Origin of the sequence: Conexibacter stalactiti, assembly GCF_033542075.1 — a bacterium.
GTDB lineage: Bacteria > Actinomycetota > Thermoleophilia > Solirubrobacterales > Solirubrobacteraceae > Conexibacter > Conexibacter stalactiti.
In genome coordinates this window covers 112480-168407 of the sequence record NZ_JAWSTH010000001.1, presented here as the reverse complement: position 1 = coordinate 168407, position 55928 = coordinate 112480, and the positions used below count along the sequence as shown (strand labels likewise).

Genomic DNA, 55928 nt, shown 5'->3' with positions numbered 1-55928 from the left:
CGGCAGCCCGATAGCCGGCCCGGTGACCCCCGCCGACAGCGGCTTCGTGCTGTTCCAGATGGTCTTCTGCGCCGTCTCGCTCGCGATCGTCTGGGGCACGACGCTGGAGCGGATCCGCTTCATCGCCTACCCGATCTACGCCGTCGTCTTCGCCGCCGTGATCTACCCGCTCGTCGCGCACTGGATCTTCGGCGGCGGGCTGCTCGGCCAGATCGGCTCCGGCATGCAGGACTTCGCCGGCTCGACCGTCGTGCACCTGACCGGCGCGACCGGCGGCCTGGCGGCGCTGCTGCTGCTCGGCCCGCGTCGTGGCAAGTACGGCCCGGACGGCGAGCCGCGCGCGATCCCCGGCCACTCGATGCCGATGTTCGGCCTCGGCGTGCTGATCCTGTGGCTCGGCTGGTTCGGCTTCAACGCCGGCTCGACGCTCACGACCACGGGCGCCCGCTTCGCCGAGGTCGCGCTCGCGACCAACATCGCCGCGGCCGCCGGCGTCGTCGGCGCGGCGATCACCGTGACGCTGCTGACGCGCCGGCTCGACGTCGGCATGGTCGGCAACGGGGCGATCGGCGCGCTCGTCGCGATCACCGCGCCGTGCGGCTTCGTCGAGCTGTGGGCGGCGCCGCTGATCGGTCTCGTCGCCGGCGTGCTCGTCGTCGTCTCGGTGCTGGCGATCGACCGCGTGCTCGACGACCCCGTCGGCGCGCTCTCCGCGCACGGCGTCGCCGGCATCTGGGGGACGCTGTCGTGCGGGATCTTCGCCGCGCCGCGGCTCGCCGACGCGCCCGGTGCGCCAGGGCAGGCCGGCCTGATCTACAACGGCTCGTTCGAGCAGCTCGGCGTGCAGGCGCTCGGCGTCGTGCTCGCCTTCACGCTCGTCTTCACGATCTCCTACGTCACCTTCGCCGCGATCAAGGCGATCTTCGGCCTGCGCGTGACCGAGGCCGAGGAGGAGGAGGGGCTCGACCTCGTCGAGCACGGCATGTACGGCTACCCGGAGCAGTTCATCGTCGGCGGTGAGGCCGGCGTCGAACCGGTCGCCGACGAGCCGGCGGTGCGCTGAGCCGGGCGCGCCCTTGCGGGGCCGGCGCGGGCAGCTCGCTAGATTGGCCGGATGGCCTCACGTCCCCCCGCTTCGCGCCGCGTGCGCATCCTCGCCGCCGGCGGCACGATCGCGATGGGCGGTCCCTCGGGGGCCACACCCCAGCTCGACGCCTCCGCGATGGTCGCCGCGATCCCCGACCTCGCCGACGGCGACCACATCGACGCGGTCGACGTCGTCAACAAGCCGAGCGCCCACCTGACGCTCGCCGACCAGCTCGAGGTCTGCCGCCAGGCGCGCGACGCCGCCCGCCGCGGCATCGGCGTCGTCGTCACGCACGGCACCGACTCGCTGGAGGAGACGGCGATGCTGTGCGACGTGATCCACGACGCGGAGGCGCCGATCGTCTTCACCGGCGCGATCCGCCCCGCGACCGCGGCCGGCGCCGACGGCCCCGCCAACCTGCTCGACGCCGTCTCGGTCGCGAACTCGGACGAGGCGTCCGGGATGGGCGTGCTGGTCGTCTTCGGCGGCGAGATCCACCACGCCCGCTGCGCGCGCAAGACCGACACGACCTCGCTCGTCGCCTTCTCCTCGCCGCAGACCGGTCCGCTCGGCCGCGTCACCGAGGGCCACCCGACGATCTGGTCGCGGCTGCCCCGCAACCCGCCGCTGGACCCGCCGGCGCTCGACAAGCTCGTCCACGTCGTCCCGACCGGCGCCGGCGACGACGGCACGCTCGCGCGCGCGGCGCTCGACACCGAGCCCGACGGCGTCGTGATCGGCACGCTCGGCGCCGGCCACCTCGCGCCGCCGCTGCTGGAGCTGTGGGCCGAGGCGGCGGAGCGGATCCCGATCGTCGCCTACTGCCGCCCCGAGCGCGGCGTCGTCCTCCAGGGCACCTACGGCTACGCCGGCTCCGAGCAGGACCTGCGCGACACCGGGATCATCCCCGTCGGCTTCCTCTCCCCCCAGGCGGCGCGCATGAAGCTGCTCGCCTGCGTCGCCAGCGGCCTGTCGGTCGAAGAGGTGCGCTGGGCGTTTCGGCAGGACGACGGCTGAGCGAAGCGAAACCGGCGCCCGAGCCGGGGGCGAATCTCCGGGTGACCGCGGCTCTGTGCACGTCATGGATGCACAGAACCGCACTCATCAACAGGATCAGGCCGTTGCGCGGCTCGCCGATGTGCAGCACGGCGTGGTCGCGCGACGGCAGCTCGCTGCACTCGGCGTCGGTCGGAGCGCGATCGCCCACGGACTGCGGCGCAGACAGCTGCTGCCGCTCCATCGTGGCGTCTACGCGGTCGGCCACCGGCGGCTGACGCGCAACGGGCGCTGGCTGGCGGCGGTGCTGGCGGCCGGTGACTGCGCCGTGCTCAGCCACCGCGACGCGGGCGCGCTGCACGGCCTCGGCAACTGGAGCTACGGTCGCTTCGAGGTCTCGACGTCCGCTGACGTTCGCTCGACGGTGCGACTCCGCCTCTTCCCCCGCCGCATCCTGGCCGCCGCCGACGTCACGACCGTCGCCGCGATCCCGGTCACGACCGTCGCACGCACGCTCGTCGACCTCGCCGAGCTGCTCGACCGCGAGCGGCTGCTGCATGCGCTCACCGAGGCCGAGCGGGCGCGGCAGTTCGACCTCGGGGCGGTCGAGGCGGCGATGGCGCGCACGCGCGGCCGCCACGGACGCGGCCACGCGAACCTGCGCGCGGCGCTGGAGGAGACGCGCCGGCGCGGGCTGCAGCTGACGCGCTCGGGCCTCGAGATCGCGCTGCGGCGGCTGGTGCGTGAGCACGGAGGTCGACGCGTGGTGGCCGCAGGCGCGGCTCGCTGTCGAGGCCGACGGCTGGGAGACGCACCGCAGCCGCAGGGCCTTCGCGCGCGACCGCGAGAAAGCCAACACGCTCACCCTCCACGGCTGCACGGTCCTGCGCTTCACCCACGACGACGTCGTCCGCCGCTCTGCGCAGACCGCCGCGGTGATCCGCCGCGCGCTGGCAGCCGCCGCTACTCGCTGAGCGCGTAGCCCATGCCGCGGACCGTGCGGATGCGGTCCTTGCCGAGCTTCTTGCGCAGGTAGCCGACGTAGACGTCGACGACGTTGGAGCCGGGGTCGTAGAAGTAGCCCCAGACGTGCGACAGCAGCTGCTCACGGCTCATCACCTGGCCGGGATGGCGCAGGAAGACCTCCAGCATCGTGAACTCGCGCGCCGACAGCTCGATCGTCCTGCCGTCGACAGCCGCCATCCGCGTGCGCAGGTCGAGCGAGAGGTCGCCGGCCGCCAGCACGAGCGTGTCGGCGCTCGGCTGGTCGCGCAGCCGCACGCGGATCCGCGCCAGCAGCTCGTCGAAGCGGAACGGCTTCGTCATGTAGTCGTCGGCGCCCAGCTCCAGCCCCTCGACCGTCTCGTCGCGCGCCGACAGGATCACGACCGGAAGCCGGCTGCCGCGGGCGCGCAGCTCGCGCAGCACGTCCATGCCGTCCTTGCCCGGCAGACCGAGGTCGAGCACGAGCAGGTCGAACTCGTCCTCGTGCGCGACCGCCGCGGCCGTGTCGCCGTCGCCGACGACCGTCGTCGCGAACCCCTCGGCCTTCAGACCCTTCTCGAGGAAGGCGGCCAGCCGCTCCTCGTCCTCGGCGATCAGGATGCGGGTCATGGCTGGGGATCTTCCTCTCTGACCGGTACGACGACGGTGAAGGTGGCGCCCTCGCCGGGGCGGGAGCGCAGCTCGACACGGCCGCCGTGGGCCTCCGCGATCGCGCGCACGATCGCGAGGCCGAGCCCGGCGCCGTCGGAGCGGCGGCGGGAGCGGCCGGCGCGCGCGAAGCGCTCGAAGATCCGCTCCTGCTCGGCCTCGGCGACGCCCGGGCCGCCGTCGCGCACCCAGATCCGCGCCTCGCCGCGCTCGAAGGCGCTGCCAAGCGCGATCGCGTCGCCCGGGCCGGTGTGCTCGACGGCGTTGCGGGCGAGGTTGACGACCGCCTGCGTCAGCCGCTGGCGGTCGCCGCGCAGGCGTCCGACGGCGATCGCGTCGGCGCTCCAGACGCGGTCGGAGGCGAGCGCCTGCGCCTTCGCCAGCAGCTCCTCGGTCAGCACGTCGAGGTCGACGTCGCCGAGGTGCAGGAAGTCGTTGCGCTCGGCCTTCGCGAGCGTCAGCAGGTCGTCGACGAAGCGCGCCATGCGGTCCAGCTCGTCGGTCACGAGCGCGACCGTCTCGCGCCGCTCCCGCGGGTCGTCGCCGAGCAGCTCCAGGTGACCGCGGATGATCGTGATCGGCGTGCGCAGCTCGTGGCCGGCGTCGGAGACGAGCTGGCGCTGCACGTCGAATGTCCGCTCCAGCCGGTCGAGCATCGCGTTGAAGGTGCGGCCCAACTCGGCGATCTCGTCGCTGCCGCGCACCTCGATCCGCCGCGTCAGGTCCTCGTCGCCGATCTCGCGCGCGGTGTCGCGCAGCTCGCGCAGCGGCGCCAGCACGCGGCCGGCAACCAGCCACGCCAGCGCCGAGGCGAGCAGCAGCACCGCGAGCGAGACGCCGGCGGCGACCCTGACCGCCTCGTCGACCTCATCGCGCTGCGGCTGCAGCGCCTCGGTCACGACGAAGCCGCCACGCACCCTGCCCTCCACGCGCACCGGCGTCGCGAGATAGCGGACCGGGCCGTCGGCGGTCTCGATCGTGCCGCGCCGCGCGCTGCTCAGCATCGTCAGCGTGCGCAGCCGTCTGACGACGGCGGGGTCGGGTTCGCCGGTCGCGCTGGAGCGGTAGGGGCGGCCGTCGAGCAGCGTGTACAGGTCCTCGTCGGGGGCGGGCACGTTGCGCGCGAGGTAGACGTCGAAGATCGCTCTCACGTCGCCGTCGAAGGGGCGGCCGTCGCGCGGGTCGCGGCCGTCGGCGACGAGGCGGCGGAACTCCTCGACCTCCTGGCTGAGCGTGCGGTCGGTCCGCTCGTCGGCGCGCACCAGCAGGATCTGGCGCAGCGCGAGCGTCGAGAGGACGGTCGAGAAGCTCAGCAGCACGACGAAGGCGGTGAGGATGCGAGCGCGCGCGCCGAAGAGGACGCGCGCGCGGGCCGGTGGACGGGTCAATCGTCGTCCCCGCCAGAGCCGCTGCCGCTGCTGTCGTCGTCATCGCCGCCGCCGGGGCCGCTGCTGTCGTCGTCGTCGAGGTCGGGCGGCTCGGGCGTCGGCGGCGGAGCGAAGCCGTCGTCGTCGGAGCGGTCGTCGCTCGATCCGCCGCTTCCGCTCGCTCCACTCGATCCGGTCGACCCGCTCGTCGGCGGCGGCGTCACCGGCTGCTGCTGCGCCTCGCGCCGTTCGCGCGCGCGCTCGGCCGCCTCGCGCCGTGCCCGCTCGCGCGCGGCAGCCTGACGCCGCTCGCGCTGCTGCGCGCGCCGCGCCGCGCCGCGCCGCTGCTGCGCCGCCGCGCGCTCGCGCGCCAGGTCGGCGGCGGAGTGCCCGGCGAGCGGGTCGACCTCGATCACACGGACCGCCTCCGGCGCCGCCGGAGTCAACAGCGTCGCGGCCGCCGCGCCTGCCAGCACGGCGATCGCGAGCGCGGCGGCGACAACGGCGATCAGGCGCATGCGGGGCACGCCGCGCACGCTGGCCTGCGCGCGTGAGATGGCGATGGATTCGACATGAGAGCGACCTCATGATTCCCGCTGCGCACGTGAGAACGCTCTCGCGATCGGCTCACAGACCTCTCACGGCGCGTGGGGAGGCTGCCGTTCGTCACTGATCCCTCACCCCGGAGGTGCCACCGAAATGGCCTTCTTCACCGCCGTCACGCCGGCGCTCGCGTCGTCGAGCAGCCGCACCAACACGAGAACGAACACCGGCCGGCGCGGCAACGGCAACGGCCGTCGTCGGCGCCGCCGCCGTCGCAACACGAACACGGGTCGCAACACCAACACGTGATCCGACGGCCGGCCGGCGCCGTGAGCGCCGGCCGGCCGCCTTCTTCTTCCATGCGCCGTCTCCGTGAACGCCTCCACCGCCTGCTCGTGCCCGTCGCCGACGGGCAGGAGGCCGTCGCCGCCGCGCCGCCGGTGCCGATGCGCGAGATCTTCCGCCGCTTCTGGCCCGACGCGCGCCCCTACCGCCCCGCGATCGCCGCGGGCGTCCTCTTCCTCGTGCTCGTGCCGGCGATCGAGGCAGCCGAGATCTGGCTCTTCAAGCTGGTCGTCGATGACGTCCTGGTGCCGCGCGACGCCGCCGCGCTGCTGCCGCTCGCGGGGATCTACCTCGGTCTCACGCTCGTCAACGGGATCGTCCGCTTCGGCGACGACTACCTCGCGGCGTGGGTCGGCGAGCGCTTCCTGCTGAACCTGCGCGCGCGCCTCTTCTCGCACGTGCAGGGGCTCGGCCTCGACGTGCTCGACCGCCGCCGCCTCGGCGACCTGCTCTCGCGCCTGACCTCCGACGTGCAGGCGATCGAGCGGTTCGTGCTGACCGGCGTCGGCGACGCGATCTCGGCCGTCGCGCGGATCGTCTTCTTCAGTGGCGCGCTGCTGCTGCTGTCGTGGAGACTGGCGCTCGTCTCGCTCGTCGTCGTGCCGCTCTTCTGGCTGACCGCGCGCCGCTTCTCGGGGCTGATCAAGCACGCCTCGCGTGAGAAGCGGCGCCGCTCCGGCTCGCTGACCGCCGTCGCCGAGGAGTCGCTCGCGAACGCCGCGCTGGTGCAGAGCATGGGTCGCGAGCAGCACGAGCTGGAGCGCTTCCGGCGCGAGAACGCGGCGATCATGGAGGCCGAGCTGGCCTCGACGCGGATCCGCTCGCTGTTCGCCCCGCTCGTCGACTTGATCGAGCTGCTCGGCGCGCTCGTCGTCGTCGGCCTCGGCGTCTGGGCGCTCAGCTCCGGCGACCTCACGATCGGCGGCCTGCTCGTCTTCCTCGCCTACCTGTCGCAGCTCTACAGCCCGGTGCGCCAGCTGAGCGGCCTCGTCAACAGCCTCTACGCCGCCTCGGCCGGTGCAGAGCGCGTGATCGAGCTGCTCGACGAGCGGCCGGCCGTGGTCGATCGGCCCGGCGCGCAGCCGCTGCCGGCCGCTGAGGTGCGTGGCCGGGTCGAGCTGCGCGACGTCACCTACGCCTATCCCGGTGCGGCGCGCGACGCGCTCGCCGGCTGCTCGCTCGTGGTGCAGCCGGGCGAGTGCGTCGCGCTTGCCGGCCCCAGCGGCGCCGGCAAGACGACCGTGACGCGACTGCTGCTGCGCTTCGCCGACCCCGCCGCCGGCGAGGTCCTGCTCGACGGCCACGACCTGCGCGGGCTGCCGCTGCGCGACGTGCGCAGACACGTCGGGCTGCTGGCGCAGGAGACGCTGCTGTTCGAGGGCAGCGTGCGCGACAACATCGCCTACGGCCGGCCCGACGCGGACGCCGCGGAGGTCGAGCGGGTCGCGCGCGCGGTCGGGATCGCCGAGCTGCTCGACGCGCGCGTCGGCCAGCGCGGCCGAGCGCTCTCCGGCGGCCAGCGCCAGCGCGTCTCGATCGCGCGCGCGATCGTCCGCGGCAGCGCCGTCGTCGTGCTCGACGAGCCGACGACGGGCCTCGACGCGGAGGCGCGCGAGGAGGTGCTGAGCGCGCTCGACGCGCTGCTGCCCGGCCGCACGACGATCGTCGTCTCGCACGACCCGGCCGTGATCGCGCGTGCGGATCGGGTGGTGGAGCTGCGGGCGCCCAACGCCCTTCCCATGGTGGAGGCGATCGCATGAGGACGCTGTCGGCCGGGCGCGAGCTGGCGCCCGGCGTGCGCGTGACCGCTCACCTGCACCGCTCGCGCCACCTCGACGTCTACGCCGCCCACTGCGAGCGGCGCGCCTGCCCGGTCGTCGTCAAGACGGTGCGGCCCGACCGGGTCGGCCGCGACGACGTCGTGCGTGATCTGCTGCGCGAGGGGCGGCTGCTGCGCAGGCTGACCCACCCGCACATCGCGCGCGGCTACGAGGTCCACCGCGCGCCGCGCCCGGCGATCGTGCTGGAGACGATGGGCGGCGAGACGCTCGCCCACCTGCTCGACCGCCGCGACCTGCCCGCGCGCGACGTCGTCGAGCTGGGCCGTCAGCTCGCGTCCGCGCTCGCCTACCTGCACGGCGAGGGGATCCTCCACCTCGACCTGAAGCCGTCGAACGTCGTCGCCGACAGCGGCCGCGCGAAGCTGCTCGACCTCTCGATCGCGCAGCGCCCCGGGCGAATCCCCGCCGGGCGCGGTACCTGGTGCAACATGGCGCCGGAGCAGGCGGCCGGCGACCAGGTCACGGCCGCGACCGACGTCTGGGGGCTGGGCACCGTGCTGTGGGAGGCCGCGACCGGCGTCAACCCCTTCGACGAGCGCGATCAGCGCAGCGAGCGGGCCGCGCCGGTCCGTTCCCTCCGCCCCCGCTTCCCGAAGCCGCTGGCGGAGGCGGTCGACGCGTGCCTGGAGCCGATCGCGGCCGACCGCCCGCCGCTCGCCGAGCTGCAGGCGGCGCTGGCGTCGCTCTAGTCGGCCGGCGGCTGATCGCCCTCGACGAGGATCGTGTCCTCGTGCGAGTAGGCGGGCGAGCAGGCGCAGACGAGCACGAGGTCCGCGTCGCCGCTGTTCCACAGCTTGTGGACGGTGCCGGGCGGGATCACGACGCAGTCGCCCGGCTGCACGTCGCGCTCGTCGTCGCCGACCCGCAGCCTCCCGCGGCCGGCGGTGAAGAGGTACAGCTCCTCGGCTCTCGGGTGGTAGTGGGCGATCGTGGCGGTGCCGGGCGGCAGCGTCGCCTCCGCCAGGCTCTGGTGTCTCGCCGGCGAGTAGCCCGGTCCCGCCCATTCGCGGATCGTCGAGCCGTCGGCGGTGATGAAGGGCTCCAACGTGTCGTAGCGGGCGAGGTGCATGGGGCGAGGCTAGCGCGACCGCCTCAGGCGTTGACGCCGAGGTTGATCACGCCGAGGTAGCCGTCGTCCTCTCGGCTGACGTCGAGCAGGCCGACGGGGTCGAAGATGCCGTCGCTGTCGTTGGTCATGTCGCGACCGCCGCGCTCGTCGTAGGGCGCCGTCGCGAAGACCTCGTCGTTGAGCGCCTCGTCGAAGTACAGCTGCGTCGTCAGCACCGTGCGCTTGTCGACGTGGACCTTCAGGTGGATGTGGACGGTGCGGCCCTGGTACCAGCCGGGGTAGATCGTCGTGAACTGCGCGACGCCGTTTCTGTCGGTCGCCTGCGCGCCGCGCAGGTAGGTGCCGTCGTCGCTCGTCGTCGCCTCGCTGTCGCCCTGCGAGTAGGAGCCGTCGGAGGTCTCGCCGGAGCCGGCATCGCCGGGCGGGCCCATCGCGCCCGACTCGAAGCCGGAGTAGCTGCCGCCGGCGTCGCAATGCCAGATCTCGACGACCGCGTTGGCGACCGGTGCCGCCTCGCCGCCGGCCTCGCACTGCGACATGTCCTGCACGCGCAGCGCCAGCTCCAGCCGCGTGCCGGGCCGGTCCTCGCGCACGTCGCTGCGGATCGAGTCGACGTCGAACCAGTACGGCCCCTGCGTCTCCTCCTGCGCCAGCGTGCAGGTCGCGGCTCTGTCGAGCAGCGCGACGACGTCGGAGGCCGCGGTCGTCGACGGCTGGACGGTCGCGGTCGTGCCGGCGCTCGTCTCGACGGTCGTCGTGCCGCCGCCGTCGCCGCCGCAGGCCGCGAGGAAGCCACCGAGGCCGAGCGTGCCGCCGATCGACAGCGCCCGGCGGCGTGTCACGCGCAGACGACTGGCTCTGATCTCTTCGTGCATCGCTCCACCGTACGCCCGCTTCCTGGGAGCGGCCTGGGAGCGGGTGCACCTACCTCGCGCGTAATCGACGCGCGCCCACGCTCGCGAGACGGTGTCGCCATGTCCTCCACCAGCCTCACCCCAACGCTCCCCGCCGCCCGGCGCGCGGCACCGTCGTGGCTGGCGATGGCGGTGGTCCTCACCGGCACCTTCATCGTCACGCTCGACTTCTTCATCGTCAACGTCGCGATCCCCGCGACGCAGGCCGACCTCGGCGCGAGCGCCGGCGCGATGCAGCTCGTGATCGCCGCCTACGGGATCGCGCTCGCCGCCGGCCTGATCCTCGGCGGCCGGCTCGGCGACCTCGTCGGCCGCCGCCGCGTCTTCTCGATCGGGCTCGCGCTGTTCACGCTCTCCTCCGCCGTCTGCGGCCTCGCGCCGGACGCGACGACGTTGATCGCCGGACGCGTCGTGCAGGGAGCCGCGGCGGCGCTGATGACGCCGCAGGCGCTGTCGATCATCGGCATCACCTACGCGGGCGAGGCGCGCGCGAAGGCGCTCGTCGTCTACGGCCTCGTGATGGGCCTGGCCGCTGCCTGCGGCCAGCTGATCGGCGGGCTGCTGATCCACGTCGACCTGCTCGGGCTCGACTGGCGCTCCTGCTACCTCGTCAACGTCCCGATCGGCCTGGCCGCGCTCGCGCTCGCGCCGTACGCGATCAGGGAGTCGCGCGCCGACGGCGCGACCCGCCTCGACCTCAGCGGCGCGCTGCTGGCGACGCTGGCGCTCGTTGCCGTCGTCCTGCCGCTCGTGCTCGGCCGCGAGCACGGCTGGCCGCTGTGGACGTGGCTCTGCCTCGCCGCCGCGCTGCCGCTGCTGGCCGGCTTCGCGATCTCGCAGCGCCGTCTCGCCGCGCGCGGCGGCGACCCGCTCGTCGACCCGGCGCTGTTCCGCGAGCGCGCCTTCACGGTCGGGCTGCTGGCGACGATCCTCTTCTACACCGGGATGGGCTCGTTCTTCCTCGTGCTGGCGCTCTACCTGCAGGAGGGCCGCGGACTCGACGCGCTCGGCTCCGGCCTCGTCTTCACGCCGCTCGCCGTCGGCTACCTCGCCGCGTCGATCGTCTCGCAGGGGCTCGCCGGGCGCCTCGGCCGCCAGCTGCTGGCGCTCGGCGGGCTGACGCGGGCGGTGGCGCTCGCCGGTCTCGTGCTGACGGTCGGCGCGGTCGGGGCCGGCGGCGAGATCGCGCTGCTGCTGCCGGCGCTCGTGCTCGACGGCGTCGGGATGGGACTGCTGACCGCGCCGCTGATCGCGACCGTGCTGGCCGACATGAAGCCCGAGCACGCCGGCGCCGCCAGCGGCGTGCTTAGCACCGCGCAGCAGGTCGGCAACGCGCTCGGCATCGCAGTGGTCGGCGCGTTGTTCTATGGCTCGCTCGGCGCGACGCCGAGCCCGGACGACATCGCCCAGGCGTTCGAGCTGTCCCTCATCGCCGTGGCGGGGTTGTCGGCTGCTGTGGCGCTGCTGGTGCAGGCGCTGCCGCGGAGGCGGTGAGCACCGCGGATCTGTGCACCCATGCGACGCACAGATCCGCACTCCTCGCGCGGTCCGCCCTTGGACCCGGCCGAACCTTCCACCCACTTGCTACTGGCATATAAATTTATACCTGGGTAATATGAACGCCATGGTCCAGTCGACCACGGCAACCACGCGCTCCCGACTGCCGCGCGCCGAGCGTGAGCAGCAGGTCCTCGACATCGCCCACGCCGCCTTCGCCGAGCACGGCTACGGCGCCGTCACGATGGACGAGGTCGCCGCCGCCGCGGGCGTCACGAAGCCGCTGCTGTACGCCTACTTCGGCAACAAGGAGCGGCTCTACCTCGCCTGCATGGAGCGCTCCGGCGAGGCGATGCTGAGCGCCGTCGGCGCCGCCGTCGCGAGCGCGTCAAGCCCCGCCGAGGCGCTGCGCGAGGGCCTCAAGGCCTTCTTCGCCTTCGTCGACGGCGACCGCGACGCCTGGCGCGTCCTCTTCGACGAGACGCTGCCGGCCGGCGGCGAGCTGACGCGCTCGGTCTCCGTCTACCGCGACCGCCTGCTGGCGCTCGTCGCGCAGACGCAGCTGGCGCTGATCCCCGAGCACAACCGCGAGCGCGCGGCGACCGAGGTCGAGGCGCTCTCCAACGCCCTGCTCGGCGCCTCCGAGGCGCTTGCGCGCTGGTGGCTGCGGACCGGCGCGATGCCGCCCGCCGACGCCGCCGAGCTGCTCGTCGCGACCGTCGAGCCCGGCCTGCAGGCGCGCGCCGCGCTCAGCGCCCTCCCCGGTCCCGAACCCGCTTCCGACGCACCCTCGAACAGACACCAAGGAGCACCATGACCGCCGGTCCCCGGAGAGTTGCCGTGATCGGCGGCAACCGCATCCCGTTCGCGCGCTCGAACAGCAAGTACGCGAAGGCATCCAACCAGGACATGTTCACCGCCGCGCTCGACGGGCTCGTCGCCCGCTTCGGGCTGGAGGGCGAGCGGCTCGGCGAGGTCGTCGCCGGCGCCGTGCTGAAGCACAGCCGCGACTTCAACCTCACGCGCGAGTCGGTCCTCGGCAGCCGCCTGGCGGCCGAGACGCCGGCGTACGACATCCAGCAGGCGTGCGGCACCGGCCTGCAGGCGATCAACCTCGTCGCCGCGAAGATCGCGCTCGGCCAGATCGACGCCGGCGTCGCCGGCGGCGTCGACACGACCTCCGACGCGCCGATCGCCGTCGGGGAGGACCTGCGCCAGATCCTGCTCGACGCCAACCGCGGCCGCTCGACGCAGGACAAGCTGAAGCCGTTCCTGCGGCTGCGCCCGCAGCACCTCGCGCCGGCGCCGCCGCGCAACGAGGAGCCGCGCACCGGCCTCTCGATGGGCGAGCACCAGGCGCGCACCGGCGCCGAGTGGGGGATCACGCGCGAGGCGCAGGACGAGCTGACCTACCGCTCCCACCAGAACCTCGCCGCCGCCTACGAGCGCGGCTTCAACGCCGATCTCGTCTCCCCGTACCTCGGGCTCGAGCGCGACCAGAACCTGCGCCCCGACACGAGCCTCGAGAAGCTGGCGAAGCTGAAGCCCGTCTTCGGCGGCAAGTCCGGCACGATGACGGCGGGCAATTCCACGCCCCTCTCCGACGGCGCCGCGACCGTCCTGCTCGGCAGCGAGGAGTGGGCGGCCGCCCGCAACCTGACGCCGCTGGCGTGGTTCGTCGACGCGGAGACGGCGGCGGTCGACTACGTCAACGGCCGCGAGGGCCTGCTGATGGCGCCGGCCTACGCGGTGCCGCGGCTGCTCGCCCGCAACGGCCTCAGACTGCAGGACTTCGACCTGTACGAGATCCACGAGGCGTTCGCCTCGCAGGTCCTCTCGACGCTGAAGGCATGGGAGGACCCGGCCTTCTGCAGCACGCGGCTCGGCCTCGACGGCCCGCTCGGCTCGATCGACCGCGACAAGCTCAACGTCAACGGCAGCTCGCTCGCTGCCGGCCACCCGTTCGCCGCGACCGGCGGGCGGATCGTCGCCAGCCTCGCGAAGGCGCTCCACGAGCGCGGCGGCGGCCGTGGCCTGATCAGCATCTGCGCAGCCGGCGGCCAGGGCGTCGTCGCGATCTTGGAGGCATAGACATGGCACAAGCCGACCGTTACACCGAACTGATCAACACGCCGATCGGGAAGCTCGTCCAGAAGCAGGTCGGCCTTCCCGCCCCGGTCCCGCTGAAGCGCTTCAGCCCCGGCGACGCGGTCGTCGACGGCCGCGTGCTGCTCGGCGGCGCGCCTGGCGGACGGCTCGCCGGCGCGTTGGCGAAGCTCGTCGCCGAGATCGGCGCGGAGGCCTCGACGCCGCTGCGCGAGGACCTCCGCGCCGCCGCCGCCGAGGCCGGCCTCGACGCCGGCCCGTGGACCCCCGCGGCCGCCGCGACGCAGAAGTACGGCGCGATCGTCTTCGACGCGACCGGCATCACGGAGCCGGCCCAGCTGGAGCAGCTGCACCTCTTCTTCGGGCCGACGATCCGCCGCGTCAAGCGCTGCGGCCGTCTCGTCGTGCTCGGCACGACGCCGGAGGCGGCGAGCACGCCGAGCGAGCAGATCGCCCAGCGCGCGCTGGAGGGCTTCACGCGCGCCGCCGCGAAGGAGCTGAAGGCCGGCGCGACCGGCCAGCTCGTCTACGTCGCCCCCGGCGCCGAGGACCAGCTCGCCTCGACGCTGCGCTTCCTGCTGTCGTCGAAGTCCGCCTACGTCGACGGCCAGGTGATCCGCGTCAGCGCCGCCGGCGCGGTGCCGCAGCTCGACTGGAGCCAGCCGCTGGCCGGCAAGGTCGCGCTCGTGACCGGCGCCTCGCGCGGCATCGGCGCCGCGATCGCGGCGACGCTCGCGCGCGACGGCGCCCACGTCGTCGGCCTCGACGTGCCGGCGCTGGAGGGTGACCTGAAGGCCGTCACCGGCGCGATCGGCGGCTCCGCGCTGACGGCCGACATCACCGCCGAGGACGCGCCGAGAACGATCGCCGCGTACCTGAAGAAGGAGCACGGCGGCGTCGACGTCGTCGTCCACAACGCCGGCATCACGCGCGACAAGACGCTCGGGCGGATGGACGAGGCGCGCTGGAACAGCGTCATCCAGGTCAACCTCGGCGCGCTGCAGCGGATCACCGACGCGCTGATCGCGGGCAGAAGAAGAGCGGTCCTGAACGAGAACGGGCGAATCGTCTGCGTCTCCTCGATAGCGGGCATCGCCGGCAACTTCGGCCAGACCAACTACGCCACCTCGAAGGCCGGCGTGATCGGCGTCGTCGACGCCTACGCGCCGCTGCTGGCGAGACAGAGCGCGACGATCAACGCCGTCGCCCCGGGCTTCATCGAGACGCAGATGACGGCGAAGATCCCGTTCGCCACGCGCGAGGCCGGTCGCCGCATGAACTCGCTCTCGCAGGGCGGGCTGCCGGTCGACGTCGCCGAGGCGATCGCCTACTTCGCCAGCCCCGCCTCGACCGGCGTCACCGGCAACACCGTGCGCGTCTGCGGCCAGAGCCTGCTGGGAGCCTGACCCGATGGCTGCTGCTCCCAACAGCACCGTACGGAGACTGAGCGGGCCGCCCGGCACGCTCGGCCTCTACGCGAAGGCTGCGCTGCCGCTGATCCCGGGCGCCTCGATGCTGCCGTTCGTCGCCGGCGCCGGGGGAAAGCTCCCCAGAACCACGCTGACGCTCGACGGCGTCCGCACCGATCGCGACCAGCTCGCCTCCTACGATCGCGTCTGCGGCTTCACGCTGCGCGACGAGCTGCCGTCAACCTTCGTCCACGTGCAGGCGTTCCCGCTGCACATGGCGCTGATGACCGACGGCGCGTTCCCGTTCGGCGCCGTCGGCCTCGTCCACCTGCGCAACCGCATCACGCAGTTCCGCCCGCTGCGCGCCGACGAGACCTACGACCTGCGCGTCCACACGATGCCGGTCCAGCCGCACGCGAAGGGCAAGACCTTCACGATCGTCTCCGAGGCGCGCGTCGGCGACGAGCTGGTGTGGCAGGACGCCTCGACGATGCTGCGGCGTGGCAAGGGCTCCAAGGACGCGGAGCGCCCGAAGCCTCAGGGCGGCCCGGCGCCGTCCGAGCTGCCCTTCGTCGCGCTGTGGAAGCTCGGCGAGGACCTCGGCCGTCGCTACGGCGCCGTCTCGGGCGACCGCAACCCGATCCACATGCACGCGTACAGCGCGAAGCTGCTCGGCTTCCCGCGCGCGATCGCGCACGGCATGTGGACGAAGGCGCGCTGCCTCGCGGCGCTGGAGTCGACGCTGCCGGACGCGTACACCGTCGACGTGACCTTCAAGCGGCCGATCCTGCTCCCGGGCAAGGTCGCGTTCGCAGCAGAGGACGGCCGCTTCGCCGTCCGCAATCGCAAAGACGACACGAAGATCCATCTGGAAGGAACGGTGACCGCCGCATGAGTGTGGCTGATCGCAGCATGGGCCTCGGGCTCCGTGCCCTCGGCCGCTTCGCCGGCTCGGACCTCGTCGACAGACTCGGCATCCGCAAGCAGGCCGAGGGCGTCGTCTACCGCGCGACGCGCGACGGCTTCCGCGCCGTCGGCGCCGCCAACCGCACCTTCAAGCAGGTGCAGGGCAACGGCAAGAAGCCGGCCCGCCTCAAGCCGTCGGGCTCGGGCGTCTTCGACCTGACGCCGACCGACGAGCAGCAGATGCTGATGGAGGCCTTCCGCGACTTCGGCGCCGAGAGACTGCGTCCGAACGCGCTCAAGGCCGACGAGGCCGCGGCGGCGCCGAAGGAGCTGCTCGCCGAGGCTTCCGAGCTCGGCCTGACGATGCTCGGCGTGCCGGAGGAGCTGGGCGGCGCCGTCAGCGAGCGCTCGGCCGTCACGACCGTCCTCGCCGCCGAGGCGCTCGCGCACGGCGACCTCGGCCTCGCCGTCGCCGCGCTCGCGCCGGCCGGCGTCGCGACCGCGCTGTCGCTGTGGGGCGACGCTGAGCAGCAGGGCACCTACCTGCCCGCGCTCGTCGCCGACGACGCCGCCGTCGCGGCCTTTGCGCTGCACGAGCCGAGCCCGCTGTTCGACCCGTTCGAGCTGAAGACGACGGCGCGGATCGACGGCGCCGACTACGTCCTCTCCGGCGTGAAGGCGTTCGTGCCGCGCGCGGCCGACGCCGAGCTGCTGCTGGTGGCGGCGAGAATCGCCGGCCACGGCCCGGGCCTCTTCCTCGTCGAGACGAAGGCCGAGGGCGTGCTGACGAAGACGTCGCCCGGCATGGGCGCGCGTGCCGCCGGCTTCGGCGAGGTGCTGCTCGAAGAGGTGCGCGTGCCGGCCAGAGCGCTGCTCGGTGACGGCTCGCCGGCCGTCTACGCCGAGGCCGTCCGCCGCGCGCGGCTCGGCTGGTGCGCGCTGGCCGTCGGCGCCGCCCAGGCGGTGCTCGACTACGTGATTCCGTACGTCAACGAGCGCGTCGCCTTCGGCGAGCCGATCTCGCATCGTCAGTCGGTCGCGTTCGCCGTCTCGAACATCGCGATCGAGCTGGAGGGCATGCGGCTGACGACGCTGCGTGCCGCCGCTCGCGCCGACGCGGAGAAGGACTTCTCGCGCGAGACCGCGCTCGCCCGCCACCTGTGCGGCGAGAAGGGCAGTTGGATCGGCTCCGAGGGCGTTCAGCTGCTCGGCGGCCACGGCTACATCAAGGAGCACCCGGTCGAGCGCTGGTACCGCGACCTGCGTGCCGTCGGCGTCGTCGAGGGCGCCCTGCTCGTCTAGGAGACCTGACCGATGCCAATGAATCTGGAAGTCCCGAAGAAGTTCCTCCCGCTCGTCGGCCAGGCCCATCAGGTCGCCGAGGAGATCTTCCGCCCGGTCTCGCGCAAGTACGACCAGGAGGAGCACGCCTACCCGAGAGAGCTCGACATGCTCGCCGCTCTCCTCGACGGCATGAACGACGGCTCCGACATGGGCGGCGGCGCCGGCGCCGGCGGCGTCCGCCGGCAGGAGCAGAGCGACGAGATCCGCAACGGCTCGAACATGTCGACCGCGCTCGGCATCGTCGAGCTGTGCTGGGGCGACGTCGGCCTGCTGCTGTCGATGCCGCGCCAGGGGCTCGGCAACTCGGCGATCGCCTCGGTCGCCAACGACGAGCAGCTGAAGCGGTTCGACGGCAAGTGGGCGGCGATGGCGATCACCGAGCCGGAGGCCGGCTCGGACTCCGCCGCGATCCGCACGACCGCCGAGTACGACGAGAGAACCGGCGAGTACATCCTCAACGGCGAGAAGATCTACGTCACCTCAGGTGAGCGTGCCGACCTCGTCGTCGTGTGGGCGACGCTCGACCGCAGCCTCGGCCGCGCGGCGATCAAGTCGTTCGTCGTCGAGCGCTCGAACCCGGGCATGAAGCTCGACCGGCTCGAGCACAAGCTCGGCATCCGCGCCTCCGACACGGCCGCGTTCATCCTCGACGACTGCCGCGTGCCGAGAGAGAACCTGCTCGGCAGCCCCGAGGTCGACGTCAAGAGAGGCTTCGCGGGCGTCATGCAGACGTTCGACAACACGCGGCCGCTCGTCGCCGCGATGGCCGTCGGGCTGACGCGCGCCTGCCTGGAGCAGACGCAGGAGCTGCTGGCCGAGGCCGGCGTCGAGGTCGACTACGACAAGCCGGCTCAGTCGCAGTCGGCGGCCGCCGCCGAGTACCTCGCGATGGAGGCCGACTTCGAGGCCGCGCGCCTGCTGACGATGCAGGCGACCTGGATGGCCGACAACAGCAAGCCGAACTCGCTCCACGCCTCCTACGCGAAGGCGAAGGCGGGACGGACCTGCGTCGACGTCGCGCTGCGCTGCGTGCGCCTCTGCGGCTCGCGCGGCTTCGGCGAGGAGCTGCTGCTGGAGAAGTGGGCCCGTGACGGCAAGATCCTCGACATCTTCGAGGGCACTCAGCAGATCCAGCTGCTGATCATCGCCCGACAGCTGCTCGGCAAGAGCTCGGCAGAGCTCAGATAGGACCGCCGAGAAGCGCGTGAGCGACGGACGTGCCTCCGTCGCTCACGTGACCGGTGCGGAGGGCGTGCCCCCTCCGCACCACCCGAGGTGGGCGGCCCGGCGCGCTGGTGGTGCGGATCGCGCCGGGCCGTCGCCTCACTCTTGAATGCCGCGGAGCGTCAGCCCCGGCGCATGCCGTACTTCAGGTCTCGCAGCTCGCGGATGTCGTCGCTGACCGGCGCGTTGAGCGGGCTCGTCGTGGTCACGCCGAGCAGCTCCGGCTCGATCCGGTGGCGCACGAGCTGGCCGGCGACCGCATCGACCCTCAGGGCGGCGGTGCCCGGCCGCGACGTGACGACCTTCGTCATCTTCGTGCCGTGGAACAGCAGCGCGACGCCGTCGTCGGCCGCCCAGCCACCGGGCAGCTCGCCCGATCTGACGGCTGAGAGCCAGACCGGCAGCCGCTCCGGCTCGCCGTCGGCGTGGACGCTGAAGGAGCCGGGCAGCAGGCCCATCCCCTTGATCACCTCGGGCGGGCCGCCGGAGCGCGTGACGCCGCCCTGGAACCAGCACATCGCGCCGGCGCTGAGGCCGACGAGCACGATCCCGCGTCTCCACGCCTCGCGCAGCAGCGCGTCGAGCTCGTGCGCCTGCCAGATCGCCAGCAGGTTGCGCATCGAGCCGCCGCCGACGTAGATCACGTCCTGCTCCAGCACGATGTCGGCGAGCGTGCGCGCCGAGCCGTGACGGCGGAACAGCGACAGGTGGGTGGCCGAGGCGGTGCGCCCGAAGCGGCCGTAGAAGGAGGTGATCTGCGCGGTCGGATCGCCCGAGGCCGTCGGCAGGAACAGCACGCGCGGCTCGCGTGAGTCCGTCAGCGACACGACGTAGTCGTCGAGGGCGGGGTTGTCCGGCTCCATCGTGAAGCCGCCCCCGCCCATCGCGAGGATCCGGGGTGGGCCGCTCATGCAGCCACGGTCAAGAGATCAGGCATCGTCGTCCCAAGGTACCGGGCATTCAGCGGCGCCTCGACGATCTCGCCGTCGATCGGCTCGACGCGGTAGGCCTGCGCTCTCGGCCGCGAGCTGACGACGTGCCGCAGCTGGCGGTGCTCGAAGTGCAGCGCGGCGCCGTCGTCGGCCGCGTAGCCGGGCCGCACGCCGTCGCCGACGAAGCGGCGGTACTCCTCGCGCCGCTCCGGCTCGCCGTCGTAGTGGACGCAGTTGGAGTAGGGCAGCAGGCCGAGGCCGCGCACGACGCTCGGCGCGCCGTGGAAGGCGGTGACCGCCTCCGAGAACCAGCAGAGCGAGCCGGCCGACAGCCCGCACAGCACGACGCCCTTCCTCCAGGCGGCGCGCAGTATGCGGTCGAGGCCATGCGCCCGCCACGCGCCCAGCAGCGAGACGACGCTGCCGCCGCCGACGTAGATCACGTCCTGGTTGAGCAGGTGCTCCTCGAGGTCGCCCTCGACCGCGCCGCTGCCGCGGTCGCGGCGGAAGAGCGAGACGTGAGAGGTCTCGCACGTCATCGAGAAGGTGCGGTAGAAGCGGACCACGTAGTGGTCTGCATCGCCTGAGGCGGTGGGGACGAAGCACACGCGCGGCCGGTTCACTCCGGTGAGCGACAGCACGTAGTCGTCCAGCAAGGGGTTCCCAGCCTCCATCGAGAATCCACCTCCGCCGAAGGCCACGATGGTTGGGGGTCGCATGGTCGTCATGGAACGAGTATTCACGCCCCCACCGCAAGAATCTCTACGCAATCGTCCAGAGTCGAGTAGACACTCGGACAACAAGTTTCGAGCGGTGCTGCCGACGAGCGCTGGGCGCCGCTACGCGGCTACCAACGGCGCCGGCGAGGCGCCGGCCGGCGTGCGCCGCGAAGCGACCGTGATACGGCCGCCGTCGGCCGGCGTGAACGTCACGAAGCGGCGCGTGACGCGCTCGGCAGCGGCGGTGTTCGGCGCCAAGCGCGCCTGCGCCAGGATCGTCTCCAGCACGACGCGCATCTCGTACAGCGCGAAGCTGGCGCCGAGGCAGCGGCGGATCCCGCCGCCGAACGGTATCCACTCGTAGGTGCCCGGTCTTCTGCCGAGGAAGCGCTCGGGTCGGAACGCCTCGGGCTCGGGGTAGAGCGCGGGGTCGCGGTGGATCAGCCAGATGTTGGGCGCGATGTTGACGCCGGCCGGCAGCTCCCAGCCGCCGAAGGTCAGCGGCGCCTGCAGCTTGCGCACGACCGCCGGCACGACCGGCCGCAGCCGCAGCGTCTCGGTCATCACCGCGTCGAGGTAGGCGGCGCCCGCGGGGTCTCCGGCCTCGTCCTGCAGCCGCGCGAGCACGTGCGGGTGGCGGGTGATCCGCTCCAGCGTCCACGCCAGCGCCGTCGCGGTCGTCTCGTGGCCGGCGAGCAGCAGCGTCATCAGCTCGTCGCGCAGCTCGAGGTCGGTCAGCGGCTCGCCCTGCTCGTCGCGCGCCTCCAGCAGCAGCGAGAGGATGTCGTCGTGCGGCTCGCCGCCGGCCGCCGCCTCGGCGCGGCGCGCGGCGATCTCCTCGTAGACCATCCGGTCGACCGGCGCCATCAGCCGCTTCACGCGACCCCACGGCGTGCGCGGCCGCGCGCCCTGCGATCTCGTGAACTGGAGTCCGAGCAGCCGGCGCGGCTGGGTCGTCGAGTCGAGCAGCTGGCGCAGCGGCGCCGAAAGCTGCGCGACGCGGGCGGCGTCCTCGACGCCGAAGACGACGCGCAGGATCACCTCCAGCGTGATCGCCTGCATCGACGGGTGGACGGCGAACGACTCGCCGACCGGCCACTGCGAGACGTGGCGCTCGGCGATCGTGCGCATCCGCTCGCCGTAGCCGCGCATCCGCTCGCCGTGGAACGGCGGCAGCATCAGGCGCCGCTGGCGCAGGTGCTCGGGACCGTCGAGCAGCAGCACCGAGCGCGCGCCCAGCAGCGGTCTCAGCACGACGTTGCCGGCGCCGGCGTGCAGCAGCGCGGGGTCGCCGGTGAAGACCTCCTTCGCGACCGCCGGGTCGCCGCAGACGATGATCGTGCGGTCGGGCGAGAGCGTGATCGTGAAGAGCGGGCCGTAGCGCTCGCGGCACTCCGGGATGAATCTCTCCGGCTGCAGCAGGAAGCGCGCGACCGTCAGCAGCCGCGGCCCGCGCGGACCGGGCGGAAGCGTGCTGGTGTCGAGCGCGGCGGCGATGCCAGGGACGCTAGCGCGCGGCGGAGGCCGACACGCCGGTTCCCGGTGAGGAGAAGCGGTCGACGCGCGCCCACACGATCGCCGCGACGAACGCCGAGACGACGAGCACCGCCGGCCACGAGCCGATCGCTCTGCCGAGCGGGTGCGACAGCGCGAAGGCGGCGAGGAAGGCGGCGACGAGTGCGATCGCGACCGCGAGCCCCTGCTCGCGGCGCCAGCGCAGCCCGCACCACAGCGCGCCGAGGAACAGCACGATCCCGCCGAGCGGCCGCACGCCGGTGAGGTCGGCGACGGCGAACCCGATCAGCAGGGAGCCGCCGGCGACGATCCAGGTGGGGAGGCGCTGCACCCCCGGAAGGCTACCCGGAGACGGTCGCGGGCGGCTGCTCGGCGGGGCTCGCGACGCGCCGTCTCGGGAACCACCAGGCGTGCTTGCCCAGCAGCGTCATCACGGCCGGCACGAGCAGGCAGCGGATCACCGTCGCGTCGACCGCGACCGCCGCCGCCATCCCCAGCCCGAACTGCTTGATCGTCGGGTTGCCGTTGAGCAGGAAGGCGCTGAAGACACAGACCATGATCAGCGCCGCGGCGGTGATCACGCGCGCCGTCCCGGCGAGCCCCTCGACGACGGCGCGGTGGGCGTCGCCGGTCGCCAGCCAGCGCTCGCGCATCCGCGTCATCAGGAAGACCTCGTAGTCCATCGAGAGGCCGAAGAGGATCGCGAACATCATCAGCGGCACGAACGAGACGATCGGCGCGGCGCCCTCGACGCCGATCAGCCGCGCGCTCCAGTCGTGGCTGAAGACGAACGAGACGATCCCGAAGGCGGCGCCGATCGACAGCAGGTTCATCACGACCGCCTTCAACGGCACGACGAGCGAGCGGAAGGCGACCGTCAGCAGCAGGAACGACAGCGTCAGCACGATCGCGATCACGAGCGGCAGGCGGTCGCCGATCTCGTCGGAGAGGTCGATGAAGCCGGCGGTCTGGCCGCCGACCCACGCCTTCACCTCGCTGTCTCTCAGCGCGGCGGGGATCGTGTCGCGGCGCAGCTCGCGCACGAGCCGCTCGGTCGCCTCCGCCGAGGGGGCCGATCTCGGCGTGACCGTCAGCAGCGCCGCTCTGCCGCTCGGGGCCGGCAGCGGCGGGCTGACGGCGGCGACGCCGTCGGCTCTCGTGAGCGCGACGTGGAGTCGCTCCAGCGTCGCGGCCGCCTCGGCTCTGGAGCCGCCCGCGGGCAGCTCGGCGGCGACCAGCAGCGGGCCGTTGACGCCGGCGCCGAAGCCGTCGGCGAGCAGGTCGTAGGCCTGGCGCGCCGTCGTGTCGGACGGCAGCTGGCCGGTGTCGCTCTGACCCAGCTCCAGCGTCGTCAGCGGCCACGCGAGCGCGGCGACGAGCACGACCGCGATCACCAGCGCCGGCCAGGGGCGGCGGGCGATCAGCTGGGCCCAGCGGGTCCAGGCGGCGGGGTGGTCGGCAGCGGAGGGCGCGTGCGAGGCATCGGCGGCGTCGGACTCGCCGAGGCGCGGGCGCGTCGAGATCGCGGCGCCCGCGTGCAGCGCGCCGTGGTCGTCGCGCGAGGCGGCGGCGGTCGCGCGGCTGGCGCGGCGGCGGCGACCGGGCAGCGCCAGTGCGTCGATCTTCGTGCCGACGGCGCCGAGCGCGGCCGGCAGCAGCGTGATCGCGGCGGCGACGGCGACGAGCACCGCGATCGCGGCGACGCAGCCGAGCTGCGCGACGAGCGGGATCCCGGTCAGCAGCAGCGAGCAGAGCGCGATCACGACCGTGCCGCCGGCGAAGCAGACGGCGCCGCCGGCCGAGGCGACCGCGCCGGCGATCGCCTCGCGCACGTCCAGGCCTTCGGCCATCAGCTCGCGATGGCGCGTGACGACGAACAGCGAGTAGTCGATCCCGACGCCGAGGCCGATCATCGTCGCCAGCGCCGGCGCGGTGCTCGGCACCTGCACGACGTGGGTCGCGAGCGTGATCAGCGACAGCCCCGTGCCGAGGCCGAGGATCGCGGTCAGGATCGGCAGCCCCATCGCGACGACGGTGCCGAAGGTGAACAGCAGGATCACGATCGCGGCCGCCAGCCCGATCGCGTCGGAGTCGGCCGAGCCGGGCTGGGAGAGGTCGGCGCCGACGTAGCCGCCGGCGGCGATCTCGATCCCGCTGCCGCGCGCCAGCTCCTGCGCGCGGTCCAGCAGCGCCTGCGCGTCGTCGATCGTCAGCTGCGCCGGCCCGTCACGCAGCGTCAGCGAGACGTAGGCGATCTTGCCGTCTCTGCCGAGCTGGGCAGCGCCGGCCGGCTCGAACGGGCTGATGACCGCCTTCACGGCGGGATCTCTCGCGTAGGCGGCGGCGATTCTCTGCACGACGGCGCGCTCGCGCGCGTCGGTCAGCTTCGCGTCGCCGGTCGCGCGCAGCACGATCGGGTTGGTGCCGTTCTCCGCGCCGGCCGGGAACTCCCGCTCCAGCACGTCGGCGGCGCGCTGGCTGTCGGTCCCCGGCAGCGTCGCGTTGTCGTTGGTCTGCGTGCCGAGTCTGCCGGCGAGCGTGCCGAGCCCGACGGCGAGCAGCAGCCAGGCGACGAGCACGATCCGGTGACGGCGGGCGCAGAAGGCGCCGAGGCGATGCAGCAGGGCGGTCATTCGAGGTGTTTCTCCGGGAGCGCTACGAGCGCAGCCGCGCGAGCAGCCGCAGGATTTCGAGGTAGAGCCAGACGAGCGTCACGAGCAGGCTGAAGGCGCCGAACCACTCCATCACCTTCGGCGCGCCGGCCTGGCTGGAGCGATCGATGAAGTCGAAGTCGAGCACGAGGTTGAGCGCGGCGACGCCGACGATCACGAGGCTGATGCCGATTCCCAGCGGGGAGGCGTCGTTGAGCGGCGCGACGTCCATGCCGAACAGCGCCAGCACGAAGCAGACGATGTAGAAGAGGAAGATCGCGCCGGTCGCGGCGATCACGCCCATGCGGAACTTGTTCGTGACCTTGATGATTCTCGTCTGGTAGACGACCAGCATCACCGCGGCGACGGCGAACGTCAGCCCGGCGGCCTGGATCGCGATGCCCGGGTACTCCTGCTCGAACAGCGCGGTGATCGCGCCGAGCAGGACGCCCTCGACGAGCGCGTAGACCGGCGAGGTCCACGGCGACCACTGCGGCTTGAAGATCGTCGCGATCGCGACGACGAGACCGATCAGCGCCGCCGGCAGCACGACCGCGACGACGTCCTCGTTGGAGGCGGTCGCGCCGTACGTGGTGGCGCCGGCGATGAAGCAGATCGCCAGCAGCACGAGCGTCTTGTTGATCGTGCCGCGGATCGTCATCCGGTCGGTGCCGACGTCGGAGCCGACGCGGCCGAACGCCTTCAGAGCGGGATTGCTGGTGTCCATGCTCCCGGTATCGGCCGCTGCCCGCCGGCTCTGAAGCAACGGAAGCGCTACAGGGATCCGCACAACCGGCCGACAACGGGGGCAATGCCCGCTCGGATGCCATCTTCGGCGCTGCTCGCGCGCGCCGCCGCGGCGCTGCTCGCACTGCTCTGCTGCGCCGCGCTCGCCGGCTGCGGCGACTCCGGCGACGACGCCCGCGGCCGCCTCGAATCGGCCCTCACCGACGCGCTCGACCGCGCGCTCGACGACGAGGGCTCGTTCTCGACCGTGATCAGCGCCCGCTGCGGCAGCGGCGGTCCCAGAACCGACTGCGCGCTCGGCATCTCGGCCGGCGCGACCGACGCCTACGAGGACCGCTTCCGCGTCACCGTCGGCGCCGACGGCTGCTGGCGCGCGACGCGCGAGAGCGTCGTCGTCGCGGCCGGCCTCGACGCCGAGCACGCCCCGCCGCGCGTCCTGAACGGATGCATCGCATGAGCGCGCTCGCGACCCCGCCGCCGGATACGCCGACGCGTCACGAGCACACGATATTCGGGCACCCGCGCGGCCTCGCCACGCTCTTCATGACGGAGATGTGGGAGCGCTTCAGCTACTACGGGATGCGCGCGATCCTCGTGCTCTTCCTCGTCGCGCCGACCTCCGACGGCGGCCTCGGCCTCTCGCTCGGCGAGGCGACCGGCATCTACGGCCTCTACTCGGCGCTCGTCTACGTCGCCGCGATGCCCGGCGGCTGGATCGCCGACCGCCTGCTCGGCGCCCGTCGCACCGTGATCCTCGGCGGCGTCGTGATCACGATCGGTCACTTCACGATGCTCGCGCCTGGGACCGGCGGGATCATCGCCGGCCTCGTCGTGATCGTGATCGGCACCGGCCTGCTGAAGCCGAACATCTCGACGATGGTCGGCGCGCTCTACCGCACCGACGACCCGCGCCGCGACGCCGGCTTCTCGATCTTCTACATGGGCATCAACCTCGGCGCCTTCATCGCGCCGCTGGCGATCGGGCCGATCGGCCAGGACGTCTCGTGGCGCCTCGGCTTCGCGCTCGCCGGCGTCGGGATGCTGTTCGGCCTCGCGCAGCTGCTGCTGACGCAGAAGGACCTCGGCGACATCGGCCTCAGACCGGGCGCGCCGCTCGCGCGCGAGGAGCGCGGCCGCGTCGCGCGGCGCGGCGGGCTCGCGCTGATCCCGGTCGCGGCGCTGCTGGCGCTGTTCCTGCTGGGCGCGATCTCGGCGGTCGGGATCGAGCACGCGATCACCTTCCTGATCATCCTCGTGCCGGTCGCCTGGTTCACCTTCGCCTTCCGCCATGCCACCGACGAGGGCGAGCGCGACCGCCTGCGCGCGCTGCTGGCGCTGTTCTGCGCCTCGGCCGTCTTCTGGATGGTCTACGACCAGTCGGGCTCGGTGATCTCGATCTTCACCGAGCAGGACGTCGCGCCCGACGTGCTCGGGGTCTCCGTGCCGTCGTCGGTCTACCAGTCGCTCAACCCGCTCTACATCCTGCTGCTGGCGCCGGTGATGGCCGCCCTCTGGGTGAAGCTCGGCGCGCGCCAGCCGTCGACGCCGATGAAGTTCGCGATCGGGCTCGGGCTCGTCGCCCTCGGCTTCGTGCTGATGGTCGGCGCGGCGGCCGCGACCGGCGACGGCGGCAAGGCGTCGCCGCTGTGGCTGGTCGTCGTCTACTTCGTGCTGACCGTCGGCGAGCTGGCGTTGAGCCCGGTCGGCCTGAGCGCCGCGACGAAGCTGGCGCCGGCCGCCGCGGCCGGCTCGACGATGGCGGTCTGGTTTCTGTCCGTCTCCGTCGGCGATGCGATCGGCGGAGAGCTCGGCGGGCTCGTCTCCAGCTTGGGGATGGGGCCGTGGTTCGGGATGATGGCCGCGTTCGCGGCTGCCGCGGGCGTGTTCATGCTGTTGGGGCGCCGGCGCGTGACGCGCTGGATGCTTGGCGATCGAGGAGGACGCAGTGTCGACGAGTGACGTGCCGGGCGGGCAGCCGCCGGCGAGCAGAGATCCGTACGGGAACGGGCCGGACGAGGGCGGGCGCACGTTCAGCGCCGGCGTGCTCGCGGCGGTCGCGGTCGCGGTGCTGGTGATCGCCGGCCTCGGCGGCTACCTGATCGGGCACAGCAGCGGCGAGGACTCGGGCAAGAGCTCGGGCGAGGAAGCGGGCCAGCAGGCCGGCTACCAGGAGGGTCTCGAGAAGGGCCGCACCGAGGGTGCTGCGCCGTACCAGAGAGGCCAGTCCGGCTATAAGGAGATCTTCGACGCGGGCAAGGCCGAGGGCGTCCAGATCGGCCTCAAGAGAGGCACCGCCCAGGGCGAGAGAACGGGTCAGGCGCAGGGCGAGAGAGTCGGCTTCGAGCAGGGCGAGAGACAGGGCGTGACGACCGGCCAGTCAGAGGGCGTCAGACAGGGCGCCGCGGCGGTGCTCGGCGGCTTCGACTGGAGCGAGGGCACGTACTACATCGTCAACCTCGCCTCCAGCAACACGGCCGGCGTGCCGTTCACGATCGCCAACCGCACGCAGCTCCAGCCCGGCACCTCCTACACGCTGTGCGCCGATGGCGGCGTCTGCACGTCCGCCGCGGGCAGCGGCGGCAGCTCGGGCGGCGGCAGCAACACCGATCCAGGCGGCAACGCCGCCGAGGACGGCGGCGGCGCCGGCGACCCGGGCAACTGAGGCGCGGCAGTGGCGACGGCGATCGACCCGCGGCTGATCGCCGCGCTGCATCCGCGCACGGTCCGGCACGGCGCGCTCGGTGACGAGCGCGCCGCGCCGCACATCGTCTTCCAGACCTCGACGCTGGCGGCGCTGCTCGACGGCGCCTACGACGGCGACCTGACGATCGGCGAGCTGCGCGCCCACGGCGACCTCGGCCTCGGCACCTTCCAGGCGCTCGACGGCGAGATGGTCGTGCTCGACGGCGAGGTCTGGCGCGCCCGCGTCGACGGCTCGATCGCGCCGGTCCCCGACGACGAGCGCACGCCGTTCGCCGTCGTGACGCCGTTCGCGCCCGAAGTCACGATCGCGGTCGACCGCGAGCTGTCGCACGAGCAGCTGCTCGCCTTCGTCGAACAGCACGCGCCTGCGGCCGATGGGGCGCTCGCGCTGCGCTTCGACGGCCGGCTCGCGGCCGTCCACGCCCGCTCGGTCGCGCCGCAGCAGCGCCCCTACCGGCCGCTGATGGAGGTCGCCGCCGAGCTGCGCGACTTCATGCTGCCGGCGACCGACGGCTCGCTCGTCGGCTTCCGCTTCCCGCAGGGCGCCGAGGGCGTCGAGCTGCCCGGCTTCCACCTGCACGCGATCACCGCCGACCGCAGCCGCGGCGGCCACGTCCTGAGCGCCAGCGCCGGTCCCGGCGTGCTGCGGATCGCGACGCTCACGACGCTGCACATGGAGCTGCCGCCGGGCATCGAGCTGCCGGCGCCGCCGGCCGACCCGGCCGCCGCGCGCGCCCAGGCGGCGGCGCTCGACCGGCTCGAACGCGACTGAGGGTGCCGCTCGCCGCTACGATGCTCCAGATACTGGGGCGAAAGGCGCGGCGTGAACGACGGGCAGCCGAAGGCGCAGGTCGACACCGACACCGAGGAGGTGCGGCTGGTCCTCGCGCTCAACGGCGGGGTCAGTCTGGCCGTCTGGATGGGCGGCGTGACGGTCGAGCTCGACAGCGCACGGCGGGCGCGCTCGTTCGGCTCCGGGGCCGCAGGCGAGAGCGGCTCCGGCCGGCTGTACGCGACGCTCTGTGAGGCGTTTCGCCGCGAGCTGGTGATCGACATCATGAGCGGCTCCAGCGCCGGCGGGATCAACGGCGCGCTGCTCGGCGCCGCGATCGTCCATCGTCGCCCGCTGACGGCGGAGTTCGTGCGCGGCAGGTGGCTCGACCTCGGCGACTTCGGCCGGCTCCTGCAGCGTCGCGAGGCGGACGCGCCGCAGTCGCTGATGCAGGGCGACCTCTTCGCGGCCGACCTGAGAGCGGCGTTCACCACGCTGTTGGACGGGCCGGCGCAGGCAGGGCTGCCCGCCATCGAGGTCAAGCTCGACGTGACGACGACCGACGTCGCCGGCGAGCCGCACGCCTTCCGTGACGCATGGAGACGCACGCTCACCGCGCGCGAGCACCGTGCCCGTTTCCGCTTTCGCACGACGGCCGACTACGGGGTCGAGCAGCTCGCCGCGGCGGCGCGCGCCTCGGCGTCGTTCCCGTTCGCGTTCGAGCCGGTCCAGCTGCGGGGCAGAGCGCGCGAGCTGGCGGGGCTGACGAGCGAGCGCTGGGCGCTCGACGGCGGCCTGCTCGACAACGCGCCGATCGCGGCCGCGCTGGCGCTCGTGCCGACGCGGCCGGCGACGCGCGAGGTGCAGCGGTACGTGCTGTACGTCAACGCCGATCCGCCGCCGGAGGTCGGGGAGGAGCCGCCCGGCAGCGACAGACCGGACAGCCAACCGACGCTGCGACAGCTTCCGATCGCGGTCGTCGAGCTGCCGCGACAGGCGCCGTTCGTCGACCAGCTGAGCGCGATCGAGCGGGCGCTGCGGCCGGCGCGGCTCGGCGCCGACGCGCCCGTTCTGAAGCTGCTGCAGCTCGACGCCGCTGCGCTGGCCGCCGTCGCGGGGCCGCTGCTGCCGACCTACCGGCGCCGCCGGCTGCTGCAGTCGCTGCAGGAGCTGATCGGCGACGGCGACGTCGTCGACGACGTCTATGTCGACTATGCCGACGACACCGCCGCGATCCCGTGGCTGCCGGACAGGCTCGACGTCGACGCCGACGGTCCGTGGCAGTGGGGCATGAGCCCGGCGCAGCGCTTCCTGCACCTGCTGCTCGACGTGCTGCGCGACGCGCTCGCCGCCGACCCGCCCGTGGAAGACCGCGGCGAGCTGCTGAACGCGCGCATGGCGATCGACAGCGCGCTGCAGGAGGTCTATCGCGAGCAGGCCGAGGTCGCGAGCGGCGTCGCCGAGTTGCGCGCAACCGCGCCGGCACCGACGCCGGCGGAGACGGTCGCGGCGGCGATGGCGCTGGTGCAGGCGTATGACCCGCGGTCGTCGCTCAGAGACGCGGCCACGGCGGTGAGGAGCGCGCTCCAGCCTGGCGGCAGAGCGGCGACGCTGCTGTTCGGGCCGCCCGCCGCCGACGCGGACGATCGTTGGTTCGAGACGCTGCTGGCGCGCGCGCTCGCGATCGAGGTCGTGCGGCGCGCGCTCGACGGCGGCGAGGAGGAGGTCGAGACGACGCAGCAGCTGCGCTTCGCGCAGTTGACGCCGTTCGCGCCGACGCCGATCCTCGACCCGCAGCCGGTCGACAGAGCGACGGTGCGCCGCAGCCCGCGCGAGAAGCTGACCGGCATCGACCTCGGCCACTTCGCCGCGTTCTACCGTCGCTCGTGGCGGGTCAACGACTTCATGTGGGGCCGACTCGACGCAGCCGCGCGGATCGCCGACATCCTCGTCAGCCAGGAGCGCGCGCGGCGGCTCCCCGACGGTGCGGTCGCAGCGGCGCTCGCGGACGGGCTGCTGCCGGACGGCGCCGGCGCGGAGCACCGCTGGCTGGTCGCGGAGGCGCTTGCCGAACGTGCCGGCGCGCCCCCGCCGAGCGCTCGGCCGACGAGCGGGCCGCTGCACCCCGGGGAGCTGGAAGGGCTGCGTCAGACGCTGCGCGGTGCGCTCGCCGACGACCTCGCGGACAGCGGCGGGACCGCGGCTTTCACCCGCGCCGTCTGCGCGCGCGCCATCCAGCTGGAGGTGCTGCGGGAGGAGCTGCCGCTGCTGGTCGCCGAGTCGAACGGGGACGCCCAGCTCGGCGCCGGTGCCGAGCCGTTGCGCCTCCCGTTCGAGGACGGCATCGAGGCGATCGTCCGCGCGCTGCGCGCCGCACCGACCCTGCCGCAGCGGCTGCGCTCGCCGGAGGAGGCGTCGAGCCGCCTCGCCGTCGGCACGATCGCGCATGCGGGAGTCGTCGCGCTCGGAATGCTGCGCACGGCGAGAGTCCCGCTTGCGAAGGCGCTCGGCCCGCTGCGCGCGGTGGCGCTGCCGCTCTCCCGCGGCGCCGGGCGAGAGCGGCTCGCCCGGCTGGTCGGATGGCTGCGCCGCCGCCTCTGACCTAGACCCCCGCCGCGACCGGCTTCTCCGCGGCCGCCGGCGCTGTCGGCTTCGGGCCGAACAGCGGCGGCGCGGCGGCCCGCTCGGCCGCCTCCTCGACGTCCATCGGATCGTCGGGATCGACCTCGCGCTCGGGGATTCTGAGGAAGTGGAAGGCGACGCAGACGAGGCCCATGAAGGCGTAGCCGAGCGCTATCCCGCCGTCGGGCACGAACAGCTCGACCTTCGCGCCGTGGATCAGCCCGACGCTCGCGAGCGCGGCGCCGAAGAAGGCGTAGCCGCCCGCCCACAGGAAGCGGCGGTCGATCATGAAGGCGGCGATCGCGCCGAGCACCATGCCGGCGAGCACCGCTCCCTCGCCGAGGTGGAGCAGCCCCTCGTAGATCACGCCAGCACCGGCGAGCGCCTCGAAGCCGACTCTCGGCGCCGCCGTGCCTGCTGCCGCGAGCGCGTTGTCGATCAGGCCGGTCGCCCACTGCGCGAGGTTCGGCACCATCGCCAGCACGACCGCGGCGTAGTACGCCTTCGGCACCGAGCGGAACGCCTGCGCGCCGATCACGAGGCCGATGTAGAGCAGGATTGGGACGATCGCCGGCGTCGGCAGGATCGCGCCGAGCAGCGGGAAGAGCCCGAACAGGCACAGCAGGAAGATCACGACGCCCGTCGCGAGCGAGTAGCCCATGCGGCCGCCGGCGGCCTTCCAGCCCGGGTGGCCGACGTAGACGGCCGGCGGGAACGGCGAGCCGAGGCCGGCGCCGACGACGGCGCCCGCGCCGTCGGCCAGCAGCACGCTGCGGAGGTTGTATCTGTCGCCGGCCGCGGCGGCCGACTCGACGTTCGACATCGCCTCGGTGAAGTTGTAGATGCCGAGCGGGATCGCGGTCGCCAGCAGCGGCGAGATCCCCTCCAGCCCGTCGAACAGCAGGTCGATGTTGAGCGTCGGCAGGCCGACGGCGATCGCCTCGGCCGAGTCGCTGACGGAGTCGATCGACATGTAGCCGCCGACCCACGCGATCGTCGTGCCGACGACGAGCGCGGCGAGGCCGATCGGGACGTTCCCGGGCAGCCGCACGTTCGCGATGAAGCCGATCACGATGATCGCCAGCACCGGCAGCGCGACCCACGCCGCCTCCCACATCTGCGCCGCCGGCCGCATCGAGATGAACGTGACCGAGATCCCGGCGAGCGTGCCGAGCAGCGCGGCGCGCGGCGTGAAGCGGCGGATCAGCGGCCCGACGAAGGCGCCGATCAGGATGATCACGCCGATGATGAAGGCCCACGCGAGGCCGGCCTGCCAGGCGAGGATCGGGTCTCTCGTCTGCAGGTAGGTCGGCAGCATGATCACGAACGTGACGATGAACATGTGCGGGACGCTCGGCCCGTACGGCAGCGCGGTGACGTCGTCGCGCCCCTCCTTGATCGCGAGCCGGCGCGCGAGCCAGAAGTAGAAGAGGTTGCCGACCAGCAGCTCGATCCCGAGCGCCGGCAGGATCACCTCGAAGGCGTCGTGGTCGCTGAGCCCGATCACGCCGGTCATCAGGCCGGTGATCACGAGCACGTTGACGAGCATGTTGATGCCGAGGCCGAAGAAGGCGTTGAGGTCGCCGCGGGTCCAGAGCGGCAGTCTGAGGGTCTGGTCCATCGAGTCAGCTCCTGGCGATCGCGGGGGTGAGCACGTCCAGCAGGTCCTGCGAGTGGCCGACCCAGCCGAAGATGCCGCCCTGCGCGGCGATCATTCTGAGGCCGACCTCGTGGAACTCGGGGAAGTAGGAGCCGACGCAGTCGCCCGGCACGAGGCACTCGTAGCCGCGGTCGTTGGCCTCGCGCACGGTCGTGTGGACGCAGACCTCGGTCGTCACGCCGGTGACGATCAGCCGCTCGATCCCTCTGTTGCGCAGCAGCAGCTCCAGGTCGGTCGCGTGGAAGGCGCCCTTGCCGGGCTTGTCGAGCACGACCTCGCCGGGCAGCGGCGCCAGCTCCGGCACGATGTCGTGGCCCTCCTCGCCGCGGATCAGGATCCGGCCCTTCGGCCCGTGGCTGCCGATCGTCAGCTCGCCGCCCCCGCGCGCGAGCTTGGAGGGCGGCGCGTCGCTGAGGTCGGGGCGGTGGCCCTCGCGCGTGTGCACCACAAGGAGTCCCGCGTCGCGCGCCGCGTCCAGCAGTGCTCGCAATGGCGCGACGACGCGGGCCAGCTCGGAGACGTCGTTTCCGAGCAGCTCGCCGAACCCGCCCGGTTCGAGGAAGTCGCGCTGCATGTCGATCACGACGAGCGCGGTCCGCGTGGGTTCGAAGACGAAGTCGTAGGGACTGGCAGGAACGGTCAGGGCCATGCGTTTCCTCGCCGACGGTTGGTTGTATGCAATGCGGTGCACAACGGCGCTGCCTTGGCGCCAACCTAATGCGAGCGAGGTGACCTGATCACGGTCCGATGGGGACGAGATCACCCGTGTTCTTTGGCCAGATGTCCAGCCCGGCGCTTCGGGCGCCGCGGCTAGGCTGCGGCGCATGAATACATCGCTGCATGCAAAGCCCGCCGCGGCCGCGCTCGCCGCAGCGCGGCCCTTGCTCGTCGACGTCGTCCCGGCGTCCGAGCTGGTCCCCCACCTCGCCGCGGGCGGCCTCTGCCACGCCGGTCCGCCGATCGAGCCGCAGCGGATGTGCGCACCGATGCGCGCCGCGCTCGGCGTCGCCGGCTGGCTGGAGGGGCTGGGGAGCGATCCGGCCGACACGCTCGCGCGCCTGGACCGCGGCGAGATCCCGCTGATGACCAACCATGACGCCGGCGGTGTCGGCCCGATGTCGGGCGCCGTCGGCGGCTCGATGCCGCTGCTGGTCGCGCGCGACGCCGGCAGCGACGTGACCGCCTGGTGCCCGCTCAACGAGGGCTCGGGCAAAGTGCTGCGCTACGGCGCCGACGACGAGGAGGTCGTCGCGCGGCTGCGCTGGATGAGCGCCATGCTGGGCCCGGCGCTGAAGCGCGCGCTCGAGCGCCGCGGGCCGGTCGACCTGATCGAGCTGCAGGCGCGCGCGCTGCGGCTCGGCGACGAGTGCCACCACCGCACCGGTGCCGGCACCGAGCTGCTGCTGGCGATCCTCGAGCCGGAGCTGCCCGACGACGTCGCCGCCTTCGTCGCCGGCAACCACCAGTTCTTCCTCAACGCCGCGATGGTCTCCGCGAAGGTCGCGCTGCTGTGCGCCGACGAGGTCCCCGGCTCCGCGCTGGTGACGGCGATAGCGCGCAACGGCGTCGAGGTCGGCGTCAAGCTCTCCGGCCTCGGCGGCCGCTGGTTCACCGGTCCGGCGGCGCTCCCAGAACCGGCCGCGCTCTACGAGGGGTACGCTGCGGACGAGATGAATCCCGACCTCGGTGACTCGGCGATCGTCGAGGCGTTCGGCCTCGGCGCGCTCGCGATCGCGGCCTCGCCGCGCTCGGCTCCGACGGTCGGGCTCGACCCCGCCGACGCCGAGGCGATCACCGCCCGCCTGCGCGCGATCGGCGGCGGCGAGCATCCGCGGCTGGCGTGGCGCGAGCAGGACGGCGAGGAGCGCCGCGCGCTGCTCGGCGTCGACGCGCGCGCCGTCGTGCGCGAGCGGATCCTGCCGCCGGTCCATACGGGCATCGCGCACGTGCGACCGGGCGTCGGGCAGATCGGCGGCGGCATCACGCATCCGCCGATGGCGGCCTTCGAGGCAGCGGTCGCGGCACTGGACGACGTACCGGTGTGACCCGCTCCGCCCGCCCCTCCCAGGCCGACCGCGTCTACAGCGAGCTGCGCGCGAAGCTGCTGCGCGGCGACCTGCCGATCGGGCAGCGGCTGATCGAGCAGCAGCTCGCGGCCGACTTCGCGACCAGCCGCACGCCCGTGCGCGAGGCGCTGCGGCGGCTGGAGGGCGACGGTCACGTCGTGCGCGACCCGGCCGGCGGGCTCTGCCCCGCGGTCCCGAGCGTCCGCTCGATGCGCGAGCTGTACGACGTGCGGCTGGCGCTGGAGGAGCTGATGGTGCGGCGCGCCTCGGTCTCCGGCGACCGCGGTGAGCTGGAGGCGATCCTGCAGGACTGGCGCGCGCTGGAGGCCGAGCGCAGCGGCGGCCGCAGCCACCACGGCCCCGAGTTCGTCCACCAGGACGAGTCGTTCCACGAGCGGATCGCGCGCGCCGCCGGCAACGACGTCGCGGTGAGGATGCTGCGCGACCTCAACGACCGCATCCGCATCCTGCGCGTCCACGACTTCACCAGCGACGATCGCGTCGGCGCGACGATCGCCGACCATCTGGAGATCGTCCGCACCGTGCTCGAAGGCGACGCCGATGCCGCCGCCGCCTTCATGCGCGCCCACGTCCAGCGCAGCGCGCTGGTCGTGCGCGAGCGCGTCGGCGAGGCGCTCGCGCGCATGTTCGAGGTCTCGGAGTCCTAGGCCGAGGCGCGCTGCTGCAGCGCGCTCGCGAGCGCGGTCCGGCGCGTCACGCCGAGTCGCGCGAAGGCGACGCGCAGGTGGGTGTTGACGGTGTGCTCGCTGATCCCGAGCGTCGCGGCCACCTCGCGGTTGGTGCGGCCGGCGGCGACCAGCTGGGCGATCTCCAGCTGGCGCGGCGTCAGTCCGTAGTGCTCGGCCGTCGGGGCCTGGGCGCCGAGGTCGCCGCCGAGCGCCCGCCGCTCTCGCGCGGCCAGCTCGGCGCGCGCGTGGGCGCCGATCGAGCGGGCGATCTGCTCGGCTTCGGCGAAGCGCTCGGCCGCGACCTCCGGGGCGCCGAGCGCCGCCTGGGCCGCGCCGGCCATCCGTGTCGCGCCCAGCTCCAGCAGCCGCGACGGAGCCCGTCGGGCGGCTTCGGCGGCGGCGGTCGCGCGCACCTCGGCGTTGAGCGGCCGGTCGTCGGCGAGCGCGACGAGCGCGGCGGTGACGCCGGCCAGCGCGCCGCCGAGCGGCGTGCGCGCGAAGCCGAGCGCCTCCAGCATCGCGAGCTGACGGCGCGCGTCGCCGAGGTCGTCGCGCGCGAGCGCCAGCTGCACCCGCGTGTGCAGCAGGCTCGCACGCGCCTGCGGCAGCAGCAGCGCGAGCCGCTCGACGGTCGTCGCCGGCAGCAGCAGCTCGGCGCAGCGCTCCAGCTCGCCGCTGTCGAGCAGCGCCGGCGCGACCGCCCACGCCGCGATCGCGTCGAACTCGGCGAGGTCGGCCGCCTGCGAACGCAGCGCGAGCAGCTCCTCGCCGGCCTTCACCGCGCCGGTCAGCTCGGCGTGGACCGTGCGCTGACGCGTCTGGGCCGCGAGCGCGAGCGTCAGCAGCGCGGCGTCGCCGCTGGCGCGCGCGACCGCGACCGCCTCGCGCGCCGTCGTCGCGGCGCCGGTCAGATCGCCGGCGATCGATGAGGCGAGCGCACGTATCGCGAGCGTCGCCAGCGCGATCTCGGCGTGCTCGTCGCCGCGTGCGAGCACCGCCGCACGGGCCAGCCGGTCGCGCGCGGCGCGCACGTCGCCGAGCACGCTCCAATCGACGAGGCCGAGCCATAGCAGCGCCTCGAGCCGCTCCGGCGACGGCGCGCCGGGGACGCGCGCGAGCAGCATTGCGGCGCTGTTGCGCGCGCGCGTCGTGCCGTCGACGTCGTCGTCGGCGCCGAGCGCGGCGGCGAGCTGCGCCTGCGCGATCGCGGCCGTGATCGTCTGCTTGCGGGCGCGGGCGTCGGCGAGCGCGGCCGTGGCAGGGCCGTGCAGCGCGCGCATCTCGACGGCCCAGGGGGCGCCGCACGCGCTGCGGAGCGCGCGTCCGAGACGCTGATGTTCCGCGTCCCTCCCGTGTGGCGCGGGTCCTGCGGTGCTTCGGTCCATCGCCGCCGCATCGTAGCCTCGGATCGGGAGGGGGCGGTCGATGGTCTGAAGAGTTGTGTCACATAGACGTTCGTTTGGCCGGTCAGCTGAACATCTCCAGGCGCGTTGACGCGCCAACGCGAGCGAATTTCGGCAGCTCGCTCATCCGGCGGCGGTCGGTGCGGGCGACCGGCTCAGCCGGCCGCCGACGGCGCGGCCAGCGCGGCGACCACCGTGGCCGCCAGCAGCAGCTCGGCCTCCGCGGCGGTCGCGTCGCCGTCGAGGTGCGTCTCGACGGCACTGACCGCGATGCTGCGCATGACCCGGGCCTGCCAGGCGACCGGCATGTCGTCGCGCACCTCGCCGCGCTCGCGCGCGATCGCCAGCCAGCGCACCATCGCCTCGTCGCCGGCGGTCTGCGCGGCGTCGTCGGCGAGCGCGTCATGGCCGGCGAGGAAGCGGAAGCGCCGTCCGAGCGCGACCGAGCTGCGCGCGATCGCGGCGGCGACCTGCTCCAGCGGCGGGTCGCCGGCGGTCGCCGTCAGCGCGGCCGCGTCGGCCTCGCGCGCGACGACGCCGAAGATCGCGCGCAGCAGCTCTTCGCGCGCGGGGAAGTGGCGGTAGACGGTCGTGCGCGTGAGGCCGGAGGCGTCGGCGATCTCGCGCATCGTCGCCTCGGGATCGGCCGACAGCAGCCGCAGCGCCGCCGCGATCACGGCGTCGTGGTTGCGGCGGGCGTCTGAGCGAGGTCTCGGCGGCATCGGCTGGCGTAAACGTTACGTTCTGTCACACTTCGCGGCGGTCGCCGTCCCCCAACCCTCGCAGGCCTCCTCCATGAACTCAGCAGTCGACGCCCCCGCGCCCGCGCGCGGCAGCGGCCGTGACAACCCCTGGCTCACGCTCGCCGCGGTCGCGCTCGGCGTGATGATGGTCGGTCTCGACGGCACCGTCGTCGGCGTCGCCAACCCGACGATCGCCGCCGACCTCGACGCCTCGCTGGCCGGCCTGCAGTGGGTCACCAACGGCTACCTGCTCGCGCTCGCGGTGCTGCTGATCGTCGGCGGCAAGCTCGGCGACCGCTTCGGCCGCAAGAAGATCTTCATCGTCGGCATCGTCGGCTTCGCGCTGACCTCGCTGCTGTGCGCGCTGGCGCCGTCGATCGGCGTGCTGGTCGCCGCGCGCGTGCTGCAGGGCGTCGCCGGCGCGCTGCTGATGCCGAACACGCTCGCGCTGCTGCGCGCCGCCTTCCCACCGGCCGAGCTGAACCGCGCGGTCGGCATCTGGGGCGGCTCCTCGGCGCTCGCGGTCGCCTCCGGCCCGATCGTCGGCGGCCTGCTCGTCGAGCACGTCTCGTGGGAGTCGATCTTCCTGCTGAACCTGCCGCTCGGCCTGCTGGCCGCGTTCGTCACCTGGCGCTGGGTGAGAGAGTCGAAGGACGAGACGCACGTCGGCTCGTTCGACCTGCCGGGCGTCGCGCTGCTGTCGGGCGGGCTGTTCCTGCTGATCTGGGGTGTGATCAAGGCCCAGGACCACGGCTGGGGCTCGGCGTACGTGATCGGCTTCGGCGTCGCCGCGGTGATCGCACTGGTCGCGTTCGTGCTGTGGGAGGCGCGCACCGCCGATCCGCTGCTGCCGCTCGATCTGTTCAAGAACCGCTCGCTCTCAGCGGGCGTCGTGCTCGTCGTGACCGGCTTCTTCGCGCTCTTCGGAATCCTCTTCTTCATCGGCCTGTATCTGCAGAACGTGCACGGCTACAGCCCGGTTCAGACCGGCGTGCGGCTGCTGCCGCTGACGGCGACCTTCGTCGTCAGCGCCCCGCTCGGCGGCCTGCTGACGGAGAAGCTGGGGCCGCGCGTGCCGCTCTGCATCGGGATGCTGATCCTCGCCGGCTGCTTCTTCGGCCTGACCGGCCTGGAGGTCGACACCGGCTACGGCGGCCAGTGGCCGTTCTACCTGCTGATCGGGATCGCGATGGGCCTCGTGATCGTCGCCTCGACGGAGGCGATCGTCGGCAACGCCCCGGTCGAGCGCGGCGGCCTCGCCGGCGGCCTGCAGTCGACGGCCAACCAGCTCGGCGGCGTGCTCGGCACCGCGGTGCTCGGCTCGGTGATCGTCTCCGGCGTCGGCTCGGCGCTGGCCGGCAACCTCGCCGACGCCGGCGTCACCGGCGCGGCGGCGAGAGCGGTCGAGGGTCAGACGGAGCTGATCGCCCAGGGCGTCGCCCCGGTCGGCCCCGACACGCCCGCGGCGCTCGCGCAGGCGATCACCGACGCCTCCTTCCAGTCGTTCATGGACGGACTCCACACGGCGATGTACGTCAGCGCCGGCCTCGCCCTCCTCAGCGCGATCATCGCCCTGCTCGTCAGTCGCGGCCACGGCGCCGGCGACGGCACCGTGGTGCACGTCTAGGCAGCAGCCGGCGGAAAGCGCTCGATCCCGCCGGGGGTCTCGATGTAGGTCTCGCCGCGGTGGACGAAGGCGTGGGCCAGCTCGTGGCCGATCGCGGTCGCGGCGACGGCGGCGGCCGCGACGCGGTCGAGGTCCTGCGCGACGCCGATCGGGAAGAGCGCCGCCGTCTCGCGCGTGACCTCGTTGGAGCCGGCGCGCAGGACGGTGCGCAGGCCGGGCTCGACCGCCAGCGCCGAGACGCTGATCGAGATGTTCGCCAGCTCGTCGCTGGTGACCGCCGCCAGCGCGACGGCGCGGCCGAGCGACAGCCGTTCGAGCACGTAGCGGTCGCCGCCGCGGCCGATCACGACCGGCACCTTCAGCCCGCGCGCGAGTGCGACGTTGGGCGCCTGCGGATCCTGCTCGACGGCGACGACCGCTATCCCCAGCGCGCGCAGCTCGAGGCAGACGCGGAAGCCGACCTGGCCGAGACCGACGACGACGACGTGATCGGTGCGCGGGATCGTGCGGCTGCCGAAGGTCCCCGTCAGGCGGCGGCTGAGGACGCGGTTGACGAGCGCCGCGGTGAAGACGGCCGTCAGCACGACGCCGAGCGCCATCGAGGCGATCCCGTACAGCTGCTGCCACGTCGAGCCGTGCTCGAAGAAGGCGCTCGGGCCGACCGCCGCGATCGCCTTCGTCGCCTCGTAGAGCGCGGTCACGGCCGGCTCGTGGTGGGTCGCGATCGCCAGCACGGCCTCCAGCAGCACGAGCGCGACCAGCCCGAACAGCGACCACAGCAACAGCGCCGAGCTGCGGTCGGGCGGGCGGAACTGCGCCCGCAGGCGGTTGGCGGCGCGCCGGGCCGCGCTCGGCGGCTGGTACGGATACGGCGCGACCTGCGGCTGCTCGTCGTCACCGCCTCTGACCGCGATCAGCTCGCCGCCGTCGTCGTCGCGGTGCAGCGCGACGAGCCTCGGATCGAGGCACGGCCCGACGATCGCGCCGGCCGAGGCGTCGGCCATCGAGACGACGTTGCAATTGGGGATCACGCGGATCAGCTGCTCGGCGACCGTGCGGTCGAAGATCGTCACGACGAGCCGTATCTCCGGTCGCAGGTACTCGACCAGCAGCGCCGTCCGCAACGCGGCGATGTCGTCGCGGTTGATCACGACCGCCGCGTGGGTCGGCTCCTCCAGCGCTCGCCGCAGCTCGCGGTCGACCGGTCGCCGCAGCCAGCGGACGACCTCCCCGGCCTCCCGCAGCGCTTCCTCGACGCCCTCGGCGAGCGTGCCTTCACCGATCAGCAGATACGCACCTGACATGCGCGAACGATACGGGCGCGCGGTGGCGCGACGCGTTGCGGCTGCGGCGGCGTCGTGGCCGCGCCGGATGTCCGTCCGCGTTCAGCCGACGGCGGCGCGGAAGCCGGCGACGAGCGGCGCGAACAGCTCGCGCGCGGTGGCGGCGTCGCGCGCGAAGGCGGCGAGGGGGACGAAGACGTCGGTCGCACCGGCGGCGACCAGCTGCGGCACCGCCTCCAGCGAGCGCGCGAGATCGGGGCGGCGGTCGTCGTCGCGCACGACCGGCAGCGACATCCGCACGCGGAAGCCGGCCGGGTCGCGGCCGGCGGCGGCCAGCGCCTCACGCAGCTTCGCCGCGCCGCCGGCGGCCTGCTCGCGGCCGGTCGGCGGGCTCGGGATCCAGCCATTCGCGAAGCGCACGATCCGGTCGACGTTGCGCGGGTGCAGGTCGCCGCCGACCCAGAAGGGGACGCCGCCGGGCTGCAGCGGCGTCGGCGAGCAGGTGACGTCGTCGAAGCTGAGGTGGGGCGAGGACCAGCTCGTCGGCTGCCCGCTCCAGAGCGCCTGGCAGATCCCGAGCGCGTCGTCGAGCAGCCGCCCGCGCGCGCCGAAGTCGAGCCCGGCCGCCTCGTACTCCTTCGCCAGCCAGCCGGTGCCGACGCCGAGGTCGAGCCGGCCGTTCGAGAGCTGGTCGAGCGTCGCCGCCATCTTCGCCAGCAGCGCCGGCGGCCGCAGCGGGGCGATCAGGATGCCGGTGAAGAGGCGCACGTCGCGGGTCCGGCCGGCGATCGCCGCGAGCGTCGTGAGCGGCTCCAGCCATGGCGCCTCGGCGCCGCCGGGGAAGCTGCCGTACGGGTAGCCGGAGAGGTCGCCGCCGAGCACGACGTGGTCGACGACGCTGAGCGCGTCGACGCCCGCGGCGTCGGCCGCCTGCGCCACGTCGAGCAGCCCGTCCCAGCCGCCGGACGGGAGGAAGTCGTGGTAGTTCGACAGGCCGACGATCAGCCTCGGATCCATTGCCTCATCTCCTCTCACGCGGCCGTTGACCGCCGCGACGCGAGCTGACAACCTAGCGCTTGCTCGATTGAGGAGGAAGAGATGGTTGCCACACCCCACCAGCCCGGCCCGCTGCTGGCCGGTCGCAGCGCGGTCGTGACCGGCGGCGCGGCGGGGATCGGCGGCGCGATCGTCGCCGCCTTCGCCGCGCATGGCGCGACGGTGCTCGCCGTCGACCGCGACGAGGCCGCGCTCGCGGCGCTGATGGACCGGCTCGGTGTGGAGGGTGCCATCACGCCGCTCGTGCTCGACGTGACCGCCGCCGACGCGCCGGCGCGGATCGCCGCGGCCGCGCCGGCGCCCGACGTGCTCGTCAACAACGTCGGCCACTTCCTCGACCCGCCGACGCCGTTCGCCGACAGCGACGAGGAGGGCTGGGCGGCGATCGAGGCGGGCAACCTCACCCACGTGCTGCGCCTGACGCGCGCACTGCTGCCGGGAATGATCGCGCGCGGCCGCGGCGGCGCGATCGTCAACCTGACGACCGTCGAGGCTCATCGCGGGATCCCCGGCCACGCCGTCTACGCCGCCTGCAAGGCCGCGGTGACGCAGTTCGGCCGCTCGCTCGCGGTCGAGGTCGGCGGCCATGGGATCCGCGTCAACGCGATCGCGCCCGACGTCGTCGAGACGCCGCAGCTGCCGTACTCCGACTGGGTGCCGCCCGCGGAGCGCTGGCGGTGGGCGACCTGGGCGCCGCTGGCGCGGCCCGGCAGCGCCGATGACGTCGCCGGCGCGGCGCTCTTCCTCGCCTCGCCGTTGGGCGCCTTCGTGACCGGCACGACCGTCCACGTCGATGGCGGCACCGCCGCGGCCGGCGGCTGGTACCCGCGCCACGCGGGTGGCTGGACGAACCGGCCGCTCGATCCGTAGGCGCCGCCGTCCCGAAGCCGCGGCGTGGCGTCGCACCCATCCCGAGACCGCGCTTGACGCGGCGGCGCGAGCGGGTTAGCGTTACCAACCAAGCAATTGCTCGGTTCGTGACCGCAGCCGAGCCGCTTGACGTGAGGAGAGATCACCCGATGGGCGCCGAGACGACCGCGACCCCTGTCAGCCGCACCCCGCCCCCGACGACCGCCGTCCACACCGCCGCCGACGCCGCGCGCTACCGCGCCGCCGGCTGGTGGGGCACGGAGACGGTCGGCGACCACGTCGCCCGCGCCCGCGCCGCGAACCCCGGCGGCGCCGCCTTCGTGACCGCCACGACGCGGATGAGCTGGGCGCAGTACGACGACGCCGCGACCGCGCTCGCGCAGGCGCTCGCCGCCGCCGGCTTCGAGCGCGGCCAGCACCTCGCCGTGCTGCTGCCTGACGGCCCGACCGCCCACGTCGCCTACCTCGCCGCCGAGCGCGCCGGTCTCGTCGTGATCGGCGTCGCCGCCCGCTCCGGCGTCGGCGAGATCGTCCACCTGCTGCGGCTCGCGGAGGCCGACGCGCTGCTGACGCATCCGCAGACGCGCGGCGTCGAGCTGGCCGCGCTGCTGGCGCAGCTGCGCGCCGAGGGGCTGCCGGCGCTGCGCTCGGTCGTCGTCCCCGACCTCGCCGACCCGGCCGCCGGCGGCGTCGCCGCGGCGCGGATCGATGGCGCCCCCGCGCGCATCGCGCCGGCCCCCGCCCCAGGCGCGCCGGTCGCCGCTCTCACCCCCGATCGCCGCCTCCACCCCGACGAGACCTTCCTGCTCAACTCGACCTCCGGCACGACCGGGTTGCCGAAGTGCGTCGTCCACAGCCAGCAGCCGTGGCTGCTCGCCGGCCGCCTCGCGATCACCAACGGCGGGCTGACCGCGCAGGACACGATCCTCTGCGCCGTCCCGACGCCCTACGGCTTCGGGCTCTGGAGCGGCCACGTCGCACCGGCGCTACTCGGCGTGCCGACCGTGCTGCTGGAGCGCTTCGACGTCGAGCTGATGCTGGAGCTGATCGAGCGCGAGCGCGTGACGATGCTGGCCGCCGTCACGACCCAGCTCGCGATGGTCCTGCAGGCCGCCGCCGACGGCGGCCGCGACCTCTCCAGCCTGCGCGTCGTCTTCACCGGCGGCGAGGCCGTCCCGCCGCAGCGCGCCGCCGCCTTCGAGCGGCTCGCCGGCGCGAAGGTGCTGCAGTTCTACGGCGCCAACGAGACCGGCATCGTCAGCGGCACGACCGTCGCCGACGACGACCGCGCGCGGCTGCGCACCGCCGGCCGCCCGGCGCCCGGCGTCGAGCTGCGCCTCGGCGGCGACGGCGTGACCCCCGCCGCCGTGCGCGGCCCCGGCCTCTCGGGCGGCTACCACGCCGACCCCGCCGCCAACGCCGAGCTGCTCGACGGCGACGGCTGGATGCGCACCGGCGACCTGCTCGAACTGGACGCCGACGGCTGCCTCAACGTCGTCGGCCGCGCCTCCGACATCGTCATCCGCGGCGGCAAGAACATCAGCGCCCCCGCGGTCGAGGCGGAGGTCGCGACGCATCCGCTCGTCGCCGTCGCGGCGGTCGTCGCGATGCCCGATCCCGTCTTCGGCGAGCGCGTCTGCGTCTACGCGGCGCTCGAACGCGGCACCCCCGCTCACGCGCTCACGCTCGACGACCTCGTCGCGCACCTGAGCGCGCGCGGGATGACGCGCGAGTGGATGCCGGAGCGGCTGGTGGTGCTCGACGCGCTGCCGCTGTCGGCCGGCGGGAAGGTCGCGAAGACGGAGCTGCGTGAGGACATCCGGCGGCGGCTCGCCGCCGGCCAGCGCCCGGAGACCGGCCGGGCCCCAGGAGGAGGAGCAGCATGAGGAGCATGCGCACACGGATCGCCGTGCTGGCGACCGCCGCCGCGGCGAGCCTGACCGTCGCCGCCTGCGGATCGTCGGACGACGGTGACGACGCGCCCGCGTCGAGCGCCGCCGCGACGACCGCGACCGCCGCGACGACGACCGCCGCACAAGCGCCGGAGGTCGCCAGAGCGCTCGCGCGGCCGACCTCGATCGGGATCGACGAGCCGCTCAGAGGCCCGATCGCCAGAGACAAGACGATCTGGTGGATCCAGTGCTCGTCGCCGGCCTGCGTCGCGCTGACGAAGCCGCTGAAGGCGGCGACCGACGCCGTCGGCTGGCAGCTGAGAGTCGTCAACGCCGGCCTCACGCCGGAGACGGTCAAGGCCGCCTGGGACCAGGCCGCCAAGGGCGACCCCGACGCCGTCATCGGCAGCGGCTTCTCGCGCGCGCTGTACGAGCCGGAGCTGAAGGCGCTCGCCGACCGCGGCGTGCCGGTCCTCAACATGACGACCGCCGACCCGCCCGAGGACGGCTACGCCGCGACGCAGAACTACGGCCCCGACTTCCTCGCCGCCGGCGAGCGGCTCGGCGCCTACGTGCTCGACAGAGGCGGCGACGACGTGCACGCCGCCTCGTTCACGATCAGCGCCTTCGCCAACCTCGGCTTCGTCGCGAGAGGGTTCAAGGAGACGATCGAGCGCGACTGCGCCGACTGCACCGTCGACGATGTGACGGTGCCGGCGACGAGCCTCGGCAACGACCTGCCGACGCGCGTCTCGACCTACCTCCAAGGCCATCCCGACGTCAACTGGGTCTACCTCGGCTACGCCGACATGATGGTCGGCGTGCCGCCGGCGCTGGCCTCGGCCGGGGTCTCCAGAGACGTCCGCTTCGTGACGCTCGACAGCCTCCCGACGACGGCGCAGTACATGGCCGACGGCAACTACCTCGTCGCCGCCGAGGGCTCGCCGAAGCCGGAGATGATGTGGCGCCACGTCGACTTCCTGCTGCGCCACTTCAACAGAGAGCCGACCGAGCCGGCGACCGCGCACACGCTGCCGACGTGGACGCTGACGGCCGACACGCTGCCGAGCACGACCGACGACTTCCCGCTCGTCGAGGACTACGAGGCGCAGTACAGAGCGCTGTGGGGGGTGTCGGGATGACGGCCGTCGCGACCGAGACGCTGATCGCGATCGAGGGGGTCGGCAAGACCTTCCCGGGCCAGCGCGCGCTCGCCGACGTCTCCTTCGAGATCGAGCGCGGCGAGATCCACGCGCTCGTCGGCGAGAACGGCTCCGGCAAGTCGACGCTCATCAAGATCCTCGCCGGCTTCCACGAGCCCGACCCCGGCTCGCGGATCGCCGTCGCCGGGGAGGAGCTGAAGGCGCTCGCGCCGGCCGACGTGCGCCGGCTCGGGCTGCGCTTCGTGCACCAGGACCTCGGCCTCGTCGCGGAGCTGAGCGCGGCCGAGAACGTCGGCCTCGCCTCCGGCTTCGCCAAGCGCGGGCCGAAGGTCGACTGGGCCGGCCAGTGCCGCCGCGCCGACGCGCTGCTGGCGCGGATCGGCGTCGAGGTTGACGTCGAGCTGCCGGTCGCCGAGCTGAGAGCGGTCGAGCGCAGCGCGATCGCGATCGCCCGCGCGCTCGACGAGCTGCATGGCGAGATCCGCCTGCTGGTGCTCGACGAGCCGACCGCGGCGCTGCCGCCGGCCGAGGTCGACGCGCTCTTCCGCGTCTTGCGCGAGGTGCTGGAGCAGGGCGTCTCGATCCTCTACGTCTCGCACCGCCTGGAGGAGATCCTCGGCCTCGCCGACCGCGTCACGGTGCTGCGCGACGGCCGCTGCAAGGGCACCTTCCCGATCGCCGGGATGGACCGCGCGCGGCTCGCCGAGCTGATCGTCGGCGAGGAGGTCGAGGCCGACGCGGCGCAGCGGCCGCCGTCGTGTGCGACGGAGGAGCGCGCGCTGACGGTGCGCGGGATGCGCGGCGCGGTGCTCGACGGCGTCGGCTTCGAGCTGCGGCGCGGCGAGGTGCTGGGGATCGCCGGCCTCTCCGGCTCCGGCCGCGAGGAGCTGGCGGCGGTGCTGACCGGCGCCGCCCCCGGCCAGATCGAGCTGGTCGACGGCGACGGCAGAACGTGGTCGGGGATGACGCCGAAGCGGGCGAAGCAGCTCGGCCTCGCGCTCGTGCTCGCCAACCGCCATCCCGACGCCGCGATCGGGCAGTTCTCGATCCGCGAGAACGTCTCGCTCGCGCAGCTGCCGTCGTACGTGCGCGGCGGGCGGGTGCGCGGGGCGCAGGAGCGCGGCGCCGTCGAGCGCTGGATCGCCGACCTCGACATCCGCCCCGACGACCCCGACCGCCTCTACTCGTACCTGTCGGGCGGCAACAAGCAGAAGGTCATCCTCGCGAAGTGGCTCAACACGAGCCCGCGCGTCTTCGTGATGGACGACCCCACCAGCGGCGTCGACATCGGCGCTCGCCACGGCATCTACGGCCTCGTGCGCGAGCAGGCGGCGACCGGCGCCGGCTTCGTCGTCTGCTCCTCGGACCTGGAGGACTTCGTCGGCGTCTGCGACCGCGTGCTGGCGCTCGTCGGCGGCCGTGTGGCGGCCGAGCTGAGCGGCGCCGAGATCACCGAGAACCGCCTGCTGCAGGCGATCGTCACTCAAACGGGAAAGAACGCATGAGCCAGAACGTCGTCAACGCTGAGGTGCCGAGCGCGGCTCGCGGCCGCAGAGCGCCGGCCGCCCGCCGGTTCGCGCGCGGCCTCTCCTTCAGAACGATCGGCGCGGTCTACGTCTGGCTGCTGCTGATCGCCGTCTTCGCGATCTGGATCCCCGACCTGTTCCTGCGCGAGGAGACGCTCAAGACGGTCCTCAACCAGTACTCGATCACGGCGCTGGCGGCGCTCTCGATCGTCGTGCCGCTGACGACCGGCGTCTTCGACCTCTCGATCGGCTCGACGATGGGGCTGGCCGGGATCCTGTCGGCGTGGCTGCTCGGCAACACCGACCTCAGCCCGCTGATCGTCGTCCTGCTCGGCGTCGGGGCCGGCGCGCTCGTCGGCCTCTTCAACGCGCTGATCGTCGTGCGGATGAAGATCGACTCGTTCATCGGCACGCTCGCGACCGGCTCGATCCTCGCGGCGATCACGCTCGGGATCTCCGGCGACCAGATCCTCACCGAGCGCGTCGCGGGCGGCTTCAGCGACATCGCCTCCAGAGACATCGGCGGCATCCAGCTGCCGGTCCTCTACATGATCGTGCTGATGATCGCGATCGGCTTCTTCCTCGAGCAGACCGCGTCGGGCCGCTACTGCTACGCGACCGGTTACAACCCGGAGGTGACGCGGCTGGTCGGCGTCAGCGTCGATCGCGTGCGCACGCTCGCGCTCGTCTTCTCCGGCTGCGTCGCGGCCTTCGCCGGCGTCGTGCTGACGGCGCGGATCCAGGCCGCCGACCCGGCAAACGGCCCCTCGTACATGATCCCCGCCTTCTCGGCCGCCTTCCTCGGCGCGACGCAGTTCCGCCACGGCCGCTTCAACCCGTGGGGCACGATCGTTGCGGTGCTGATGCTCGGCACCGGCTCGGTCGGGCTGCTGCTGGCCGGCGCGCCGACGTGGGCGCCGCAGATCTTCCAGGGCGCCGTCCTGATCGCCGCCGTCGGCGTGACGGTGATCCAGCGCCGGCCGAAGGCCGACGCCGAGACCGCCAAGCCGGCCGAGCCGGAGCCCGCCCCCTCAGCTGCCTGAGGGAGCGGGGACGCGCACGCGCAGCCGGCGGATCGCGCCGCTGCGCTCGCGCTCGGCCTGCTCCGGCAGCCACGTGCCGGAGGTGCAGACGAACAGGTCGCGGCCGTCGGCGCCGCCGAGCGCGACGGCGTAGGGGTCGGCGATGGCGAGGCGGTCGGTGATCGCCCCGCCGGCGTCGACGCGGATCACCTCGGCGCTGAACGGCGAGGCGACCCAGATGCCGTCCTCGCCGTCGATCGCGAGCCCGTCGGGGAAGACGGAGGCGTCGAACTCGACCAGCGTGCGGCGCCGCGACAGCGCGCCGTCGGCCGGGTCGAGCGCGAAGGCGGTCAGGCGGCCGGGGGCGGCGCGCGTCTCGGCGACGATCAGCGTCGCTCCGTCGCCGCTGACGACGAGCCCGTTGGCGAACAGCAGCCCCTCGGCGGCCGCGACGGCGCTGCCGTCGGGCTGCACCAGCGCGAGCGCCGCCGGCTGGGGCGGATCGGGCGGTGCGCTGGCGTCGCCGTAGTTGCCGACGTAGGCGCGGCCGTGGCGGTCGACGACGAGGTCGTTGACGTGCCAGCTGGCGATCGCCGACAGGTCGGCGTGCTCGGCGAGCGTGCCGTCGTGCTCGCGCCGCAGCAGGCGGCGGTCGTGCGTCGAGGCGATCAGCAGGCGGCCGTCGGGCAGGAAGCCGAGGCCGGAGGGGCGCCCGGGGACGGACGCGACGCGCTCGGGCGCGCCGCCGCCGTCGGGGTCGAGGCGCAGCACCTCGCGGGCGTGGGTGTCGGAGAACCACAGCGCGCCGTCATGCCAGCGCGCGCCCTCGGGGAAGGCGAGTCCGGTCGCGAGGGTCTCCACGGCAGGGTCGGTCATGACGGCACACTAGCGCACCAAACGAGCGCTTGGTAGATTGTTGGCCGCCGCGGCCGCCGTCCGGCCGCGCGAGCGCTGTGAGCGCCGTGAGGAGAGAGAGGGAGATGTCGCACGTGAACGCTGGTGAGGCGATCGGACTCGATCTGGGTCGCCGTGTCGTCGAGTACGACGACGGTGACGCGATCCTCTACGCGCTGGCGGTCGGAGCGCGCGCGAGCGAGCTGGAGCTGGTCTTCGAGCGCGACCTGCGCGTGCTGCCGACCTACGGCCTCGCGCTCGGCCTGTGGGCCCCTGACGAGCTTGGCCCGCGCGGCTTCTATGACATCGCGCAGGCGCTCCACGGCGCCCAGCGGCTCGACGTCTTCGAGCCGCTGCCGCCGCGCGGCAGGCTGGAGCTGGCGGCGCGCGTCTCCAACGTCTGGGACAAGGGCGCCGCGGCCGTCTTCGAGGTCGAGGTCGGCTGCCGGCAGTTCCGCGCCACCTATTCGATCTTCGCCCCCGGCAGCGGCGGCTTCGGCGGCGAGCGCGGGCCGTCGGCCGCGCGCGATCCCGAGCGCGCGCCCGACCTGACCGGCCGCGCCGAGACGACGACCGACCAGGCCGCGCTCTACCGCCTCACCGGCGACCGCCACCTGATCCACATCGACCCCGCGGCGGCGCAGGCGATCGGGCAGCCGCGGCCGATCCTGCACGGCCTCTGCACACTCGCCGTCGTCGTGCGCGAGCTGGCCGCGCTGCGCGGCGCCCACCCCTGCGACCTGAGCGAGCTGGCGGTGCGCTTCTCGGCGCCGGTGCTGCCGGGCGAGTCGATCGAGCTGCGAACGTGGGACGAGGGCGCGGGGCCGCTGCGGTTCGCCGCCGCGACCGCGCGCGGCACCGTCCTCAGCGGCGGATCGGTGGCCTTCGCATGAGCCTCGACGACCGCGACGCCGTGATCGTCGCCGCCGTGCGCACGCCGATCGGCCGTGCCGGCAAGGGCTCGCTGATCGACATGCGCGCCGACGATCTGGCCGCGATCGCCGTCCGCGCGGCGCTGGAGCGGGTGCCGCAGGTGCGGCCGGAGCAGGTCGAGGACCTGCTGCTCGGCTGCGGCCAGCCGGCCGGCGAGCAGGGCTACAACATGGCCCGCGTCGTCGCGCTGCTGGCCGGGCTGCCGGGCACGCCGGGCGTGACCGTCAACCGCTACTGCTCCTCCTCGCTGCAGACGATCCGGATGGCCGCGCACGCGATCCGCGCCGGCGAGGGCGACTGCTTCGTCGCCGCCGGCGCCGAGGCCGTCAGCCGCTACGCGCACGGCAAGGCCGACGGCATGCCGGAGACGAAGAACCCGCGCTTCGACGCCGCCCGCCTGCGCACGGCCGCGCGCGCCGAGGGCGGTGCCGGCGACTGGACGCCGGCCGCCGGGCTGCCCGACGTCTACGTCGCGATGGGCGAGACGGCCGAGAACGTCGCCGAGCACGCCGGCGTCACGCGCGCCGCGATGGACGGGTGGGCCGCCCGCTCGCAGCAGCGCGCCGTCGCCGCGCAGGAGGCCGGCCTGTTCGCGCGCGAGATCGTGCCGGTCACGACGCCGTCGGGCGCCGTCGTCAGCGCCGACGACGGGCCGCGCGCCGGCACGACCGTCGAGAAGCTGGCCGCGCTCAGACCGGTCTTCCGCCCCGACGGCCGCGTCACCGCCGGCAACGCCTGCCCGCTCAACGACGGCGCCGCCGCGGTCGTCGTCACCAGCGCCGCCTTCGCGCGCCGCAACGGGATCGCGCCGCTGGCGCGGATCGTCGCCTCCGGCGTCTCCGCGATCGATCCGGAGATCATGGGCCTCGGCCCGGTCGAGGCCTGTCGCCAGGCGCTCGGTCGCGCCGGCATGACGGTCGCCGACGTCGATCGCGCGGAGATCAACGAGGCGTTTGCCGCGCAGGTGCTGCCGAGCGCCGAGCAGCTCGGGCTCGAGCTCGACCGCCTCAACGTGCGCGGCGGCGCGATCGCGCTCGGCCACCCGTTCGGGATGACCGGCGCGCGCATCATGACGACGCTGCTGCACACGCTCCAGGACGACGACCTGACGATCGGGCTGGAGTCGATGTGCGTCGGCGGCGGCCAGGGGATGGCGATCGTCGTCGAGCGGCTGGCGTAGCCGCGGGGCGCGGCATATGCCGCGCCCCCGTGCCGCGCGCCCTACGCCCGCGAGCTGCCGTCCGACAGTCTGCCGAGCGGTCTCGGCGCCGCTCTTCTCGGCGGCGCCTCCGACGGCGGCCGTCTCGCCGACGGCGGGCATCTCGACACGTCGACCTGCCACACGGCGGCCGCCGCCAGCGGCATCCGGCAGCCGGGGTAGACACCCGGCGCCGTGCCGCTCCAGCGGCCGTCGCCGTCGTAGCGCAGCTCGTCGATCCAGACGTTCGCCTCGCCCGCCTCGTCGAGCGCGAACCAGGCGACCAGCGCCCAGCGGCCGGAGCTGCCGCAGTCGGCCAGCAGGATCTGCTCGTCTCTGATCGGCTGGACCTCGCCGTCGGTCGTCTGGACCTGCGCCTGCGCCTCGATCTGGGCGCGGTCCTCAGCCGTCGGCGCCGGAACGCGGCAGAGCCCGGCGCGCGAGCCGACGGGGATCCCGCCGGGCGAGAAGCCGGGCGGGAGCGTGTTGAAGGTCGTCTCGGCGTGGCGCGTGCGCACGAGCGCGCCGATCTGCGGCCCGCGTCCGTACTGCGATCTGAGCGCCGGTGGGGCGTAGCCGCCGCCGGGCGTCGTCGCGGTCGGCGGCGTCGTCGCCGTGCCGCTGCGCGCCGCCTCCGCGCCGTCGTCGCCGCCCGAGCCGCCGCAGCCGCTCAGCAGCGCCAGCGCCAGCAGCGCGGCGATCGTCGCCCGTCCTCGTCTCACTCCTCCGAGGCTACTGGGCGAGCGCGCGCAGCTCGTGCTTGAGGACCTTGCCGGCGGCGTTGCGCGGCAGCTCCCGCACGAAGGTCACCTGGCGCGGGACCTTGTAGTTGGCCAGCCGCTCGCGGCAGACGGCGATCACGTCCTGCTCGCTGAGCGCGTGGCCGGGCTCCATGATCAGGTAGGCGGCGCCGACCTCGCCGAGGCGCTCGTCCGGCACGCCGACGACGGCACCGGCGACGACGCCGTCGAGCCGCGCGAGCACGTTCTCGACCTCGGCCGGATAGACGTTGAAGCCGCCGACGGTGAACATGTCCTTGAGGCGGTCGGTGATCGTCAGGTAGCCGTGGGCGTCGACGTGGCCGACGTCGCCGGTGTGGAACCAGCCGTCAGGGTCGACCGCGCGCGCCGTCGCCTCCGGGTCGTCGAGGTAGCCGAGCATCACGTTGGGGCCGCGCAGCAGCACCTCGCCGTCCTCGCCGGCCGGCAGCTCGCGGCCCTCGACGTCGGCGATCCGCAGCTCGAAGCCGGCGGTCGGGCAGCCGGCGGTGCGCGAGATCGTCTCCGGGCTGTCGTCCGTGCGGCACATCGTCGCGACGACCGCCTCGGTCAGGCCGTAGGCGGTCAGCACCGCGTCGAAGCTCAGCTCGTCGCGCATCCGCTCGACGAGCGCGACCGGCACCATCGCCGAGCCGGTCACCGCCAGCCGCAGCGAGCCGAGGTCGTGGTCGTCGCGGCGCGGGTGGGCCAGCAGCGTCTGGAAGATCGTCGGCGGGCCGGGCACGATCGTGATCCGCTCGCGCTCGATCGTGCTCAGCGCGGCGTCGACGTCGAAGGTCAGCGCCGGCACGACGGCGGCGCCGTGCAGGAAGCAGACGACGAAGCCGGCCTTGTACCCGAACGAGTGGAAGAACGGGCTGATCACGAGGTAGCGGTCGGCGGCGCCGACCTCGCCGCGCTCGGCCCAGGCGGCGGCCACGTCGAGCGTCTGCCGGTGGGACGACATCGCGCCCTTCGGACGGCCGGTCGTGCCGGAGGTGAAGAGGATGTCGCAGACGTCGTCGGGCGCGACCGCCGCGGCCCGCGCGGCGCCCTCCGCCGCCGGCACCTGCGCGGCGCGCTCCAGCAGCTGCTCCCAGCCGATCTCGCCGGGGTGGGCTGAAGCTGCCTCGCCGAGCGCTCCCTCGAGCGGGATCCGCACGATCAGCTCCAGGTCGGGGAGCCCGCCGACCGGCCCGCGGCCGACGCCGCCGGCGCCCTCGGCGGCGCGCAGCAGCGCGACCGGGTCGCGACCGAGGAAGGAGTCGGGCGCGAACAGCACGCGGCTGCCGGTGCGGTCGAGCACGTCGAGCGCCTCGGCGCCGAGGAAGCGCGTGTTGAGCGGGACGAGCGCGGCGCCGGCGCTGTGCGCCGCGAGCGTCGCGAGGACCCAGTGGTGGGTGTTGGGCGCCCACACGCAGACGCGGTCGCCGGGCTGCACGCCGCTGGCGATCAGGCCGCGCGCCAGCTCGCCGACGCGCGCTTCGAGCTGCGCGTAGGTCAGCCGCGTCGCACCGTCGACGATCGCCTCGCGCGCGCCGAAGCGCCGCGCGGCGTCGCGTACGAGGCCGGGGATCGTCCAGCCGTGGCCCGTCGCGTCAGTCGTCTCGCTCACTGCGTCTCCTCCTCGCCAACCAAAACAAGCAAGTGCTTGGTAGATTACATGGAGCGCTCGACCAGCGGGAGAAAGTCGGCTGAGCGCCCCTGATGTCGGCGCACTGGGTAGGGTTCCGCGCATGGCCCAGAGAAGCAAGCAAACGGCCGCAAGGGGAACCGTGAGAAACGGACGGGCCGCCGAGGGCGGTCGCCAAGGCGAAGTGCTGGCGCTCGCCGCCGGCCTGTTCGCGAGCAATGGCTATTCCGCCACGACCGTGCGCGACATCGCCGACGCCGCCGGGATCCTGTCCGGCAGCCTCTACCACCACTTCGCCTCCAAGGAGGCGATGGCGAACGCGATCCTGACCGCGTTCCTCGACGAGATCCTCGGCCGCTACGACGAGATCGTCGCCGCCGACATGCCCGCGCGCGAGACGTTCGAGGCGCTCGCGACCGCCTCGCTGCTGGCGATGGAGCGCCACCAGGCGGCGATCGTGATCTACCAGAACGACGGCCGCCACCTGGCGTTGCTGGAGAACTTCGCCTACCTGCGCGACGCCGGCGAGCGCTTCGAGCAGGCGTGGGTCGGTGTGCTGCAGCGCGGGATCGAGGAGGGCGAGTTCCGCCGCTCGCTCGATCCGCGCCTGACCTACCGCTTCATCCGCGCGACGCTCTGGACCGTCGCGCGCTGGTACAGACCGGGCGGCCCGCAGAGCGCCCAGGAGATCGCCGACCAGTACCTCTCGATCCTGCTCGACGGGATTGCACGCGGGAAGAAGAAGAAGACGAAGGAATAGCGACCGGGAGAACGGGCGCCAGCCCGTTCTCCCAAGCCCAAGCGGCCCCTAGGCCGATTGGGCCCGCATCGAGCGCGCGTCGTGCCCCGCGAGGTGGTCGCCGCCGACCTCGGCGTTGTGCGCGTGCGCGACGTGGTGGAGGCCGAAGACGGAGTCGATCCCGCTCTGCAGCCCCATCAGGTCCTCGGCCTGGTTGACCGCCTTCTTCGTCAGCGCCAGGCCGAGCCGCGGCATCTCGGCGATCCTGTCCGCGAGCGCCAGCGTCGACTCCTCCAGCTCCGCCCGCGGCACGACGCGGTTGACCATCCCCAGCGACAGCGCCCGCTCGGCGCCGAAGCGCTCGCCGGTGAACAGCAGCTCCTTCGCGAAGCGCGGCCCCATCACCCACGGGTGGGCGAAGTACTCGACGCCGGGGATCCCCATCCGCACGACCGGATCGGCGAAGAAGGCGTCGTCGGAGGCGACGATCAGGTCGCACGACCACGCCAGCATCAGCGCGCCCGCGACGCAGGCGCCTTGCACCATCGCGATCGTCGGCTTCGGCAGCTCGCGCCAGCGGCGGCACATGCCGACGTAGACCTCGGCCTCGCGCGCGATCCGCTGCTCGGCGCCCGCTCTGCCGACGTGGTCCCACCACAGCTGCGCGCGACGCGGGAACGATCTGTCGGTGTCGCGGCCGGGCGAGCCGATGTCGTGGCCGGCGGAGAAGTGGTCGCCGGCGCCGGCCAGCACGATCGCCTTCACCGCGTCGTCGGAGACGGCCTCGTAGAAGGCGTCGTCGAGCGCGTAGGTCATCGCCGAGTTCTGCGCGTTGCGGTATCTCGGCCGGTTCATCCGCACGATCGCCACCGCGCCGCGGCGCTCCGTCACGACGACCTGCTCTGCGTCCTGCCTGCTCATCGCGTCGCTCCCTCGTGCGTCAGTCCGAGCGCCGCGGCGACCCGCGCGCGCTGCCAGTCGGCGTCGCCCCACGCGCGGGCGCTCGCCCACACGCGCTTGGCGAACAGGTGCAGGTCGTACTCGACCGTGTAGGCGATCGCGCCGTGCACCTGCAGGGCGGTCGCGGCCGTCTTCAGCGCCGCGTCGGAGGCGAGCGCCTTCGCCATCGCGACGTCGCGGCCGGCCTGCGGCGCGCCGGCGTCGAGCGACCAGGCCGCGCGCAGCACCGCCGGCGCGGCGAACTCGATCGCCAGCAGCGCGTCGGCGAGCTGGTGCTTGACCGCCTGGAAGGTGCCGATCGCGACGCCGAACTGTCTGCGTTCGTGCGCGTACTGCGTCGCCATCGTCAGCAGCGTGCGCGAGAGCCCGAGCAGCTGCGCCGCGCTGCCGAGCACGCCCCGCTCCCAGGCTGCGGCGAGCGCCGCCGGCTCGGCGTCGAGCGCGGCACCGGCATCCTCGGCGACGCGGCCGGGCGCGCGCGCCCCGTCGATCGACGCGGCCGCCTCGAACGCCGCCGGCGCCACCAGCCGCACGTCCGCATGCGCGGTCGTTTGCTGCTGCTCAGCAACAGCGATCGACCGCGCATCGCCGACCAGCAGCGCGTTGGCGACGCGAGCGTAGGGGACGAGGCCGGAGCCGTCGAGGGCGGCGCCGACGAGGAGGTCGCCGTCGACCAACCGCTCCACGAGCGCCTGCTCCCCGGCGGCCGCCAGCAGCGGGCCGGCGACGAAGGCGGTCTCGACGACCGGCAGCGGCAGCGCCGCGCGGCCCGTCTCCTCCAGCAGCCCGACGAGCGCGCAGGCGTCGAGCCCGAGCCCGCCGGCCTCCTCCGGCACGGCGGCGCCGACGAC

At 73.6% G+C, this 55928-nt stretch carries 51 protein-coding genes and 1 pseudogene (2 of these 52 only partly in view); 30 read left to right on the top strand and 22 right to left on the bottom strand.

What is annotated here, in order from left to right:
- The 4 genes and pseudogenes from R7226_RS00750 to R7226_RS00740 all read left to right on the top strand — a co-directional run.
- Positions 1 to 1063, top strand: partial view of an ammonium transporter gene (locus R7226_RS00750; protein ID WP_318595102.1) — the 3' portion only. The gene continues 299 nt to the left of window position 1, outside the view; the window shows 1063 of its 1362 coding nt (coding positions 300–1362); its start codon lies off the left edge, out of view; its stop codon occupies positions 1061 to 1063.
- Positions 1064 to 1114: 51 nt separating this feature from the next.
- Positions 1115 to 2104 carry an asparaginase gene (locus tag R7226_RS00745; protein WP_318595101.1) on the top strand — a complete coding sequence of 330 codons (990 nt, stop codon included), beginning with the start codon at positions 1115 to 1117 and terminating at the stop codon, positions 2102 to 2104.
- A 64-nt stretch (positions 2105 to 2168) separates the two neighbouring features.
- Positions 2169 to 2285: pseudogene (locus R7226_RS31620) on the top strand (hypothetical protein); the annotation flags it as partial.
- A gap of 541 nt (positions 2286 to 2826) precedes the next feature.
- On the top strand, positions 2827 to 3057 hold the full coding sequence (locus R7226_RS00740) for a DUF559 domain-containing protein (protein ID WP_318595100.1): 231 nt from the start codon (positions 2827 to 2829) through the stop codon (positions 3055 to 3057).
- Here the strand turns inward: R7226_RS00740 and R7226_RS00735 are convergent.
- The 3 genes from R7226_RS00735 to R7226_RS00725 are packed head-to-tail and all read right to left on the bottom strand — an operon-like array spanning position 3047 to position 5630.
- Entirely contained in the window at positions 3047 to 3697 is a 651-nt protein-coding gene (locus tag R7226_RS00735) for a response regulator transcription factor (RefSeq protein WP_318595099.1), read from the bottom strand. The genes R7226_RS00740 and R7226_RS00735 overlap by 11 nt on opposite strands.
- Positions 3694 to 5124 carry a sensor histidine kinase gene (locus R7226_RS00730; protein ID WP_318595098.1) on the bottom strand — a complete coding sequence of 477 codons (1431 nt, stop codon included), beginning with the start codon at positions 5122 to 5124 and terminating at the stop codon, positions 3694 to 3696. Before R7226_RS00730 ends, R7226_RS00735 begins: the two co-directional genes overlap by 4 nt.
- Entirely contained in the window at positions 5121 to 5630 is a 510-nt protein-coding gene (locus R7226_RS00725; protein ID WP_318595097.1) for a hypothetical protein, read from the bottom strand. The genes R7226_RS00730 and R7226_RS00725 overlap by 4 nt, the downstream gene beginning before the upstream one ends.
- 172 nt (positions 5631 to 5802) lie before the next feature.
- Between R7226_RS00725 and R7226_RS00720 the strand changes: the two genes are divergently transcribed.
- Genes R7226_RS00720 through R7226_RS00710 form a run of 3 tightly spaced genes read left to right on the top strand, consistent with a single transcriptional unit; the run spans position 5803 to position 8521 of the window.
- Positions 5803 to 5955: a hypothetical protein gene (locus tag R7226_RS00720; protein WP_318595096.1), complete on the top strand. Its 153-nt coding sequence runs from the start codon at positions 5803 to 5805 to the stop codon at positions 5953 to 5955.
- Positions 5956 to 6005: 50 nt separating this feature from the next.
- Positions 6006 to 7751 (top strand): ABC transporter ATP-binding protein, encoded by a 1746-nt coding sequence (locus R7226_RS00715; protein ID WP_318595095.1) that lies wholly within the window; start codon positions 6006 to 6008, stop codon positions 7749 to 7751.
- On the top strand, positions 7748 to 8521 hold the full coding sequence (locus R7226_RS00710; protein WP_318595094.1) for a serine/threonine-protein kinase: 774 nt from the start codon (positions 7748 to 7750) through the stop codon (positions 8519 to 8521). Before R7226_RS00715 ends, R7226_RS00710 begins: the two co-directional genes overlap by 4 nt.
- On the opposite strand, the gene R7226_RS00705 is transcribed toward R7226_RS00710, so the two are convergent.
- A complete protein-coding gene (locus R7226_RS00705) occupies positions 8518 to 8901 on the bottom strand; it encodes a cupin domain-containing protein (protein ID WP_318595093.1) in 384 nt (127 codons plus the stop codon). The two genes, R7226_RS00710 and R7226_RS00705, sit on opposite strands and share 4 nt — an antisense overlap.
- Before the next feature lie 23 nt (positions 8902 to 8924).
- On the bottom strand, positions 8925 to 9776 hold the full coding sequence (locus R7226_RS00700; RefSeq protein WP_318595092.1) for an intradiol ring-cleavage dioxygenase: 852 nt from the start codon (positions 9774 to 9776) through the stop codon (positions 8925 to 8927).
- A 99-nt stretch (positions 9777 to 9875) separates the two neighbouring features.
- Here R7226_RS00700 and R7226_RS00695 point away from each other — a divergent pair, with 99 nt between their 5' ends.
- The 7 genes from R7226_RS00695 (at position 9876) to R7226_RS00665 (ending at position 18265) form a co-directional block, all read left to right on the top strand.
- Complete coding sequence (locus R7226_RS00695) at positions 9876 to 11309, top strand: MFS transporter (RefSeq protein WP_318595091.1); 1434 nt, start codon at positions 9876 to 9878, stop codon at positions 11307 to 11309.
- A gap of 130 nt (positions 11310 to 11439) precedes the next feature.
- A complete protein-coding gene (locus R7226_RS00690) occupies positions 11440 to 12129 on the top strand; it encodes a TetR/AcrR family transcriptional regulator (protein ID WP_318595090.1) in 690 nt (229 codons plus the stop codon).
- Entirely contained in the window at positions 12126 to 13403 is a 1278-nt protein-coding gene (locus tag R7226_RS00685; protein ID WP_318595089.1) for an acetyl-CoA C-acetyltransferase, read from the top strand. Before R7226_RS00690 ends, R7226_RS00685 begins: the two co-directional genes overlap by 4 nt.
- A 2-nt stretch (positions 13404 to 13405) precedes the next feature.
- Positions 13406 to 14824, top strand: a complete 1419-nt coding sequence (locus tag R7226_RS00680) for a 3-oxoacyl-ACP reductase (protein WP_318595088.1) — start codon at positions 13406 to 13408, stop codon at positions 14822 to 14824.
- A 4-nt stretch (positions 14825 to 14828) separates the two neighbouring features.
- Positions 14829 to 15722 (top strand): MaoC family dehydratase, encoded by an 894-nt coding sequence (locus tag R7226_RS00675; protein WP_318595087.1) that lies wholly within the window; start codon positions 14829 to 14831, stop codon positions 15720 to 15722.
- A 17-nt stretch (positions 15723 to 15739) separates the two neighbouring features.
- Positions 15740 to 17035 carry an acyl-CoA dehydrogenase family protein gene (locus R7226_RS00670; RefSeq protein WP_318595086.1) on the top strand — a complete coding sequence of 432 codons (1296 nt, stop codon included), beginning with the start codon at positions 15740 to 15742 and terminating at the stop codon, positions 17033 to 17035.
- 12 nt (positions 17036 to 17047) lie between these two features.
- On the top strand, positions 17048 to 18265 hold the full coding sequence (locus R7226_RS00665; RefSeq protein ID WP_318595085.1) for an acyl-CoA dehydrogenase family protein: 1218 nt from the start codon (positions 17048 to 17050) through the stop codon (positions 18263 to 18265).
- Between the two features lie 158 nt (positions 18266 to 18423).
- Here the strand turns inward: R7226_RS00665 and R7226_RS00660 are convergent, their stop codons facing one another.
- The 6 genes from R7226_RS00660 to R7226_RS00635 all read right to left on the bottom strand — a co-directional run bounded on the left by R7226_RS00660 (position 18424) and on the right by R7226_RS00635 (position 24845).
- A complete protein-coding gene (locus R7226_RS00660; RefSeq protein WP_318595084.1) occupies positions 18424 to 19212 on the bottom strand; it encodes a Type 1 glutamine amidotransferase-like domain-containing protein in 789 nt (262 codons plus the stop codon).
- Positions 19209 to 19952 (bottom strand): Type 1 glutamine amidotransferase-like domain-containing protein, encoded by a 744-nt coding sequence (locus R7226_RS00655; RefSeq protein WP_318595083.1) that lies wholly within the window; start codon positions 19950 to 19952, stop codon positions 19209 to 19211. The genes R7226_RS00660 and R7226_RS00655 overlap by 4 nt, the downstream gene beginning before the upstream one ends.
- Before the next feature lie 120 nt (positions 19953 to 20072).
- Positions 20073 to 21449 carry a cytochrome P450 gene (locus R7226_RS00650; protein WP_318595205.1) on the bottom strand — a complete coding sequence of 459 codons (1377 nt, stop codon included), beginning with the start codon at positions 21447 to 21449 and terminating at the stop codon, positions 20073 to 20075.
- A 10-nt stretch (positions 21450 to 21459) separates the two neighbouring features.
- Complete coding sequence (locus R7226_RS00645; protein ID WP_318595082.1) at positions 21460 to 21798, bottom strand: hypothetical protein; 339 nt, start codon at positions 21796 to 21798, stop codon at positions 21460 to 21462.
- Positions 21799 to 21808: 10 nt separating this feature from the next.
- A complete protein-coding gene (locus R7226_RS00640; RefSeq protein WP_318595081.1) occupies positions 21809 to 24100 on the bottom strand; it encodes an MMPL family transporter in 2292 nt (763 codons plus the stop codon).
- Positions 24101 to 24122: 22 nt separating this feature from the next.
- Entirely contained in the window at positions 24123 to 24845 is a 723-nt protein-coding gene (locus R7226_RS00635) for a Bax inhibitor-1/YccA family protein (protein WP_318595080.1), read from the bottom strand.
- 96 nt (positions 24846 to 24941) lie between these two features.
- On the opposite strand from R7226_RS00635, the gene R7226_RS00630 reads away from it, so the two are divergent.
- From R7226_RS00630 to R7226_RS00610, 5 genes are read left to right on the top strand one after another with little or no spacing between them, the layout of a single operon-like run.
- Positions 24942 to 25322 carry a hypothetical protein gene (locus R7226_RS00630; protein WP_318595079.1) on the top strand — a complete coding sequence of 127 codons (381 nt, stop codon included), beginning with the start codon at positions 24942 to 24944 and terminating at the stop codon, positions 25320 to 25322.
- Positions 25319 to 26824, top strand: coding sequence for a peptide MFS transporter (locus tag R7226_RS00625; protein ID WP_318595078.1), 1506 nt, complete (start codon positions 25319 to 25321; stop codon positions 26822 to 26824). The genes R7226_RS00630 and R7226_RS00625 overlap by 4 nt, the downstream gene beginning before the upstream one ends.
- Entirely contained in the window at positions 26811 to 27527 is a 717-nt protein-coding gene (locus R7226_RS00620) for a FliH/SctL family protein (RefSeq protein ID WP_318595077.1), read from the top strand. Before R7226_RS00625 ends, R7226_RS00620 begins: the two co-directional genes overlap by 14 nt.
- Before the next feature lie 9 nt (positions 27528 to 27536).
- Positions 27537 to 28340 carry an acetolactate decarboxylase gene (gene budA, locus R7226_RS00615; RefSeq protein ID WP_318595076.1) on the top strand — a complete coding sequence of 268 codons (804 nt, stop codon included), beginning with the start codon at positions 27537 to 27539 and terminating at the stop codon, positions 28338 to 28340.
- A 51-nt stretch (positions 28341 to 28391) separates the two neighbouring features.
- Positions 28392 to 30941, top strand: coding sequence for a DUF3376 domain-containing protein (locus tag R7226_RS00610; RefSeq protein WP_318595075.1), 2550 nt, complete (start codon positions 28392 to 28394; stop codon positions 30939 to 30941).
- A gap of 1 nt (position 30942) precedes the next feature.
- Here R7226_RS00610 and R7226_RS00605 read toward each other — a convergent pair whose 3' ends face one another.
- Both R7226_RS00605 and R7226_RS00600 read right to left on the bottom strand, forming a co-directional pair.
- Entirely contained in the window at positions 30943 to 32583 is a 1641-nt protein-coding gene (locus R7226_RS00605; RefSeq protein WP_318595074.1) for a SulP family inorganic anion transporter, read from the bottom strand.
- A 4-nt stretch (positions 32584 to 32587) separates the two neighbouring features.
- Positions 32588 to 33271 carry a cysteine hydrolase family protein gene (locus R7226_RS00600; protein ID WP_318595073.1) on the bottom strand — a complete coding sequence of 228 codons (684 nt, stop codon included), beginning with the start codon at positions 33269 to 33271 and terminating at the stop codon, positions 32588 to 32590.
- Between the two features lie 175 nt (positions 33272 to 33446).
- Here R7226_RS00600 and R7226_RS00595 point away from each other — a divergent pair, with 175 nt between their 5' ends.
- Complete coding sequence (locus R7226_RS00595; RefSeq protein ID WP_318595072.1) at positions 33447 to 34667, top strand: YlbE family protein; 1221 nt, start codon at positions 33447 to 33449, stop codon at positions 34665 to 34667.
- Positions 34664 to 35356: a GntR family transcriptional regulator gene (locus R7226_RS00590; RefSeq protein ID WP_318595071.1), complete on the top strand. Its 693-nt coding sequence runs from the start codon at positions 34664 to 34666 to the stop codon at positions 35354 to 35356. The genes R7226_RS00595 and R7226_RS00590 overlap by 4 nt, the downstream gene beginning before the upstream one ends.
- Here R7226_RS00590 and R7226_RS00585 read toward each other — a convergent pair.
- A complete protein-coding gene (locus tag R7226_RS00585; protein ID WP_318595070.1) occupies positions 35353 to 36657 on the bottom strand; it encodes a helix-turn-helix transcriptional regulator in 1305 nt (434 codons plus the stop codon). The genes R7226_RS00590 and R7226_RS00585 overlap by 4 nt on opposite strands.
- Positions 36658 to 36935: 278 nt before the next feature.
- Positions 36936 to 37502, bottom strand: a complete 567-nt coding sequence (locus tag R7226_RS00580; RefSeq protein ID WP_318595069.1) for a TetR/AcrR family transcriptional regulator — start codon at positions 37500 to 37502, stop codon at positions 36936 to 36938.
- A gap of 73 nt (positions 37503 to 37575) precedes the next feature.
- Here R7226_RS00580 and R7226_RS00575 point away from each other — a divergent pair, with 73 nt between their 5' ends.
- Positions 37576 to 39150: an MFS transporter gene (locus tag R7226_RS00575; protein ID WP_318595068.1), complete on the top strand. Its 1575-nt coding sequence runs from the start codon at positions 37576 to 37578 to the stop codon at positions 39148 to 39150.
- Here the strand turns inward: R7226_RS00575 and R7226_RS00570 are convergent.
- Positions 39147 to 40454, bottom strand: coding sequence for an NAD-binding protein (locus tag R7226_RS00570; protein WP_318595067.1), 1308 nt, complete (start codon positions 40452 to 40454; stop codon positions 39147 to 39149). The genes R7226_RS00575 and R7226_RS00570 overlap by 4 nt on opposite strands.
- An 81-nt stretch (positions 40455 to 40535) precedes the next feature.
- Entirely contained in the window at positions 40536 to 41450 is a 915-nt protein-coding gene (locus R7226_RS00565; protein WP_318595066.1) for a TIGR03619 family F420-dependent LLM class oxidoreductase, read from the bottom strand.
- A gap of 81 nt (positions 41451 to 41531) precedes the next feature.
- Here R7226_RS00565 and R7226_RS00560 point away from each other — a divergent pair, with 81 nt between their 5' ends.
- The 5 genes from R7226_RS00560 (at position 41532) to R7226_RS00540 (ending at position 47983) form a co-directional block, all read left to right on the top strand.
- Positions 41532 to 42359: an SDR family NAD(P)-dependent oxidoreductase gene (locus tag R7226_RS00560; RefSeq protein WP_318595065.1), complete on the top strand. Its 828-nt coding sequence runs from the start codon at positions 41532 to 41534 to the stop codon at positions 42357 to 42359.
- A gap of 149 nt (positions 42360 to 42508) precedes the next feature.
- Positions 42509 to 44245 carry a class I adenylate-forming enzyme family protein gene (locus tag R7226_RS00555; protein WP_318595064.1) on the top strand — a complete coding sequence of 579 codons (1737 nt, stop codon included), beginning with the start codon at positions 42509 to 42511 and terminating at the stop codon, positions 44243 to 44245.
- A 5-nt stretch (positions 44246 to 44250) separates the two neighbouring features.
- Positions 44251 to 45393, top strand: a complete 1143-nt coding sequence (locus R7226_RS00550) for a sugar ABC transporter substrate-binding protein (protein WP_318595063.1) — start codon at positions 44251 to 44253, stop codon at positions 45391 to 45393.
- A complete protein-coding gene (locus R7226_RS00545; RefSeq protein ID WP_318595062.1) occupies positions 45390 to 46919 on the top strand; it encodes a sugar ABC transporter ATP-binding protein in 1530 nt (509 codons plus the stop codon). Before R7226_RS00550 ends, R7226_RS00545 begins: the two co-directional genes overlap by 4 nt.
- Positions 46916 to 47983, top strand: a complete 1068-nt coding sequence (locus tag R7226_RS00540) for an ABC transporter permease (protein WP_318595061.1) — start codon at positions 46916 to 46918, stop codon at positions 47981 to 47983. The genes R7226_RS00545 and R7226_RS00540 overlap by 4 nt, the downstream gene beginning before the upstream one ends.
- Here R7226_RS00540 and R7226_RS00535 read toward each other — a convergent pair.
- Positions 47972 to 48838, bottom strand: coding sequence for an SMP-30/gluconolactonase/LRE family protein (locus tag R7226_RS00535; protein WP_318595060.1), 867 nt, complete (start codon positions 48836 to 48838; stop codon positions 47972 to 47974). The two genes, R7226_RS00540 and R7226_RS00535, sit on opposite strands and share 12 nt — an antisense overlap.
- Before the next feature lie 104 nt (positions 48839 to 48942).
- Between R7226_RS00535 and R7226_RS00530 the strand changes: the two genes are divergently transcribed.
- Both R7226_RS00530 and R7226_RS00525 read left to right on the top strand, forming a co-directional pair.
- Complete coding sequence (locus R7226_RS00530; RefSeq protein ID WP_318595059.1) at positions 48943 to 49749, top strand: MaoC/PaaZ C-terminal domain-containing protein; 807 nt, start codon at positions 48943 to 48945, stop codon at positions 49747 to 49749.
- Positions 49746 to 50969 (top strand): acetyl-CoA C-acetyltransferase, encoded by a 1224-nt coding sequence (locus R7226_RS00525; protein WP_318595058.1) that lies wholly within the window; start codon positions 49746 to 49748, stop codon positions 50967 to 50969. The genes R7226_RS00530 and R7226_RS00525 overlap by 4 nt, the downstream gene beginning before the upstream one ends.
- Before the next feature lie 41 nt (positions 50970 to 51010).
- Here the strand turns inward: R7226_RS00525 and R7226_RS00520 are convergent, their stop codons facing one another.
- Positions 51011 to 51709, bottom strand: coding sequence for a hypothetical protein (locus R7226_RS00520; RefSeq protein ID WP_318595057.1), 699 nt, complete (start codon positions 51707 to 51709; stop codon positions 51011 to 51013).
- Positions 51710 to 51719: 10 nt separating this feature from the next.
- The gene (locus R7226_RS00515) at positions 51720 to 53360 is read right to left on the bottom strand and encodes a FadD3 family acyl-CoA ligase (RefSeq protein ID WP_318595056.1); all 1641 of its coding nucleotides are present in this window, start codon (positions 53358 to 53360) and stop codon (positions 51720 to 51722) included.
- A 121-nt stretch (positions 53361 to 53481) separates the two neighbouring features.
- Between R7226_RS00515 and R7226_RS00510 the strand changes: the two genes are divergently transcribed.
- Positions 53482 to 54138, top strand: a complete 657-nt coding sequence (locus tag R7226_RS00510; protein ID WP_404827729.1) for a TetR/AcrR family transcriptional regulator — start codon at positions 53482 to 53484, stop codon at positions 54136 to 54138.
- A 48-nt stretch (positions 54139 to 54186) separates the two neighbouring features.
- On the opposite strand, the gene R7226_RS00505 is transcribed toward R7226_RS00510, so the two are convergent.
- The gene (locus R7226_RS00505; protein WP_318595054.1) at positions 54187 to 55038 is read right to left on the bottom strand and encodes an enoyl-CoA hydratase; all 852 of its coding nucleotides are present in this window, start codon (positions 55036 to 55038) and stop codon (positions 54187 to 54189) included.
- Positions 55035 to 55928, bottom strand: partial view of an acyl-CoA dehydrogenase family protein gene (locus tag R7226_RS00500; protein WP_318595053.1) — the 3' portion only. Its footprint extends 165 nt past the window's final position; the window shows 894 of its 1059 coding nt (coding positions 166–1059); the start codon falls outside the window, past its right edge; the stop codon is at positions 55035 to 55037. The genes R7226_RS00505 and R7226_RS00500 overlap by 4 nt, the downstream gene beginning before the upstream one ends.

Bases quoted from the DNA above. Each gene is read 5' to 3' on its own strand.
- R7226_RS00745 (WP_318595101.1), top strand. From the start codon at position 1,115: ATGGCCTCACGTCCCCCCGCTTCGCGCCGCGTGCGCATCCTCGCCGCC.
- R7226_RS00735 (WP_318595099.1), bottom strand. From the start codon at position 3,697: ATGACCCGCATCCTGATCGCCGAGGACGAGGAGCGGCTGGCCGCCTTC.
- R7226_RS00720 (WP_318595096.1), top strand. From the start codon at position 5,803: ATGGCCTTCTTCACCGCCGTCACGCCGGCGCTCGCGTCGTCGAGCAGC.
- R7226_RS00715 (WP_318595095.1), top strand. From the start codon at position 6,006: ATGCGCCGTCTCCGTGAACGCCTCCACCGCCTGCTCGTGCCCGTCGCC.
- R7226_RS00710 (WP_318595094.1), top strand. From the start codon at position 7,748: ATGAGGACGCTGTCGGCCGGGCGCGAGCTGGCGCCCGGCGTGCGCGTG.
- R7226_RS00705 (WP_318595093.1), bottom strand. From the start codon at position 8,901: ATGCACCTCGCCCGCTACGACACGTTGGAGCCCTTCATCACCGCCGAC.
- R7226_RS00700 (WP_318595092.1), bottom strand. From the start codon at position 9,776: ATGCACGAAGAGATCAGAGCCAGTCGTCTGCGCGTGACACGCCGCCGG.
- R7226_RS00695 (WP_318595091.1), top strand. From the start codon at position 9,876: ATGTCCTCCACCAGCCTCACCCCAACGCTCCCCGCCGCCCGGCGCGCG.
- R7226_RS00690 (WP_318595090.1), top strand. From the start codon at position 11,440: ATGGTCCAGTCGACCACGGCAACCACGCGCTCCCGACTGCCGCGCGCC.
- R7226_RS00685 (WP_318595089.1), top strand. From the start codon at position 12,126: ATGACCGCCGGTCCCCGGAGAGTTGCCGTGATCGGCGGCAACCGCATC.
- R7226_RS00680 (WP_318595088.1), top strand. From the start codon at position 13,406: ATGGCACAAGCCGACCGTTACACCGAACTGATCAACACGCCGATCGGG.
- R7226_RS00675 (WP_318595087.1), top strand. From the start codon at position 14,829: ATGGCTGCTGCTCCCAACAGCACCGTACGGAGACTGAGCGGGCCGCCC.
- R7226_RS00670 (WP_318595086.1), top strand. From the start codon at position 15,740: ATGGGCCTCGGGCTCCGTGCCCTCGGCCGCTTCGCCGGCTCGGACCTC.
- R7226_RS00665 (WP_318595085.1), top strand. From the start codon at position 17,048: ATGCCAATGAATCTGGAAGTCCCGAAGAAGTTCCTCCCGCTCGTCGGC.
- R7226_RS00660 (WP_318595084.1), bottom strand. From the start codon at position 19,212: ATGAGCGGCCCACCCCGGATCCTCGCGATGGGCGGGGGCGGCTTCACG.
- R7226_RS00655 (WP_318595083.1), bottom strand. From the start codon at position 19,952: ATGCGACCCCCAACCATCGTGGCCTTCGGCGGAGGTGGATTCTCGATG.
- R7226_RS00640 (WP_318595081.1), bottom strand. From the start codon at position 24,100: ATGACCGCCCTGCTGCATCGCCTCGGCGCCTTCTGCGCCCGCCGTCAC.
- R7226_RS00635 (WP_318595080.1), bottom strand. From the start codon at position 24,845: ATGGACACCAGCAATCCCGCTCTGAAGGCGTTCGGCCGCGTCGGCTCC.
- R7226_RS00630 (WP_318595079.1), top strand. From the start codon at position 24,942: ATGCCATCTTCGGCGCTGCTCGCGCGCGCCGCCGCGGCGCTGCTCGCA.
- R7226_RS00625 (WP_318595078.1), top strand. From the start codon at position 25,319: ATGAGCGCGCTCGCGACCCCGCCGCCGGATACGCCGACGCGTCACGAG.
- R7226_RS00605 (WP_318595074.1), bottom strand. From the start codon at position 32,583: ATGGACCAGACCCTCAGACTGCCGCTCTGGACCCGCGGCGACCTCAAC.
- R7226_RS00600 (WP_318595073.1), bottom strand. From the start codon at position 33,271: ATGGCCCTGACCGTTCCTGCCAGTCCCTACGACTTCGTCTTCGAACCC.
- R7226_RS00595 (WP_318595072.1), top strand. From the start codon at position 33,447: ATGAATACATCGCTGCATGCAAAGCCCGCCGCGGCCGCGCTCGCCGCA.
- R7226_RS00585 (WP_318595070.1), bottom strand. From the start codon at position 36,657: ATGCGCGCGCTGCACGGCCCTGCCACGGCCGCGCTCGCCGACGCCCGC.
- R7226_RS00580 (WP_318595069.1), bottom strand. From the start codon at position 37,502: ATGCCGCCGAGACCTCGCTCAGACGCCCGCCGCAACCACGACGCCGTG.
- R7226_RS00575 (WP_318595068.1), top strand. From the start codon at position 37,576: ATGAACTCAGCAGTCGACGCCCCCGCGCCCGCGCGCGGCAGCGGCCGT.
- R7226_RS00570 (WP_318595067.1), bottom strand. From the start codon at position 40,454: ATGTCAGGTGCGTATCTGCTGATCGGTGAAGGCACGCTCGCCGAGGGC.
- R7226_RS00565 (WP_318595066.1), bottom strand. From the start codon at position 41,450: ATGGATCCGAGGCTGATCGTCGGCCTGTCGAACTACCACGACTTCCTC.
- R7226_RS00560 (WP_318595065.1), top strand. From the start codon at position 41,532: ATGGTTGCCACACCCCACCAGCCCGGCCCGCTGCTGGCCGGTCGCAGC.
- R7226_RS00555 (WP_318595064.1), top strand. From the start codon at position 42,509: ATGGGCGCCGAGACGACCGCGACCCCTGTCAGCCGCACCCCGCCCCCG.
- R7226_RS00550 (WP_318595063.1), top strand. From the start codon at position 44,251: ATGCGCACACGGATCGCCGTGCTGGCGACCGCCGCCGCGGCGAGCCTG.
- R7226_RS00545 (WP_318595062.1), top strand. From the start codon at position 45,390: ATGACGGCCGTCGCGACCGAGACGCTGATCGCGATCGAGGGGGTCGGC.
- R7226_RS00540 (WP_318595061.1), top strand. From the start codon at position 46,916: ATGAGCCAGAACGTCGTCAACGCTGAGGTGCCGAGCGCGGCTCGCGGC.
- R7226_RS00535 (WP_318595060.1), bottom strand. From the start codon at position 48,838: ATGACCGACCCTGCCGTGGAGACCCTCGCGACCGGACTCGCCTTCCCC.
- R7226_RS00530 (WP_318595059.1), top strand. From the start codon at position 48,943: ATGTCGCACGTGAACGCTGGTGAGGCGATCGGACTCGATCTGGGTCGC.
- R7226_RS00525 (WP_318595058.1), top strand. From the start codon at position 49,746: ATGAGCCTCGACGACCGCGACGCCGTGATCGTCGCCGCCGTGCGCACG.
- R7226_RS00510 (WP_404827729.1), top strand. From the start codon at position 53,482: ATGGCCCAGAGAAGCAAGCAAACGGCCGCAAGGGGAACCGTGAGAAAC.
- R7226_RS00505 (WP_318595054.1), bottom strand. From the start codon at position 55,038: ATGAGCAGGCAGGACGCAGAGCAGGTCGTCGTGACGGAGCGCCGCGGC.